This window comes from Pseudomonas sp. NPDC087336 (genome assembly GCF_044744285.1).
Lineage (GTDB): Bacteria > Pseudomonadota > Gammaproteobacteria > Pseudomonadales > Pseudomonadaceae > Aquipseudomonas.
This window is the reverse complement of sequence record NZ_JBIUYA010000039.1, coordinates 1-53388: the sequence shown is the minus strand read 5'-3', so window position 1 is coordinate 53388 and position 53388 is coordinate 1. Positions and strand designations below refer to the sequence as shown.

At 60.8% G+C, this 53388-nt stretch carries 50 protein-coding genes, 5 tRNA genes and 1 pseudogene; 39 read left to right on the top strand and 17 right to left on the bottom strand.

What is annotated here, in order from left to right; translation table 11 throughout:
* Positions 1 to 133: 133 nt before the first annotated feature.
* From ACIO0C_RS27710 to ACIO0C_RS27685, 6 genes are all read right to left on the bottom strand, one after another.
* On the bottom strand, positions 134 to 322 hold the full coding sequence (locus tag ACIO0C_RS27710) for a hypothetical protein (protein WP_272603305.1): 189 nt from the start codon (positions 320 to 322) through the stop codon (positions 134 to 136).
* 379 nt (positions 323 to 701) lie between these two features.
* Positions 702 to 1922: a beta-ketoacyl-ACP synthase I gene (gene fabB, locus ACIO0C_RS27705; RefSeq protein ID WP_007957797.1), complete on the bottom strand. Its 1221-nt coding sequence runs from the start codon at positions 1920 to 1922 to the stop codon at positions 702 to 704.
* 11 nt (positions 1923 to 1933) lie between these two features.
* The gene (gene fabA / locus ACIO0C_RS27700; protein ID WP_401317082.1) at positions 1934 to 2449 is read right to left on the bottom strand and encodes a 3-hydroxyacyl-[acyl-carrier-protein] dehydratase FabA; all 516 of its coding nucleotides are present in this window, start codon (positions 2447 to 2449) and stop codon (positions 1934 to 1936) included.
* Positions 2450 to 2696: 247 nt separating this feature from the next.
* Positions 2697 to 4598, bottom strand: a complete 1902-nt coding sequence (locus ACIO0C_RS27695; RefSeq protein ID WP_401317080.1) for an ATP-binding protein — start codon at positions 4596 to 4598, stop codon at positions 2697 to 2699.
* On the bottom strand, positions 4595 to 5527 hold the full coding sequence (locus ACIO0C_RS27690; protein WP_401317078.1) for an ABC transporter substrate-binding protein: 933 nt from the start codon (positions 5525 to 5527) through the stop codon (positions 4595 to 4597). Before ACIO0C_RS27690 ends, ACIO0C_RS27695 begins: the two co-directional genes overlap by 4 nt.
* Position 5528: 1 nt before the next feature.
* Entirely contained in the window at positions 5529 to 7652 is a 2124-nt protein-coding gene (locus ACIO0C_RS27685) for a TonB-dependent receptor plug domain-containing protein (RefSeq protein ID WP_401317075.1), read from the bottom strand.
* A gap of 195 nt (positions 7653 to 7847) precedes the next feature.
* Here ACIO0C_RS27685 and ACIO0C_RS27680 point away from each other — a divergent pair, with 195 nt between their 5' ends.
* The 9 genes from ACIO0C_RS27680 (at position 7848) to ACIO0C_RS27640 (ending at position 15776) form a co-directional block, all read left to right on the top strand.
* Entirely contained in the window at positions 7848 to 8873 is a 1026-nt protein-coding gene (locus ACIO0C_RS27680) for an NAD(P)H-dependent glycerol-3-phosphate dehydrogenase (RefSeq protein ID WP_401317072.1), read from the top strand.
* 30 nt (positions 8874 to 8903) lie between these two features.
* Positions 8904 to 9251, top strand: a complete 348-nt coding sequence (locus ACIO0C_RS27675) for a DUF4389 domain-containing protein (protein WP_020799699.1) — start codon at positions 8904 to 8906, stop codon at positions 9249 to 9251.
* Complete coding sequence (sixA, locus tag ACIO0C_RS27670) at positions 9248 to 9703, top strand: phosphohistidine phosphatase SixA (protein ID WP_401317070.1); 456 nt, start codon at positions 9248 to 9250, stop codon at positions 9701 to 9703. Before ACIO0C_RS27675 ends, sixA begins: the two co-directional genes overlap by 4 nt.
* A gap of 117 nt (positions 9704 to 9820) precedes the next feature.
* Complete coding sequence (locus ACIO0C_RS27665; RefSeq protein ID WP_401317069.1) at positions 9821 to 11476, top strand: AMP-binding protein; 1656 nt, start codon at positions 9821 to 9823, stop codon at positions 11474 to 11476.
* Between the two features lie 32 nt (positions 11477 to 11508).
* The gene (locus tag ACIO0C_RS27660; RefSeq protein WP_272603298.1) at positions 11509 to 11952 is read left to right on the top strand and encodes a hotdog fold thioesterase; all 444 of its coding nucleotides are present in this window, start codon (positions 11509 to 11511) and stop codon (positions 11950 to 11952) included.
* Between the two features lie 119 nt (positions 11953 to 12071).
* Positions 12072 to 12878 carry an alpha/beta fold hydrolase gene (locus ACIO0C_RS27655; protein ID WP_401317067.1) on the top strand — a complete coding sequence of 269 codons (807 nt, stop codon included), beginning with the start codon at positions 12072 to 12074 and terminating at the stop codon, positions 12876 to 12878.
* Positions 12875 to 13729, top strand: a complete 855-nt coding sequence (locus ACIO0C_RS27650) for an alpha/beta hydrolase (RefSeq protein WP_401317065.1) — start codon at positions 12875 to 12877, stop codon at positions 13727 to 13729. Before ACIO0C_RS27655 ends, ACIO0C_RS27650 begins: the two co-directional genes overlap by 4 nt.
* Positions 13730 to 13847: 118 nt before the next feature.
* On the top strand, positions 13848 to 14654 hold the full coding sequence (locus ACIO0C_RS27645; protein WP_401317063.1) for a DUF4892 domain-containing protein: 807 nt from the start codon (positions 13848 to 13850) through the stop codon (positions 14652 to 14654).
* Between the two features lie 69 nt (positions 14655 to 14723).
* Positions 14724 to 15776: an AI-2E family transporter gene (locus ACIO0C_RS27640; protein ID WP_401317061.1), complete on the top strand. Its 1053-nt coding sequence runs from the start codon at positions 14724 to 14726 to the stop codon at positions 15774 to 15776.
* Between the two features lie 3 nt (positions 15777 to 15779).
* Here the strand turns inward: ACIO0C_RS27640 and ACIO0C_RS27635 are convergent, their stop codons facing one another.
* Positions 15780 to 16841: a sensor histidine kinase gene (locus tag ACIO0C_RS27635; RefSeq protein ID WP_401317058.1), complete on the bottom strand. Its 1062-nt coding sequence runs from the start codon at positions 16839 to 16841 to the stop codon at positions 15780 to 15782.
* Positions 16841 to 17599, bottom strand: coding sequence for a response regulator (locus ACIO0C_RS27630; protein WP_032831861.1), 759 nt, complete (start codon positions 17597 to 17599; stop codon positions 16841 to 16843). Before ACIO0C_RS27630 ends, ACIO0C_RS27635 begins: the two co-directional genes overlap by 1 nt.
* 296 nt (positions 17600 to 17895) lie before the next feature.
* Here ACIO0C_RS27630 and pyrF point away from each other — a divergent pair, with 296 nt between their 5' ends.
* Positions 17896 to 18594, top strand: a complete 699-nt coding sequence (gene pyrF / locus ACIO0C_RS27625) for an orotidine-5'-phosphate decarboxylase (protein WP_007974578.1) — start codon at positions 17896 to 17898, stop codon at positions 18592 to 18594.
* 100 nt (positions 18595 to 18694) lie between these two features.
* On the opposite strand, the gene ACIO0C_RS27620 is transcribed toward pyrF, so the two are convergent.
* Complete coding sequence (locus ACIO0C_RS27620) at positions 18695 to 19699, bottom strand: NADP-dependent oxidoreductase (protein ID WP_401317056.1); 1005 nt, start codon at positions 19697 to 19699, stop codon at positions 18695 to 18697.
* Between the two features lie 235 nt (positions 19700 to 19934).
* Between ACIO0C_RS27620 and ACIO0C_RS27615 the strand changes: the two genes are divergently transcribed.
* The 3 genes and pseudogenes from ACIO0C_RS27615 to ACIO0C_RS27605 all read left to right on the top strand — a co-directional run bounded on the left by ACIO0C_RS27615 (position 19935) and on the right by ACIO0C_RS27605 (position 22794).
* Positions 19935 to 20696: an SDR family oxidoreductase gene (locus ACIO0C_RS27615; RefSeq protein WP_008062892.1), complete on the top strand. Its 762-nt coding sequence runs from the start codon at positions 19935 to 19937 to the stop codon at positions 20694 to 20696.
* A gap of 133 nt (positions 20697 to 20829) precedes the next feature.
* Positions 20830 to 21936, top strand: a pseudogene (locus ACIO0C_RS27610) (HAMP domain-containing protein); the annotation flags it as partial.
* Positions 21913 to 22794: a methyl-accepting chemotaxis protein gene (locus tag ACIO0C_RS27605; RefSeq protein WP_401317087.1), complete on the top strand. Its 882-nt coding sequence runs from the start codon at positions 21913 to 21915 to the stop codon at positions 22792 to 22794. The pseudogene ACIO0C_RS27610 and the gene ACIO0C_RS27605, both read left to right, overlap by 24 nt.
* 92 nt (positions 22795 to 22886) lie before the next feature.
* On the opposite strand, the gene ACIO0C_RS27600 is transcribed toward ACIO0C_RS27605, so the two are convergent.
* The gene (locus ACIO0C_RS27600) at positions 22887 to 23645 is read right to left on the bottom strand and encodes a hypothetical protein (RefSeq protein WP_401317054.1); all 759 of its coding nucleotides are present in this window, start codon (positions 23643 to 23645) and stop codon (positions 22887 to 22889) included.
* A 385-nt stretch (positions 23646 to 24030) separates the two neighbouring features.
* Between ACIO0C_RS27600 and ACIO0C_RS27595 the strand changes: the two genes are divergently transcribed.
* From ACIO0C_RS27595 to ACIO0C_RS27575, 5 genes are all read left to right on the top strand, one after another.
* Positions 24031 to 24106: transfer RNA gene (locus ACIO0C_RS27595), tRNA-Glu, on the top strand.
* Positions 24107 to 24108: 2 nt separating this feature from the next.
* Positions 24109 to 24184 (top strand) — tRNA-Gly (locus ACIO0C_RS27590).
* A gap of 104 nt (positions 24185 to 24288) precedes the next feature.
* Positions 24289 to 24364 (top strand) — tRNA-Glu (locus ACIO0C_RS27585).
* 3 nt (positions 24365 to 24367) lie between these two features.
* Positions 24368 to 24443: transfer RNA gene (locus tag ACIO0C_RS27580), tRNA-Gly, on the top strand.
* 77 nt (positions 24444 to 24520) lie between these two features.
* Positions 24521 to 24596, top strand: a tRNA-Gly gene (locus tag ACIO0C_RS27575).
* A gap of 66 nt (positions 24597 to 24662) precedes the next feature.
* On the opposite strand, the gene ACIO0C_RS27570 is transcribed toward ACIO0C_RS27575, so the two are convergent.
* Complete coding sequence (locus ACIO0C_RS27570; protein ID WP_401317052.1) at positions 24663 to 25301, bottom strand: LysE family translocator; 639 nt, start codon at positions 25299 to 25301, stop codon at positions 24663 to 24665.
* A gap of 24 nt (positions 25302 to 25325) precedes the next feature.
* Positions 25326 to 25952: an alanyl-tRNA editing protein gene (locus ACIO0C_RS27565; protein WP_401317049.1), complete on the bottom strand. Its 627-nt coding sequence runs from the start codon at positions 25950 to 25952 to the stop codon at positions 25326 to 25328.
* A 91-nt stretch (positions 25953 to 26043) separates the two neighbouring features.
* Between ACIO0C_RS27565 and ACIO0C_RS27560 the strand changes: the two genes are divergently transcribed.
* A complete protein-coding gene (locus tag ACIO0C_RS27560) occupies positions 26044 to 27042 on the top strand; it encodes a LysR family transcriptional regulator (protein ID WP_401317046.1) in 999 nt (332 codons plus the stop codon).
* Between the two features lie 51 nt (positions 27043 to 27093).
* Here the strand turns inward: ACIO0C_RS27560 and ACIO0C_RS27555 are convergent, their stop codons facing one another.
* Together ACIO0C_RS27555 and ACIO0C_RS27550 are read right to left on the bottom strand one after the other, a co-directional pair.
* Positions 27094 to 27501: a PA2817 family protein gene (locus tag ACIO0C_RS27555; RefSeq protein ID WP_008062898.1), complete on the bottom strand. Its 408-nt coding sequence runs from the start codon at positions 27499 to 27501 to the stop codon at positions 27094 to 27096.
* A gap of 81 nt (positions 27502 to 27582) precedes the next feature.
* A complete protein-coding gene (locus ACIO0C_RS27550) occupies positions 27583 to 30030 on the bottom strand; it encodes an acyl-CoA dehydrogenase (protein ID WP_401317043.1) in 2448 nt (815 codons plus the stop codon).
* A gap of 247 nt (positions 30031 to 30277) precedes the next feature.
* Here ACIO0C_RS27550 and ACIO0C_RS27545 point away from each other — a divergent pair, with 247 nt between their 5' ends.
* The 4 genes from ACIO0C_RS27545 to ACIO0C_RS27530 all read left to right on the top strand — a co-directional run bounded on the left by ACIO0C_RS27545 (position 30278) and on the right by ACIO0C_RS27530 (position 33445).
* A complete protein-coding gene (locus tag ACIO0C_RS27545) occupies positions 30278 to 30937 on the top strand; it encodes a transglutaminase family protein (RefSeq protein ID WP_401317040.1) in 660 nt (219 codons plus the stop codon).
* 43 nt (positions 30938 to 30980) lie between these two features.
* Positions 30981 to 31604 carry a glutathione S-transferase family protein gene (locus tag ACIO0C_RS27540; RefSeq protein WP_401317037.1) on the top strand — a complete coding sequence of 208 codons (624 nt, stop codon included), beginning with the start codon at positions 30981 to 30983 and terminating at the stop codon, positions 31602 to 31604.
* A 132-nt stretch (positions 31605 to 31736) separates the two neighbouring features.
* A complete protein-coding gene (locus ACIO0C_RS27535) occupies positions 31737 to 32669 on the top strand; it encodes an ABC transporter ATP-binding protein (protein WP_401317035.1) in 933 nt (310 codons plus the stop codon).
* Positions 32666 to 33445 carry an ABC transporter permease gene (locus tag ACIO0C_RS27530; RefSeq protein ID WP_020799677.1) on the top strand — a complete coding sequence of 260 codons (780 nt, stop codon included), beginning with the start codon at positions 32666 to 32668 and terminating at the stop codon, positions 33443 to 33445. The genes ACIO0C_RS27535 and ACIO0C_RS27530 overlap by 4 nt, the downstream gene beginning before the upstream one ends.
* A gap of 75 nt (positions 33446 to 33520) precedes the next feature.
* Here ACIO0C_RS27530 and ACIO0C_RS27525 read toward each other — a convergent pair whose 3' ends face one another.
* Positions 33521 to 34042 (bottom strand): DUF2062 domain-containing protein, encoded by a 522-nt coding sequence (locus tag ACIO0C_RS27525; protein WP_401317031.1) that lies wholly within the window; start codon positions 34040 to 34042, stop codon positions 33521 to 33523.
* 136 nt (positions 34043 to 34178) lie between these two features.
* Between ACIO0C_RS27525 and ACIO0C_RS27520 the strand changes: the two genes are divergently transcribed.
* The 12 genes from ACIO0C_RS27520 to ACIO0C_RS27465 all read left to right on the top strand — a co-directional run bounded on the left by ACIO0C_RS27520 (position 34179) and on the right by ACIO0C_RS27465 (position 45633).
* Positions 34179 to 36413 (top strand): DNA internalization-related competence protein ComEC/Rec2, encoded by a 2235-nt coding sequence (locus ACIO0C_RS27520; protein WP_401317030.1) that lies wholly within the window; start codon positions 34179 to 34181, stop codon positions 36411 to 36413.
* A gap of 98 nt (positions 36414 to 36511) precedes the next feature.
* Complete coding sequence (locus ACIO0C_RS27515) at positions 36512 to 37147, top strand: MotA/TolQ/ExbB proton channel family protein (RefSeq protein ID WP_046817689.1); 636 nt, start codon at positions 36512 to 36514, stop codon at positions 37145 to 37147.
* On the top strand, positions 37144 to 37572 hold the full coding sequence (locus tag ACIO0C_RS27510; RefSeq protein WP_401317027.1) for an ExbD/TolR family protein: 429 nt from the start codon (positions 37144 to 37146) through the stop codon (positions 37570 to 37572). Before ACIO0C_RS27515 ends, ACIO0C_RS27510 begins: the two co-directional genes overlap by 4 nt.
* Positions 37572 to 38582 (top strand): tetraacyldisaccharide 4'-kinase, encoded by a 1011-nt coding sequence (gene lpxK, locus ACIO0C_RS27505; RefSeq protein ID WP_401317085.1) that lies wholly within the window; start codon positions 37572 to 37574, stop codon positions 38580 to 38582. Before ACIO0C_RS27510 ends, lpxK begins: the two co-directional genes overlap by 1 nt.
* Before the next feature lie 25 nt (positions 38583 to 38607).
* Complete coding sequence (locus ACIO0C_RS27500) at positions 38608 to 38793, top strand: Trm112 family protein (RefSeq protein WP_007945752.1); 186 nt, start codon at positions 38608 to 38610, stop codon at positions 38791 to 38793.
* Positions 38790 to 39554 (top strand): 3-deoxy-manno-octulosonate cytidylyltransferase, encoded by a 765-nt coding sequence (gene kdsB, locus ACIO0C_RS27495; protein WP_401317024.1) that lies wholly within the window; start codon positions 38790 to 38792, stop codon positions 39552 to 39554. Before ACIO0C_RS27500 ends, kdsB begins: the two co-directional genes overlap by 4 nt.
* Positions 39554 to 40018: a low molecular weight protein-tyrosine-phosphatase gene (locus tag ACIO0C_RS27490; RefSeq protein ID WP_401317021.1), complete on the top strand. Its 465-nt coding sequence runs from the start codon at positions 39554 to 39556 to the stop codon at positions 40016 to 40018. Before kdsB ends, ACIO0C_RS27490 begins: the two co-directional genes overlap by 1 nt.
* On the top strand, positions 40015 to 41034 hold the full coding sequence (murB, locus tag ACIO0C_RS27485; protein ID WP_401317020.1) for a UDP-N-acetylmuramate dehydrogenase: 1020 nt from the start codon (positions 40015 to 40017) through the stop codon (positions 41032 to 41034). The genes ACIO0C_RS27490 and murB overlap by 4 nt, the downstream gene beginning before the upstream one ends.
* 240 nt (positions 41035 to 41274) lie before the next feature.
* Complete coding sequence (locus ACIO0C_RS27480) at positions 41275 to 41745, top strand: (2Fe-2S)-binding protein (RefSeq protein WP_401317017.1); 471 nt, start codon at positions 41275 to 41277, stop codon at positions 41743 to 41745.
* A complete protein-coding gene (locus ACIO0C_RS27475; RefSeq protein ID WP_401317015.1) occupies positions 41742 to 44063 on the top strand; it encodes a molybdopterin cofactor-binding domain-containing protein in 2322 nt (773 codons plus the stop codon). The genes ACIO0C_RS27480 and ACIO0C_RS27475 overlap by 4 nt, the downstream gene beginning before the upstream one ends.
* Positions 44063 to 45046, top strand: coding sequence for an XdhC family protein (locus ACIO0C_RS27470; RefSeq protein WP_401317012.1), 984 nt, complete (start codon positions 44063 to 44065; stop codon positions 45044 to 45046). Before ACIO0C_RS27475 ends, ACIO0C_RS27470 begins: the two co-directional genes overlap by 1 nt.
* Positions 45043 to 45633 carry an NTP transferase domain-containing protein gene (locus ACIO0C_RS27465; RefSeq protein WP_401317009.1) on the top strand — a complete coding sequence of 197 codons (591 nt, stop codon included), beginning with the start codon at positions 45043 to 45045 and terminating at the stop codon, positions 45631 to 45633. Before ACIO0C_RS27470 ends, ACIO0C_RS27465 begins: the two co-directional genes overlap by 4 nt.
* Positions 45634 to 45726: 93 nt before the next feature.
* Here ACIO0C_RS27465 and rne read toward each other — a convergent pair whose 3' ends face one another.
* Positions 45727 to 48954: a ribonuclease E gene (rne, locus tag ACIO0C_RS27460; RefSeq protein WP_401317006.1), complete on the bottom strand. Its 3228-nt coding sequence runs from the start codon at positions 48952 to 48954 to the stop codon at positions 45727 to 45729.
* Between the two features lie 702 nt (positions 48955 to 49656).
* Between rne and rluC the strand changes: the two genes are divergently transcribed.
* From rluC to ACIO0C_RS27445, 3 genes are read left to right on the top strand one after another with little or no spacing between them, the layout of a single operon-like run.
* Entirely contained in the window at positions 49657 to 50619 is a 963-nt protein-coding gene (gene rluC / locus ACIO0C_RS27455) for a 23S rRNA pseudouridine(955/2504/2580) synthase RluC (protein WP_401317004.1), read from the top strand.
* Positions 50606 to 51268: an HAD-IA family hydrolase gene (locus ACIO0C_RS27450; RefSeq protein WP_401317002.1), complete on the top strand. Its 663-nt coding sequence runs from the start codon at positions 50606 to 50608 to the stop codon at positions 51266 to 51268. Before rluC ends, ACIO0C_RS27450 begins: the two co-directional genes overlap by 14 nt.
* Before the next feature lie 24 nt (positions 51269 to 51292).
* Positions 51293 to 52282, top strand: coding sequence for a S49 family peptidase (locus ACIO0C_RS27445; RefSeq protein ID WP_401317001.1), 990 nt, complete (start codon positions 51293 to 51295; stop codon positions 52280 to 52282).
* 47 nt (positions 52283 to 52329) lie between these two features.
* Here the strand turns inward: ACIO0C_RS27445 and ACIO0C_RS27440 are convergent, their stop codons facing one another.
* A complete protein-coding gene (locus ACIO0C_RS27440) occupies positions 52330 to 52908 on the bottom strand; it encodes a Maf family protein (protein WP_401316998.1) in 579 nt (192 codons plus the stop codon).
* 105 nt (positions 52909 to 53013) lie between these two features.
* Between ACIO0C_RS27440 and ACIO0C_RS27435 the strand changes: the two genes are divergently transcribed.
* The coding region (locus tag ACIO0C_RS27435; RefSeq protein ID WP_401316996.1) for a metal-binding protein at positions 53014 to 53388 on the top strand (375 nt) is incomplete at its 3' end.

The following is a 53388-nucleotide window of genomic DNA, read 5'->3' as shown; positions in this document are numbered from 1 at the left end:
TTGAACAGACATAAAAAATCCGATACCAGAGGTCTGGTATCGGATTTTCTAGGAAGCCCAGCATGAGCTCAAATGCTTAAGTGAACAGCATTACGCTCATGGCGGGGTTTGTCGTTTTCAATGCTGTCGTTACTCAGGCGGAGCGAAGTTCTCTTTGCTGCTCCAGTGTTTCCAGTTCGGCCTTGTAGTTGCGGGCGTCAGTCTCGGAATGGAACATCCCCACCAGCAGGTCCTGTTGGTACACATCCCAGATCCGGATGCCGGCGGCTACGCCTTCATGGGACATATGTGAATCGTCGCGTTCAGTTACTTTGACAGTCATCTGCTAGCTCCAATCTCTGTTATCTGCAGCAAGGCATGTGCAGGACTCTTTTATAGATTTTGTTAGCCTGCTAAGTAAACGCCCGATTTGTGCAATGTATTCTTGCGAAATCTGCAACAGCGCTGGAGCCCGCTGAATCCGCGACATTCAGTCGCAGGGCGGTAAGTTGCATGAAAAACGTTTCATCTTCAGACACCCCAAAGCCCCCTGTGGGAGCTGGCTTGCCAGCGATTGCGGAGTGTCAGCCGGAATGGATGTTTGCAGTGCCGACGTTATCGCTGGCAAGCCAGCTCCCACAGGGATAAGCGCTTTTCTCAGGGCGAAAAAAAACGCCCCGAACCAGTCGGGGCGTTTTCATGTGCAGCTCAGCAGCGGGGAATTACTTGCCTTCCCAGCGCTTCAGTACCAGCGTGGCATTGGTGCCACCGAAACCGAAGCTGTTGCTCATCACGGTGTTGATGGTGGCGTTTTCGCGGGTCTTGGTCAGCACCGGCAGGTCGGCCACTTCCGGGTCCAGCTCGTCGATGTTGGCGGAACCGGCAATGAAGTTGCCTTCCATCATCAGCATGCAGTAGATCGCTTCGTGAACGCCGGCGGCGCCCAGGGAGTGACCCGACAAGCTCTTGGTGGAGCTGATGGCCGGAGCCTTGTCGCCGAACACTTCACGCACGCCTTTCATTTCCGCGACGTCGCCGACCGGAGTCGAAGTGCCGTGGGTGTTCAGGTAGTCGATCGGGGTGTCGACGGTGGAAAGTGCCTGCTGCATGCAGCGGATCGCGCCTTCGCCACTTGGGGCGACCATGTCGTAGCCGTCGGAGGTCGCGCCGTAGCCAACGATTTCCGCGTAGATCTTCGCGCCGCGGGCCAGAGCGTGTTCCAGCTCTTCAACCACGACCATGCCGCCACCGCCGGCGATGACGAAACCGTCACGGTCGGCATCGTAGGCACGGGAAGCTTGTTCCGGGGTGTCGTTGCGCTTGCTGGACAGTGCGCCCATGGCGTCGAACAGGAACGACTGGCTCCAGTGCTCTTCTTCACCGCCGCCGGCGAACACGATGTCCTGCTTGCCCATCTGGATCTGTTCCATGGCGGTACCGATGCAGTGAGCACTGGTGGCGCAGGCAGAAGCGATGGAGTAGTTCAGGCCCTTGATCTTGAACGGGGTGGCCAGGCAGGCGGAAACGGTGCTGCTCATGGTCCGCGTCACGCGGTATGGGCCAACGCGCTTGACGCCTTTCTCGCGCAGGATGTCCAGTGCTTCCATCTGGTTCAGCGTGGAGGCGCCACCGGAACCGGCGATCAGGCCAGTACGCGGGTTGGACACTTGCTCTTCGGTCAGGCCGGAGTCAGCGATGGCGTCTTTCATGGCCAGGTAGGCGTATGCCGCCGCGTGGCCGACGAAGCGATAGATCTTGCGATCGATCAGTTCTTCAAGGTTGAGGTCAATGGAGCCGGAAACCTGGCTACGCAGACCCATTTCGGCATATTCCGGGTTGAACCGGATGCCAGGGCGGCTTGCACGCAGGTTAGCGGAGACGGTCTCTTTGTCATTGCCCAGGCACGAAACAATGCCCAGACCAGTGATAACGACGCGGCGCATGCGGATAACCCTTAGAAGTTGTCAGTGGAGGTGAACACGCCGACCCGGAGGCCTTCGGCGGTGTAGATTTCGCGACCGTCGACAGTCACCGAACCGTCGGCGATGGCCAGGTTCAGCTTGCCCTTGAGGACGCGCTTGATATGAATGTTATAGGTGACTTTCTTGGCGGTTGGCAGGACCTGGCCGAAGAATTTCACTTCGCCCGAACCCAGCGCACGGCCACGGCCCGGCAGACCTTGCCAGCCCAGGAAGAAGCCGACCAGTTGCCACATGGCATCGAGGCCCAGGCAGCCCGGCATCACCGGATCGCCTTCGAAGTGGCAGGCGAAGAACCACAGGTCCGGAGTGATATCCAGCTCGGCGACCAATTCACCTTTGCCGTACTTGCCACCCTCTTCGCTGATCAGGGTGATGCGATCGACCATCAGCATGTTCGGGGCGGGCAGTTGCGCGTTACCTGGGCCGAACAGCACACAGCGACTGCAGCGCAGCAGGTCTTCCCGGGTAAAGGCGTTTTGTTTGGTCATGCGAGCTCCTCAATAGTCCCATGCGGCAGGTGGGGCAAATCTTCCCGGCCGATCGAAGCGTTCATGCCTCGAACCGGCAGCCTACTCATAGACTATTGCGTTGTAGTGAAAGTCACAGCACCAAGGACATGAATGTACACTTGTGCACTGAAATTTTTAATCAAGTCCCTTTTCGGGCTTGTACGGGTGCCTAAGACTGCCGCACTTTCGCCTTTCACGCCAGTCGCAGATGCTCGAAAGGCCTGTACTACTGCACCCATCGCTGCAGAATTTGCTGAAGATCAGTGCGTTTGAAGGGCTTGGCCAGGTAATCGTTCATTCCCGCCGACAAGCAGGCTTCACGATCCCCCTGCAAGGCGTTGGCGGTCAGGGCAATGATTGGCAAGTCGGTGCAGCCGGGCAGTTCACGGATCTGCCGGGTGGCCTCATAACCGTCGATGACCGGCAATCGGCAGTCCATCAGGATCGCTTCGAAAATCAGGCTCTCGGCACTGCGCACCGCCTGCGCGCCATCGGCGGCGACGCTGACGGTAAAGCCCAGGCTGCGCAGCATGGCTTCGATCACGGTCTGGTTGACCGGGTTGTCCTCGACCAGCAGCACATTGCGCCCTTCGCCGTCACCCTTGTGGGTCGATACGCGCGGTATCCGCGCCGGCAAGGCCTGTTGATACAACGCCAGCGGAATTTCCAGGGTGAACACCGAGCCACGACCTTCCTCGCTCTGAGCGCGCAAGGTGCCACCCATGCGTTCTGCGAGCGTGCGGGCAATCGGCAGGCCCAGGCCGGTGCCGCCGTAGCGTCTGGAAATGGAACTGTCGGCCTGCTGAAACGCGTCGAACATCAATTCCAGGCTTTCGGGCGCAATGCCAATCCCGCTGTCGCGTACCGTGCAGGTGAACCACAGCAGTTCGTGATCCAGGGACTGCCATTGCGATTCGATGCGCACGCGACCCTGTTCGGTAAACTTCAGGGCATTGCCGACCAGATTGACCAGTATTTGCCGGATGCGCGTCGGATCGCCCTGAACCTGCAGCGCGCGCATGTCCCCCGGAATCTGCAACTGCAGATCGAGCCCGCGTTGTATGGCGCTGTGCTGGAACGACTGGGCGCAACTGCCGATCAGCTCCGCGAGGTTGAACGGAATATGCTCCAGCTCCAGTTCTGAGCGTTCGATACGCGAAAAATCCAGAATGTCATTGATGACTTTGAGCAGGTGCTCGGTGGATTCGGAGGCCAGCGCGGCGTATTCGAGCTGTTCTTCGGTCATCTGGGTGGTTTCCAGCAACTGCAGCATGCCCAGCACGCCATTCATCGGCGTGCGCAGTTCGTGGCTCATCATGGCGAGGAAATCGGACTTGGCGTTGTTGGCTTTTTCTGCTTCCTCGCGGGTCTGGATCAACTGCGCCATGGCTTGGTGCTGTTCGTGGCTGGCCTGGTCGAGCCCCTTGGCGAGGTTATTGATGTGTTGCGACAGGGCGCCCAGTTCGGTGTCGTCAACGATGGGCAGGGGCGTTTTGTAGTCGCCGGCCTGGATCGCCTTGACCGCATTGCCGATATCGCGGATCGGTTGCGACAGGCTCGCGGCCAGGCGCCGGGCGACCATGAAGGTAAACAGCAGGGCGAACAGCGCCAGAATGCCGGCCTTGAGCAGGATCTCCTGCTGGCGCTGGCTGAACGCATCATTGGACAGGCCAACGATCACCCGGCCCAGGTAATCCTCGGCGGGAGCCTTGGGGGCCACGGTGCCGGCCTGGAAAAAATCATTGTGCAGCGCGATCCGTTGCAGGCGCACGGGGGCCTGGAAGACTTCGATCTGGTGCGGCTTCTGATAATTTGCCGACGGTTGCTCGACGTACACCAGAATCCGGTTGGCGCTGTCCTGTACTTCCAGAAACCGCACGTTGGGCGTGGCCAGCGTGGCCTTGAGCAGGCTTTCGAGCACCTCGTTATTACCCGAGATCACCCCGTATTCGGTGGCCGGCGCCAGTTGGTTGGCAATCAACTGACCGGTGTGGTTGAGCTCTTGGCGCAGGTCCTGGATCCGCACGAAGGTGAAGAAGCTGATCAATAGCAACGTCAGCAGCAGGGCAGGGCCGAGGCTGATGATCTGGGTGCGGGTACTGATGTCCCAGCGGCGACGGAAGGTCATGGGTGGCGTTCTCCTTCTGCCAACAGCGTTGCGACAGCCGCTTCGTTTATCTGTTCAAGACCAAGGGATCGAGACACCTGTGCATTGCTCGAGACTTTGAAACGGTGTGGGTACTGCGTGCGTGGCCACGTGGCGGGCGGCAGGTCGAGCAGTTCATCGAGCACCGCCAGCCAGTCGCTCTGATCGCTGTAGGTACTGGCCAGGCTCCCGGCCCTGACGAATCCTGCATTGGGGCCGATCAAGGCCAGCTGTCGCGCATAGCTGCTGAGCAACAGGTTTTTTGCGGTTTTCGGGTTGTACAGGTCGGGGTCGTCAAGGCCCAGCAGTACATCGCTGTTGTCCAGCAATGCCTGCAAGGGACGGCTGTCCTGGGTGTTTTCCCAGCGCTCGGTGACCACCTCAAGGCCCAGGGGATGGGCGGCCTGGCGCAGTTCCCGTAACAGAAACTCGCTATGGCTGTCGTACAGGACGCCCACCCGTTTGACCTCGGGCAGCAGGACGCGGGTGAGGCGTAATTGCCGGTCCAGTGGCGGATCGCTCCAGAGCAGGCTGAGGTGCGCTGGCAGGGCGTGCCCCAGATGTTGTCGCGCCTGCAAGCGGCTGATGCGCAGCACCAGCGTCGCCGGGCCGCGGGGGTCCTGCAGGCGCCAGTCGAGACTGGGCAGGTCGAGCAGGATCAAGCGAGTGTCCACCGCCAGCTTGTCCGGTGACGGCAGGCTGGCCAGCGGCTGGAAGCTCACGGTGTCTGCCGGTCGCAACTGCCCCAGGGCCTGGGCAAAGGATTGCACGCCGGGACTATCGTCGACACCGGTGAGGAGAATGTCCGCGGCGCTGGCCGACAGGCTGCTTATCCAGCCACCGAATATCAGGCAGGCCGTGGCCATTAGATGGCCAAGGGCTCGCGTCTTCGGTGGCGGACGATGCGGCATCTTAAAATGCCAACTGCGCGCTGAAATACATCAAGCGACGCTCGTCATAATTATTGTCGACAAAGGTGGTGGGCTGGTTGTCGAGGCGCTGCTGCAGCACGCCGGCCAGCTCCAGATGCGTCTTGCCCAGGCGGATGCGCCGGGCGATACGCGTGTCGACGCGTTCGAAGCGGTAGCCGTTGAGCGCGTCGTCAGCATAATAGAAGAGCGCGCTGCTCCAGCCATGGCCCCAGTCGCGCAACCAGGCGGCAGAGCCACTGTTGCGTGCAGTCTGTTGCGCATCCTGCAGGTTGCTCGCGTCGGCATCGACGTAGGCATAGGTCAGGCGCAACCGGTCGGCGCTGCCGATTTTCCAGTCGAGTTGGGTTTCCGCTCCGCTGTAGCGCGCGGTGTTGGCATTGCTGGCGATGTACTGATTGTTGCGCAGCGGCTCACTGATCATTCCGGTGATCTCGTCGTAGAACAGCTTTACATCGACGGCCAGCCCCGACTCGGCAAAGTAACCGTTATAGCCCAGTTCCCGGGAACGCATGTGTTCCTGGTCGAGGTCGCCGGGGCCGCGGGTCTTGACGAAATAGCGGGCACTGGACTGGCCAAAGGCGCCGGGTTGCAGGTGGGTGACCTGGTAGCTCCAGTTGACGTTGTTCTCGAACATGTCCGGGGAGCGGATCGCTTCCGAGTACACCGCACGCAAGCCATGGCGCGGATTGATCAGGTAGTTGACCGCCATCCGTGGAGTCAGTGAGCTGCCGATCAACTGCGTGTCCTCGAACATTGCACCGCCCTGCAATAGCCAGTGTTCGCTGGCGCGCCATTCGAGCTGGCCGAAGGCTCGCCAGGTGGTGTCGTCGAGGGTGCCATTGAAGTAGGTCTCGGAGTCTGCCCGGTCGTAACGATAGTTCAAGCCACTGACCAGCCGCAGGTTATCGGACAGGCTCAGGGTGTCCTGCACTTCAAGGTCGTAGCGCGTCTCCCGGGTGCTTTGGTCGATATCGCCGCAGACCGTTTGCCGGGCACCATTGCGCCATTGGTCGAGGATTTGATTGGCCAGTGCGCGTTTAGCCGGATCGCCCTCGGGTGCTCCTGAGCCCAGATAGCTCTCGATGTTGCGTGCCAGGCGTTCAGTGTAGTTCGGGTCGAGTTGCCAGAGCTCGGTGAGTTCGGGGCTGAACGATACTTCGGCATCACAGGCGCGCCAGGTTTGCTGACGGTCCCAATGCTGGGCCGAACCCTGGATATAAAGACTGTGCTCGATATTGAAGTCGAAGTTCCAGCGCAGCGAGCCGGCGTAATCCTTGGCGTTGACGTCGGAATTGTCTCCGGCGCGGGTAATCCCCGAAAACACCGGGCGGTAGGTATAGGGTCGCTGATTGGTGCCGTCCTTGGCGTTCACTTGCCAATCAACGCTTTGCCGTTCGTCGAGCGTCTGACTGACGGCGAGGTTGAAACGCTTCAGGCGTCGACTGTCATGGTAGTCACCGCCGTTGCGGTCGACGTCAAAGCCATCGTCTTGCTGGCCGGACAGGGACAGACGTAAATCGCCGTCGTCCCAACCCACGCCCTGGCTGGCATAAAAGTCGTCGATGCCACCCTGGCCGCGTGTGACTTTCAGGCGCGTACCATGGCTGTCGGACGGCTTGCGCGTGATGATGTTGACCACCGCCATCAGCGCATTGGCGCCGTAGCTGACGGTGTTCGGGCCGCGGAAAACCTCGATTCGCTCGATGTCCTCCATGGCCACCGGAATGTCGCTCCAGTCCACCGTGGCCAGCCCCGCGCGGTACACCGAGCGGCCGTCGATCAATACCTGCATGCGCCGCGCCTCGCCGGCGCTGGTGCCGTGATAATTCACCGTGGCCTGGTTGCCGCTGATATTGCCGACCATCATGCCCGGCACCAGGCGCAGCACCTCGCTGATATCCCGGGCGCCACTGGCATTGATCAGTGCGCTGTCGAGCACCGTTATGCTTCCCGGCACGGCAGCCGGCGACTGTTTCAGGCGCGTGGCCGTCAGTACTTGCGGCAATGGTTCGCTGTCGAGAAACAAGTCGTCGGCCAGCACCGGCGAGCTGAACACCAGCGCCAGGACCAGCGGCGAACGGGGGGAAGGCGAACCCAGGGACACAACACATCCTTGTTAACGATCGATGGCGCGCATGTTAACCGAGCCCGTTGACTTTTCCAGTCACGATGTAAGCATTTTCCTAGGTATTACCGGACTTCTTCCTACGCATGCCGGTAATTGACGCGGGGACTGGCCGACACCGGGGCGCTCCGTATAATGCCGGCATCGCCACTGGTATGGATTAACGGATTAGATATGACTGAACAGCGCCCGATCGCGGTCTTGGGAGGCGGAAGTTTTGGTACCGCCGTGGCTAATCTGCTGGCCGAAAATGGCCATCAAGTCCTGCAATGGATGCGTGACCCCGAACAGGCCGAGGCCATCCGGGTCAATCGCGAGAACCCGCGTTACCTCAAAGGCATCAAGATTCTGCCCGGTGTGACACCGGTCACTGATCTGTTGGCCACCCTGGAGGCCTGCGACCTGAGTTTTGTCGCGCTGCCCTCCAGCGCGTTGCGCTCGGTGCTGGCCCCGCATACCGATCGGCTAAGCGGCAAAATGCTGGTGAGCCTGACCAAGGGCATTGAAGCCCACACGTTCAAGCTGATGAGCCAGATTCTCGAAGAGATTGCGCCACTTGCACGCATCGGTGTGTTGTCCGGGCCGAACCTGGCCCGTGAAATCGCTGAACACGCGTTGACGGCCACGGTGGTCGCCAGCGAAGACGAAGCGCTCTGCCAGCATGTCCAGGAGGTGCTGCACGGCCGCACCTTTCGCGTGTATGCCAGCGCCGACCGGTTTGGCGTCGAACTGGGTGGGGCATTGAAAAACGTCTACGCGATCATCGCCGGCATGGCGGTGGCGATGGGCATGGGCGAAAACACCAAGAGCATGCTGATTACCCGGGCACTGGCGGAAATGACCCGCTTCGCGGTGAATCAGGGGGCCAACCCGATGACATTCCTGGGCCTGGCGGGCGTGGGCGATCTGATCGTGACCTGCTCGTCGCCAAAAAGCCGTAACTACCAGGTTGGCTTTGCCCTCGGCCAGGGCTTGAGTCTCGATGAGGCGGTCAGTCGATTGGGCGAAGTCGCTGAAGGCGTGAATACCCTCAAGGTGCTCAAGGCCAAGTCCCAGGAAGTTGGCGTGTACATGCCGTTGGTCGCCGGGTTGCACGCGATCCTGTTCGAAGGGCGCACGCTTGAGCAGGTGATCGAACTGTTGATGCGGGGCGAGCCGAAGACTGATGTCGACTTTATTTCCACCAGCGGCTTCAACTGAACCCCCCACTTCACAGGAACGGAGCGAGAAATGAGTGATCCAAAAGTAGAAGCCAAATACGAGTCCATCCTGCTTCGAGTGCTGTGGATGGTGGTGTTCCTGCTGGTCTGGCAGGTGGCGCAGTTCATGCTTGGCGCCGTGGTGCTGGTGCAATTGATCTATCGTTTGATCTATGGCGCCCCGAGCGCCAGCCTGATGAACTTCGGCGACAGTCTGAGCCAGTTCCTGGCCCAGATCGGTCGTTTCGGCAGCTTCCACAGCGACCAGAAACCTTGGCCGTTCGCCGATTGGCCGACGCCGCGTACGCCGGAAGGTGAAGCGCCGCACGTCGTGGCGCCCGCACCGCATCCGGCCCGAGATGAGGAACCCAAGCTATGAAACTCTGGGTATTGCGTCATGGTGAAGCCGAGCCACACGGTTCCAAGCCCCACGATTCGGAGCGTGAGCTGACCGAAAATGGTCGTAAGGAAGTGCTGCGTGCCGCTGCCAACCTGATTGGCCAGCCGCTAACAGCGATTTATGCCAGCCCCTACATGCGAGCGCAGCAAACCGCACACCTGGTGAAAGATACATTGGGTTTCGAACCGGAAATCCGCACTGTTGATTGGCTGACCCCGGATTTCGATCCCGATCGAGTGACCGATCAACTGAAATCGGTGACCAACGTGCTGTTGGTTTCCCATAATCCACTGGTGGGAAACCTGCTCAGCTACCTGCAGCATGGTGCTGGACATCCGCCCGAAAAAGTCAGCACCGCCGGCCTGGCGGAGCTTGAAAGCAATGAACTGCTGATCGGCGCGATGAAGCTCAACAGCATCAAGCACCCTTAAAGGCAAAAGATCGTCCGAAGGCTGCGATCTTTTGATCTTGATGTCCAAAAATTTATAACCAAGCATTTGCTTGGTTGGCTACGCTTGCTCCAGACCCGGAAAAAAGGAGCGAGTCGCATGCCTGCTGCTTTTCGTTTGCCCCTGGACATTTTCTACGAACGCGAGGCCCGTCATCCCCGCCAGCGCTTTCTTGTCCAGCCTGTGGGCGGTGGTCATGTCGAGACCTTGACCTGGGAGGACGTCGGTCACCAGGCGCGTTGCGCGGCCCATTGGCTGCGCTCGCAGGAACTGCCCCAAGGCAGCCACATCGCCCTGATCTCGAAAAATTGCGCGCACTGGATCATTGCCGACCTGGCGATCTGGATGGCCGGGCATGTCTCGGTGCCGTTGTACCCCAACCTCACCGCCGAATCGGTGGCCCAGGTGCTCGAACACTCCGAAGCGGCGCTGGTATTCATTGGTAAACTCGATGACTGGCCTGGCATGTCCCGGGGGGTGAATCCTGACCTGCCGACCATCAGCCTGCCGCTGCATCCGCACGGCACCTTCGATTTCAGCTGGGACGACCTGCAGCGCAGCTCGCCGATCCAGGACGATCCCAAGCCCGCCGCCGATCAACTGGCGACCATCATCTATACGTCCGGCACCACCGGCATGCCCAAGGGCGTGATGCACAGCTTCGGCAATCTGGGGTTCGCTACCGCGCGCGGCACGCAGTTGTTCGGCCTGAATGACTCGGATCGCCTTTTGTCATATTTGCCGTTATGCCATGTTGCGGAACGGATGTTCGTCGAATTGGCATCGATTTATACTGGACAAACCGTATTTTTTGCCGAAAGTCTCGACACCTTCCTGACGGATCTGCGCCGTGCCCGGCCAACGGCGCTGTTTGGCGTGCCGCGCATCTGGACCAAGTTCCAGATGGGGGTGTACAGCAAGATTCCGGAAAAACGCCTGGATTTCCTCCTCGGATTGCCGATTATCGGTAAGCGGGTCGGACATAAAGTCCTCGCCGGGTTGGGGCTCGATGCCTTGCGCGTTGCCTTGTCCGGTGCCGCGCCGTTGCCCCTGAGTCTGCTGCTGTGGTATCGCAAGCTCGGACTGGACGTGCTGGAGGTCTATGGCATGACGGAAAGTTGCGGTTACTCGCACATTGGCCTGCCGGGGCAGAACAAACCCGGCTGGATTGGCATGCCTTGCCCGGAGGTCCAGGTGCGCATCGACGAATCGGGCGAAGTCATGGTGCGCAGCGGTGCAACCATGCTCGGGTATTTCAAGGATCCGCAGAAAACCGCCGACACCCTCACCGAGGACGGCTTCCTGCGCACCGGTGACAAGGGCGAGGAAGATGCCGAAGGCAACCTGCGCCTGACCGGGCGCCTGAAGGAGATCTTCAAGACCAGCAAAGGCAAGTACGTAGCGCCGGCACCGATCGAAAATCGCCTGGCGGTGCATTCGCGTATCGAGCAGGTGTGTGTGGTTGGTGATGGCTTGAGTGCGCCATTGGGTCTTTGCGTGCTTTCGGCCGTCGGGCAGCAGGAGGCGCGGGCCGGTTTGCATTCAAGCCTGGAAAAACTGCTGGAAGAGGTCAACAACGCCCTCGACAAGCATGAACGCTTGCGGCGACTGGTGGTGGTCAAGGACAGTTGGGCGGTGGAAAACGGCTTTCTCACGCCGACCCTGAAGATCAAGCGCAACGTCATCGAAGCCACATACGGCGCTCGTTTCGAAGAATGGAGCGAGCGCAGCGAAGCGGTGCTGTGGCAGGATTGAGCCACGAATAAAATCAACGAGGAAAACCTGCTATGAGTCTGTGGCGTACCCTTCCCAACATCGAACAGCTGAATGCAATTCAGAAAAACACCATCGGCGAACTGCTGGACATCCGTTTCGAAGCTTTCGATGAAGAGTCCCTGACCGCGAGCATGGTCATAGACCATCGCACTCACCAGCCTTATGGCTTGTTGCATGGCGGCGCTTCGGTGGTGCTGGCTGAATCCGTCGGTTCCATGGCCAGCTACCTGTGCATCGATGCCAGCAAATTTTACTGCGTGGGGCTGGAAATCAACGCCAACCACCTGCGCGGCTTGCGCAGCGGGCGGGTGACGGCGGTGGCAAAGCCGATTCACATCGGGCGTACCACCCATGTCTGGGATATCCGTTTGACCAGTGACGAAGGCAAGGCCAGTTGTGTGTCGCGGTTGACCATGGCCGTGGTGCCGCTGGGTGAGAATCCGCCGGCTCGTTGAAGCCTGCGTTCCTTTATTTGCATGGCCGGACTGTCATCATTCCTGTCAGTTACGGTCATTGCTGCAGGGCGCGGTCTTGCGGACAATCAACGCTTGGTCTCGCTCATGGATTTGCAGGTATGTCGCAACAGATATTTTTCGCCCACGCCAATGGTTTTCCTTCAGGAACCTATGGCAAGTTGTTTGCGGCGCTGGCACCCGAATTTCAGGTGACGCATCTGGAGCAACACGCCCACGACCCGCGTTTCCCGGTCGACGACAACTGGTACAACCTGGTGGATGAACTGATCCATCACCTGCAGCAACAGCCGCAGCCGGTGTGGGGCGTGGGTCATTCCTTCGGTGGCGTACTGCATCTGCACGCGGCGTTGCGTTGCCCCGAGTTGTATCGCGGTGTGGTGATGCTCGATTCGCCGGTGCTGACGCGCACCGATCAATGGGTCATCCGCGCGGCCAAGCGCCTGGGCTTCATCGACCGCCTGACCCCGGCCGGTCGAACCCTGGGGCGTCGTGAAGAATTTGCCGATCTCGAGAGTGCCCGCCGTTATTTCGCCGGCAAGAGTCTGTTTCGCGGCTTCGATCCGGAGTGTTTCGATGCCTACCTGCACTATGGATTGCAGCCGGTCGGCGACAGGTTGCGCCTGCGTTTCGACCCTGCCACGGAAATCAGCATCTACCGGGGCGTACCGCACACCAGCCCCGCCCGCACCCGACAGTTGAAAGTGCCGCTGGCGGTCGTGCGCGGGCACAAGAGCCGGGTAGTGATGCGCCATCACACCCGTTCGGTCGGGCGCATGCCAAATGGGGAGGCCCTGAGCATGCCTGGTGGGCATATGTTTCCTCTGGAGAGTCCGCAGGAGACAGCAGCACTGCTGAAAAACCTGTTCGACCGCTGGGAAAGTCGCCAGCAACAGGATTGCGCATGAGCCAGGTCGTCGAAGAAGTCCGCCTGAGCCTGCCGCACATCGAGTTGGCGGCGCACTTGTTCGGTCCCGAAGACGGTTTACCGGTGATCGCCCTGCATGGCTGGCTGGACAACGCCAACAGCTTCGCCCGCCTGGCACCCAAGCTCAAGGGCCTGCGCGTGATCGCCCTGGACATGGCCGGCCACGGGCATTCGGGGCACCGTCCGCCGGGTGCCAGTTACGCCATGTGGGACTACGCCCACGATGTGCTGCAAGTGGCAGAGCAGCTTGGCCTGAAGCGGTTTGCGTTGCTGGGGCATTCGATGGGCGCCATCGCATCGCTGATCATTGCTGGCTCGCTACCGGAGCGTGTCACTCACCTGGCATTGATTGATGGTGTCATTCCGCCCACGGACAAAGGTGAGCACGCTGCCGAGCGCATGGGCATGGCCCTGCAGGCGCAACTGGACCTGCGGGAAAAGCGCAAACCGGTCTACAGCACTCAAGACCGCGCCATCGAAGCGCGCATGAAAGGCCTGGTGGCGGTCAGTCGCGAAGCCGCTGAACTACTGGCCCAGCGTGGCTTGATGCCGGTGCCGGGCGGCTACACCTGGCGCACCGACAATCGCCTCACGCTGCCATCGCCGCTGCGCCTGACCACCGAACAGGCAATGGCCTTCGTCCAGCGGGTCGCTTGCCCGGCGAAACTGGTGGTCGCCGCCGACGGCATGCTCGCCAAGCATCCAGAGTTGTTGGAGCGTCTACCCTTTAGCCTTGAACAGCTGCCAGGCGGCCATCATTTGCACCTGAATGACGAACCCGGCGCCGACCTTGTCGCAGACTGTTTCAATCGGTTCTTCGCCATTCCTTGACTTGCGCCGGGCAACTGTCGAGGCTGGCTGGGTTGAAAAGGGAGACAACCATGACAGACCTCTACACCGCTGCGACCCCGAATGGCCACAAGGTCATGCCAATCTGATGAGTCCATCCATGCGCTCACTCAGTTTGCTGATGCTCTGTTGTTTCAGTCCTCTATCGTTAGCCGCCGATTTGCCCGGCAGTCAGGACTTGCCGATGGTGCCGCGCATGACCGATGCGCAGATCGTCGACTATCGCCCCTCGGCAGAGCTCGAACGAATCTATCCGCTCGGTTCGATCCGCAAGATCAGCGGCCAGCTACGCTTTGACGGACAGGTCAGTGCCCGTGGGCATGTCACCTCAGTGACCTATGAATTGCCGGCGGAACATTCCGCAACCCAGGCCTTCACCGCCGCGCGCGAAGCGCTGCAGCAGCAGGACGCCCAGTTGCTGTTCTGGTGCCAGGCTCGAGATTGCGGCGAAAGCAGCCTGTGGGCCAACGAAGTGTTCGGTAACGCCAAGCTCTATGGCGCCGATAATGAGCAGGCGTACCTGCTGTTACGCCTGGCCGCACCTCAGGACAATACGCTGGTGGCGCTCTACAGCATCACCCGTGGCAATCGCAAAGCCTATCTGCATGTCGAACAATTCGACGCCGTCGCCCCACTGGGGGAATTGCTGCCGACGTCCGCGACCTTGCTGCGCGAGCTAAAGAGTACCGGAGAACTCGACTTCCCCAAGCTGACGCAAGCACCCGATGACACCTGGCTGCGCCTGATCTCCCGGGGCTTGAACCTGGACACGACCTTGCGGGTCAGTGTATCGGGACCCAACGCCGAAGCCTGGCGCCAGTCGCTGATTGAACAGGGCGTACGCGGGGCACGGATGGAAACCGGTGGTGTCGAAGGCTCTGGCCTGCATATCAAACTGCTGCGATAAACACTATCCGGCGAACACGCGCGGCGTGTTCGCCTACTCTTTTTGCTGAATGATTTTTTCGAGACTGTGATGATCAATAACGATCGGCTGTTGGTGCAGATCCTGCTGCTGGTGCTGTTTGGCGCGAGCTTCTGGGTGATGGCGCCGTTCTGGTCGGCCCTGTTCTGGGGCGCGGTACTGGCTTTCGCCAGTTGGCCACTGATGCGCCTGCTGACCCGCTGGCTCAATGGCCGCGAGTCCCTGGCGGCGGCCCTGCTGACCGTGGGCTGGATGGTGCTGGTGGCGGCGCCTTTGGTGTGGCTGGGGTTCAACCTGGCGGACCACGTGCGTGACGCCACGGCGTTCATCAAGGATGTGCAGGTCGACGGCCTGCCTGAAGCGCCGACCTGGCTGGGTGGCATTCCCCTGGTGGGCGAGAGGCTGTTGGTCATCTGGAACAGTGTCGATCAGCAGGGCGCGGCGATGATGGTGTCGCTCAAGCCTTATCTGGGGCAGGTCGGCAACTGGTTGCTGGCGCGTAGCGCGCAGATTGGCGGCGGCATCCTCGAGCTGACCCTGAGCATTGTCTTCGTGTTCTTTTTCTATCGCGACGGCCCACGGTTGGCGGCCTTTGTTCATGGTTTGCTGGAGCGGCTGATCGGCCACCGTGCCGGGTACTACATCGAACTGGTGGCGGGCACGGTGCAACGGGTGGTGAACGGCGTGATCGGCACTGCCGCGGCCCAGGCGGTCCTGGCGCTGATTGGATTCCTGATTGCTGGCGTCCCCGGGGCGCTGGTTCTCGGTATCGTGACCTTCCTGCTCAGCCTGATTCCCATGGGGCCACCGCTGGTATGGATCCCCGCCACTGCCTGGCTGGTCTGGAAGGGTGATTACGGCATGGCGGTGTTCCTCGGCATCTGGGGCATGTTCATCATCAGTGGCGTGGACAACGTGCTCAAACCCTACCTGATCAGCCGGGGCGGGAATTTGCCGCTGGTGATTGTGTTGCTTGGGGTGTTTGGCGGGTTGATCGCGTTCGGATTCATTGGCCTGTTTATCGGGCCGACGTTGCTGGCCGTGGCTTACAGCCTGTTGACCGACTGGAGCAAGAGCCAGTCTCGGGTTGATGACCGTCGCTGAATGTCAGGTCCTGGGCAGGCGAATGACCGCCGTCAGCCCGCCACCGGGCGTCTCTTCCAGGCTTAGCTGCCCGCCCAGCCGTTGCGCCGCTTCGCGAGCAATGGTCATGCCCAGCCCGACGCCGCCGGAGTTGCGATTGCGTGAGCCCTCCAATCGAAAGAACGGTTCGAACACCGCTTCGCGTTTATCCGCCGCGATCCCCGGGCCGTGGTCGATGACCCGGATCACCAGCTGTTCGCGATTGTCTTCGAGCGTGATCAGCGCATTCCCGGCATAACGCAGGGCATTGTCCAGCAGGTTGTTGATACAGGAGCGCAACGCCATCGGCTGGACTTGCAGCGGCGCGCAATGACCGCGGGCCTGGACGTCGGCACCCTGGTCCTGGGCGTTTTCGCTCAGGGACTCGACCAGCGCCTGCACATCCATCCACTGTGATGCCTCGCTGGCGCGCTGTTCGTGCAGGTAGCCGAGGGTCGCATCGAGCATGCTGATCATGTCGTCCAGATCCTGGCGCATCTGCCCTTGCAGCTTGTCGTTGTCGATCTGTTCCAGGCGCAGTTTGAGCCGCGACAGGGGCGTGCGCAGGTCGTGGGACACGGCACCGAGCATGCGCGAGCGCTGCTTGACTTGCTCGATGATGCGTTGCTGCATTTTGTTGAACGTATGCGCCGCTTGCCGCGCCTCCCGTGGGCCGGACTCTTCCAGTGGCACACTGTCGAGGTTTTCACTCAGGCGCTCGGCTGCATCGCTCAGGCGCTGAATCGGCCGGCTGAGCAATTTGGCACCGTACCAGGCGGCAATGATCAGCGAGATCAGTTGAAACGTCAGCGGCACCAGCGGTCCGCCGAACCATGGCCGGGGAGGGCGATTGGCCAGGCGCGGGTCGATTGGTGGGCGTTGACCCTCCAGCTCTTCGGAAAATGCCGCTGGCGCAGGGGGGGGGAGTGGGGGAGGTGGCGGGCCGTAAGAGTGAAACCAGGCAAATGCCAGCAGGTGCGCCAGGATAATCGCGATCAGCAGGACACCAAACAGGCGACCGAACAGCGTATCGAAGCGCGCCCGCATCAGCCGATATCCCGGGCGTCGAACAGATAACCCTCACCCCGGACGGTTTTGATCAGTTGTGGCGCCTTGGGGTCGTCACCGAGCTTCTGCCGCAGGCGCGACACCAGCAGGTCAATGCTGCGATCGAAGGCTTCGATCGAACGGCCACGAGCGGCATCCAGCAGTTGCTCGCGGCTCAGGACCCGACGCGGACGTTCAATGAACACCCACAGCAGGCGAAATTCGGCATTGGACAGGGGCACTACCAGGCCATCGGCTGCAATCAACTGGCGCAGCACGCTGTTCAGGCGCCAATTGTCGAAGCGGATGTTCGCCCGTTGTTCGCTGCGGTCGTCCCGCACCCGGCGCAGAATCGTCTGGATGCGCGCGACCAGCTCGCGGGGTTCGAAAGGCTTGGCCATGTAGTCGTCGGCGCCGAGCTCAAGGCCGATGATCCGGTCGGTGGGTTCGCAGCGGGCCGTGAGCATCAGGATCGGAATATCCGATTCGCCGCGCAACCAGCGGCACAGCGACAGGCCGTCTTCGCCAGGCAGCATCAGGTCGAGCACCACCACGTCGAAATGCTCCGCCTGCATCGCCAGGCGCATGGCGGCGCCGTCGGTGACCCCGCTGGCATGGATGTTGAACCGGGCAAGGTAGTCGATCATCAGCTCGCGGATCGGCACGTCATCGTCGACGATCAGTGCGCGAATGCTCCAGCGTTTTTCATCGCCGGGCGCTTTTTGATCGTCGTTCACGGGGGCTGGAGTGTTGTACATGCGTGCGTTCATCTGCCAGGTAGGCTGCCAACCACAAAGATAGGCCGCGAGGTTGTGGTTCCAGCATAGGCGTCCTGCCCGGAGGCGGGAAGTGCTGAGGTAAGGACGTATTGCGGCTGCCGAGGGTAGCGGGCAAGGATGTTGAGGGCGTGTCGTGACTGTACCGAACTCGACACAATTGCCGCAAAGGCTAGTCTTGCCTGAGCGTTCTCGACGATTTACCGATCATCGGGTCCCGCAGGGCCATTGGTTCCGCTACAATGCGCGCCGATTTCGACTTGCCTGAGAGCCCACTCATGTCCGCCTGCCAGACTCCTATCATCGTCGCCCTGGATTTCCCTACCCGTGACGCCGCACTGAAGCTGGCCGACCAGTTGGACCCGAAACTGTGCCGGGTCAAAGTCGGTAAAGAACTCTTCACCAGCTGCGCTTCGGAAATCGTCGGCACCCTGCGTGACAAGGGCTTCGAAGTGTTCCTGGACCTCAAGTTCCACGACATCCCCAACACCACGGCCATGGCGGTCAAGGCCGCGGCGGAAATGGGCGTGTGGATGGTCAACGTCCACTGCTCCGGTGGCCTGCGCATGATGGCTGCCTGCCGCGAAGTGCTGGACCAGCGCAGCGGGCCAAAACCGCTGCTGATCGGTGTGACGGTGTTGACTAGCATGGAGCGTGAGGACCTGGCCGGAATCGGTCTGGACATCGAGCCGCAGGAGCAGGTCCTGCGTCTGGCGGCACTGGCGGAAAAAGCCGGGATGGATGGCCTGGTGTGCTCGGCCCTGGAAGCCCAGGCGCTGAAATCGGCGCACCCGTCGCTGCAACTGGTGACCCCGGGAATTCGTCCTGCGGGCAGCGCCCAGGACGACCAGCGCCGCATCCTGACTCCGCGCCAGGCGCTGGATGCCGGTTCCGATTACCTGGTGATCGGCCGTCCGATCAGCCAGGCGGCGGATCCGGCCAAGGCACTGGCTTCGGTGGTCGCCGAACTTGCCTGAATACCTGTAGGAGCCGGCTTGCCGGCGATTGAATCACCGCGGTTCACCTGAATCACCGCGGTGCCTGCATCGCTGGCAAGCCAGCTCCTACAGAACAACGTCAGACTTTCAGGACCAACTTGCCAAAATTCTCCCCGCTGAACAATTTCATCAACGTTTCCGGGAACGTCTCCAGTCCCTCCACGATGTCTTCCTTGCTCTTGAGTTGCCCCTTGGCCATCCAGCCGGCCATTTCCTGTCCGGCGGCGGCGAACTGCGCGGCGTAGTCCATCACCACAAAACCTTCCATGCGTGCGCGGTTGACCAGCAGTGACAGGTAGTTGGCCGGGCCCTTGACCGCTTCCTTGTTGTTGTACTGGCTGATGGCGCCACAGATCACCACCCGGGCTTTCAGGTTCAAACGGCTCAATACCGCGTCGAGGATGTCGCCGCCCACGTTGTCGAAATACACGTCGACGCCTTTGGGGCATTCGCGCTTGAGGCCTGCAACGACATCCTCATTCTTGTAGTCGATGACGCCGTCAAAACCCAGTTCGTCGATGAGGAACCTGCATTTGTCCGCGCCCCCGGCGATGCCGACTACCCGACAACCCTTTATCTTGGCAATCTGCCCGGCAATGCTGCCCACCGCACCGGCAGCGCCCGACAACACCACGGTATCGCCGGCCTTGGGCGCACCCACGTCGAGCAACGCGAAGTAAGCGGTCATGCCGGTCATGCCCAGCGCGGACAAATAGCGCGGCAGCGGCGCCAGTTTCGGATCGACCTTATAGAACCCGCGCGGCTCACCCAGGAAATAATCCTGCACGCCAAGGGCGCCGTTGACGTAATCGCCGACCGCGAACCCCGGGTTGTTCGAAGCCAAGACCTTGCCTACGCCCAACGCGCGCATCACTTCGCCAAGACCGACCGGCGGGATGTAGGACTTGCCTTCGTTCATCCAGCCGCGCATGGCCGGGTCCAGGGACAGGTATTCGTTCTTGACCAGGATCTGGCCTGCAGCCGGTTCGCCGACCGGTACTTCCTGATAGGTGAAGGTTTCCCGGGTCGCGGCACCCACTGGGCGTTTGGCGAGCAGAAATTGGCGATTGGTCTGGGACGTCATGGTAGGCACTCAGGATGAATGAAACCTTGTTGATAGACCCTCAAAGTCGATGTCGCAAGTTCGGCTGATGCGGCGAATACGGACTGATCCAGTGCAGTGATAGTTGGTACGGTAGTTCCATCACTGCCGCTCATGGGGGCTCAACCGGCCTTTTGATAGTGCTGCCGGGCCAGGGAGGCTGTGGCTATGCTGGGGAACACGCGAAACCCGCAAACTTATCTTCGAGGACAGAACAATGAGCATGACGTTTTCCGGCCAGGTGGCAGTGGTGACAGGCGCGGCAGCCGGCATTGGCCGGGCCACTGCCCAGGCGTTTGCCGCCGAAGGCTTGAAGGTGGTGGTAGCCGACATGGACACCGCGGGCGGCGAGGGCACGGTCGCGCTGATCCGTACGGCAGGTGGCGAAGCGACCTTCGTGCGTTGCAACGTTACGCTGGAAAGCGATGTAAAGAATCTGATGGATGAAGTGGTCAATACCTACGGCCGTCTCGACTATGCCTTCAACAATGCCGGTATCGAGATCGAGAAAGGCAAGCTGGCCGAAGGTACGGTCGACGAGTTTGACGCGATCATGGGCGTCAACGTCAAGGGGGTCTGGCTGTGCATGAAGTACCAGCTGCCTTTGCTGCTGGCCCAGGGCGGCGGTGCAATCGTCAACACCGCGTCAGTGGCCGGTCTCGGGGCTGCGCCCAAGATGAGCATCTACGCGGCTTCCAAGCATGCTGTCATCGGCCTGACCAAGTCGGCCGCGATTGAATACGCCAAGAAAAAAATCCGCGTCAATGCCGTTTGCCCGGCGGTGATCGACACCGACATGTTCCGCCGTGCTTATGAAGCAGACCCGAAGAAGGGCGAGTTCGCCAATGCGATGCACCCGGTTGGCCGCATCGGCAAGGTCGAGGAAATCGCCAGCGCGGTGTTGTACCTGTGCAGCGATGGCGCGGCGTTCACCACGGGGCATTCATTGGCCGTGGATGGCGGGGTTACGGCGTTTTGATAGCGGATCGACCTCCAGCGTTCTGAAAACGACGCGGACGTAGCTTTTTGCCATTATTCAGGCGCCAGAGTCTTGTGTTGATACAGGGCCGTTGCGACTCTGACGCAACGATAATGGCGGGGGACTGAGTGCAATGATTTCAGCCGTGCAAGGACGTTTTGCCAACCTCGGTATGGCAAAAAAACTGGGTGTCGGGTTTGCGCTGGTGCTGTTGCTGACGGCCCTGGTTGCGGCCATCGGTGTATGGTCGCTGCAAACCATCAGCCAGCGCTTCGACGGGCTCAAGCAGATGTCTTCGCTCAACAGTGGTTTGCTCAAGGTGCGACTGCTGGAGCAGGAATATGCCCTGCACGGTAGCCCGAAAACCGTCGATGCCCTGCACGCAGGCGTTGATGGCCTGATCGACCTGGCAAACCAGCTCAAGTCGGCGTCGGCGGCCAACGTACCGGTCATGAATGACGTCGAGCAGTCCCTGGGAGCTTACCGCAAGGCGTTTGACGAGTTTGTCTCGCTCAGCCAGGCCAAGGACCTGGCGCTGGAAATGGCCAGTTGGTCGGTGTCCAGCGTGGCCAATAACCTCGACATCCTGCAAGCCGGGCTCGCCGATGATGGCGCTTATACCTTGAAGGAATCCGAAGGCAAGGACGGAGCGGCATTCATCGAGCAAGCCAGTCAGGTCAGCCAGGTTTCGCGGTTGATGCTGCAAGCCATGAACGAAGCACGCGTTCGTCTGGACCAGAGCCGCAAGGGCGACGATGGCGCCGGGCAGGGCAAGATCGAGCAGGCCAGCCAGGCGCTGACCCAGGCCGAGCAACTCAAGACCTTGGTCAAGGATGAGGGCTACCAGACGGTCCTCAATGAAGTCACCGGCCATATCGCCAGTTTCAGCGACAAGCTTGCCGAGTACACCGGCCTGCTCGAGCAGGAAAAAATCGTCTACCAGCAATTGCATCAACGCGCTGCCCAGGTGGTGGAACGGGTGGACCAGGCCTATGTCGCCGAAGACCAGTCGATGCAGTCGCAACTGAAAAACAACTCGCTGCTGATACTCGGCTCTTCCGTACTGGCCTTGCTGGTCGGCTTGATTGCGGCGTGGGTGATTACCCGCTTGATCGTGGCGCCGTTGCGCACTGTGATTCGTGTGGCGCAGCAGATCGCTGCCGGGGACCTGAGTGCGAAGGTCGAAGTGACCCGCCGCGACGAGATCGGTCAATTGATGCAGGCCATGCAACAGATGGGCGCAGGGCTGAGCCAGATCGTCAGCGGTTTGCAGGCGGGCATCGAGCAGTTGGCCACTTCAGCGCAATCCTTGTCTGCCGTGACCGAACAGACCAACCTCGAAGTCAGCAGCCAGAAGGAAGAAACCGAACAGGTGGCGACGGCCATGAATCAGATGACCGCCACCGTGCACGACGTCGCGCGCAATGCGGAGGAGGCCGCCCTGGCGGCGCAAACGGCCGATGGCAAGGTTGAAAGCGGGCAACAGGTGGTGCGCCAGAGCATGGTGCGGATCGAGCAACTGGCGGATTCCGCTACGTCGGCCAGTTCAAGCATCGAAAGCCTGAGCGCGGAAATCCAGAACATCGGCACGGTGCTCGGCGTTATCAAGAGCGTGGCGGAGCAGACCAACCTGCTGGCCCTGAACGCGGCCATCGAAGCAGCCCGGGCCGGCGAGCAGGGCAGGGGCTTTGCGGTGGTGGCTGATGAAGTGCGGGCCCTGGCCAAGCGCACCCAGCAATCGACCGAAGAGATCGAGCGACTGGTCAGCGCCTTGCGCGCGGCGGCGCAGGCGTCGGTGCAGCAGATACAAGGCAGTGGCGAGTTGGTGAAACTGGCGGTCAGTGATGCACTGCAGACTGAGAGTGCGTTGGGGAGTATTGCTGCGGCCGTGTCCTTGATTCAGCAGATGAACCAGCAGATCGCCGCTGCTGCCGAGGAGCAGAGCTCGGTGGCCGAGGAAATCAATCGCAGCGTCACGAGTATTCGTGCGAGTGCGGACCAGTCTTCGCTGGCGATGCAGGGCAATGCGGCGTCGAGTATCGAGCTGGCGCAGTTGGGGGTTGAGTTGAAGGGGATGGTGGGGCATTTCAGGCTTTAATACCTACCCCAGGCCCCTGCAGGAGCAAGCTTTGCTCCTGCAGGCAAAAAAAAGCCACCTGACCCGGTGGCTTTTCTACGTTGTTCGAATGATCAGTCGTAGATCACTTTCTTCTTCCAGTCCGCATCTGCCTCGACCTCCTTGAGGCCCTCGGTCAGTTGGTTGACGTCGCCTTCCACCGGCGCGATACGGTCCATGACCTGGTCGTTGGCCCGGGCCAGGAGTTTTTCCAGGTATTCCAGTTGTTCGGCGTAGACCTGGGGTTCCTGCTGTTTGCGCAGGTACTGCACGCCGCGTTCGAACGCCAGTCGCGCCTGGCCGGGCTGGTTCTGCTGCAGGGAATGCTGGCCGAGGTTGTTGAAGAACTCGATGTGCAGCAGCACGAGGATATGGCGCACTTCACGGATCCAGCCCTTGGCTTCGCTGGGTGGCAGGAAACCATCCTGGGCAGCGCGGGTGATCTGGCCGTGCAAGGCTTCGAGCAGGAAGCGCACGTCCTTGGCCTTGGCTTCCGTCTGGATCGGTGCTGGCGGGTTGTTGACCGGAATCGATTCGCCCTGGGCAACCAGAGCCTCCAGTTCGCTAATCCGTGCCTTGAGGTTGGCGCTGGTCTTTTCCAGGTTCAGCAGGCGTTGGCAGACATTCAGTTCCAGGCGGGTCAACAACAGTTTGAGCGCAGGCTTCATCAACTGGCCGGGAAACGTCTCGGTGATTTCGCCACAGCGACGCAGGCGGTCATTGAGTTCAACCTTGGTACGGGCCCTTTCCAGTTTATTGTTTTCCACCACATGGTTGATGTAGCCAATGGCGATCAAGAGTGCAATCCCGGCTACGACGAGCAGGGTGATCATGAGTGGTGTCACCGGTAAAACCTCTTTTTAGGGTTTGCATGCGAGTGAAGTGGCCTGGCTTACAAGAGCGGTGGAGCCGCTCGGCTGCCTGGCTCGGCGTGGCTGAAGCTGTATCGGCCACGGCCCGCTTATATGAATGCTGGCACTCTGAAGCATATTGCCATCACTCATGGCGTCGACTATAACGCCTTGGCGAGTGTCAGAATATAGGCGCCAGACCCCAGGCGACGGAAAAGCCGGGAGGGGCCGCAAAGCAGCGCGAAGTCATTGATTTAAATAAATTTATAACAGGGGGTTGACGACCTCTCAATCCATCCATAGAATGCGCGCCACTTGCAGCGTAAAGCGAACAGCGAAACGAAGCAGGGAGTGAATGTTGTAGTGTGTCCCCTTCGTCTAGTGGCCTAGGACACCGCCCTTTCACGGCGGTAACAGGGGTTCGAGTCCCCTAGGGGACGCCAATGCGGGAATAGCTCAGTTGGTAGAGCACGACCTTGCCAAGGTCGGGGTCGCGAGTTCGAGTCTCGTTTCCCGCTCCATTTTTAAACAGTATTGCTTTCGGGCGGTACTGAGTGAAACCAGAACCAAGTCTTCGGATGCGGATCTGGGCACCGAAACACACACCATGTGTTCCGGGCAGCGTGTCCCCTTCGTCTAGTGGCCTAGGACACCGCCCTTTCACGGCGGTAACAGGGGTTCGAGTCCCCTAGGGGACGCCATTTGCGGGAATAGCTCAGTTGGTAGAGCACGACCTTGCCAAGGTCGGGGTCGCGAGTTCGAGTCTCGTTTCCCGCTCCATATTTAACGAGAATGCCGCTCATCGAGCGGCGTTTTTGTTTGCAACAAGTGTTTGAGTCCCCCAGGGGATGCCATTTGCGGGAATAGCTCAGTTGGTAGAGCACGACCTTGCCAAGGTCGGGGTCGCGAGTTCGAGTCTCGTTTCCCGCTCCATATTTAACAAAAACGCCGCTCATTGAGCGGCGTTTTTGTGTGTGCGTGATTTATGTGCGCGGCGTATTACATCGACAGGATCAACCGCCCGGCAAACAGGATCAGGATCACCCCCATGCTGCGTTCGAACCAGTGCCCCAAGCGCATGAACAGCAACCTCACCCGGCTGCTTGAAAAGAACAAGGCAACGATCACGAACCACAGGGCATTCACAAGGCACATCCAGGCACCGTATAGCGCCTGAATCTCCAGCGGTGTCGTGGCGCTGATGATCGTGGTGAAGATCGCCAGGAAGAACAAGGTGGCCTTGGGATTGGTGGCGTTGGTCAGAAAACCCGTCTTAAACGCCTTCAGCAGCGTTTGCTCGACCACTGGTTGCTCAGTCGGTTGATCGCCTTCCAATACGGGTTTCGGCCGACTGCGCACCAGGCTCACACCCAGATAAAGAATGTAGGTCCCCCCGACGACCTTGGCCACCGTCAACAGCCAGGGAATGCTATGCATAAGCGCGCCGACACCGAGCAGGGTGTACAGCACGTGCACGGAAATCCCCGCGCCGATCCCCAGTGCCGTGCAGATGCCAACCACGCGACCGAAACGCACACTCTGGCGAATCGTCACGGCGAAATCCGGTCCGGGAGCGACCACGGCCAGAAAGTGAATCGTCGCCAGCGCCAGGAACTCGCCCAGGTAATTGGAAAGCATCTCAACTCCAGAAGGTTGCAGGGCTCAGTCCACGTGGTAGTGGACGGACAACGTGCCTTTCTTTTGCGAAAGGGCTGTGATCGTGACCGCGCCCAAATCCTTCAGGCTACGTACATGGGTGCCGCCACAGCCGTAGGCGGGCAGTTCACCGAAACTGATTTCCCGGGCGCCTTCGCGCAGCGATGTCAGGCGCGGCAGATCATGGGCGATCCACTGTTCGAGGCCGTTTTGAACGGTCTGCGCCTCAACGTCCTGCGCCGACTCTGCCGGCTTGAATTGCACTCGTCCTTCACCGGGCCAGTGATGCGCCTTGATCGGCATCCAGCCCATGGCCTGGACGAAGTGGCCAATCAGGTGGCCGGCCGAATGCATGCGCGTATTGAACTGGCGACGTTGTTCGTCGACCCGGATCTGGGTCATGCCAAGGTTGACCGGTTGATCGACGAAATGGACGATCCGTTCCGGGTCCTGCACTACGCGCAGTACCCGGCTGTCACCAATCCAGCCCGTGTCACAAGGTTGCCCGCCACCCTGGGGGTGAAACAGGGTGGCGCGCAGCACCACGGCGAATTCGCTCTCGTGAGGTGCGCAGTCCAGGACTTCCACGTTGCCCTTGAGCTCATCACTATGGAAAAAGAGGCGAAGCGTCATATTCCATGCTCGTATTCAAATTTCTATTTTTTATTATATGAAGCGTGGTTTAGCGTGATAATCCGTTCAAACATCAAAGGACTGTTGCGTTGTGAGCATAAATCTTCCACTGCCGTTACTGGGTGAAATGGCGATTTTCGTCAAGGTCGTCGAAACCGGCAGCTTCTCCGAAGCTGCTCGCCAGTTGGGTTCTTCGCCCTCGGCTGTCAGCCGCAGCATCTCGCGTCTGGAAAAGGCCCTGGCCACTCGCCTGCTGCAACGAACCACGCGCAAGTTACGTTTGAGCGACGGTGGCGAGGAGGTCTTCAAGCGCTGCCAGGAGATGGTCAACGCTGCCCGGTCAGTGATGGAAATCAGTGGTCAGTTCACTGATGAGCCCGAGGGGGTAGTGCGCCTCAGCGTCCCGAAAGCGGTAGGCCGAATCGTGATTCACCCGCATATGCCGGAGTTTTTGCGCCGTTATCCCAAGGTGGATGTGGAGTTGTTGCTTGAGGATCGCCAGGTGGATTTGATCGACGATCACGTCGACCTGGCGATTCGTATCACCGACCGGCCGCCCGCGGGATTGGTGGGGCGACAGTTGCTGAGCATCGACCATCTGCTCTGCGCCACACCCCAATACCTGGCTGAGCACGGTACGCCGACTCATCCACATGACTTGCTCAACCACAGTTGCATCTATTTGGGCGAAACTCCGAGCGATGCGCGCTGGAAGTTCAAGAAAGGCAGCAAATCCGTAACCGTCGGGGTGCGCGGGCGATATGCCGCCAATCACACAGGTATACGTTTTGGCGCGGTGTTGCAGCACATCGGCATCGGCAGCCTGCCGTATTTCACCGCGCGCCGTGCCCTGGAGAAGGGATTGATGGTGCAAGTGCTGCCGGACTGGACGTTTCTGGCGTCCTACCACGGAGGCGCGTGGCTGCTGTACTCGCCCACTCGATACCTGCCTCCAAAGCTACGGGTGTTGATCGATTACCTGGTGGAGTGCCTGGAGAAAGAGCCAACGTTGGGCAAACCAGGCAAGTCGAGCCCAATGAGTACGGCTGTATCGGAATATGAGTTGCCCGAGAGCGAGGGCTTGTTCTGAATCAACAGTAAAAAAAAAGGCCCGCATGTTCAACCATGCGGGCCTTTTGCATCAGTGCTTGCTGTCCTGGTTCGACAAGGACAGCAGCTGTTTTTCCTGATTCCAGTCGAAAGGTTCGTCATTCTGTTCGGCTTCGAAACGACGCTCTTCCAGTGCCTGGTACAGGTCGATTTCATCATCGGGCATGTAGTGCAGGCAGTCACCGGCGAAGTACCACAGCAGGTCGCGTGGCACCAGGTGGGCGATTTGCGGGTAACGGGTGATGACCTGGCACAGGATGTCCTGGCCCAGGTATTGGCTTTCGATCGGGTCGACCGGCAGCAGTGCAAGCAGTTCGTCGAAGCGCTCCAGGAACAAGGCATGGCTTTCGTCGGGAACCTGTTCGGCCTCACCTACGGCGACCAGGATGCTGCGCAAATGGTCGAGCAAAACGAGATGATCGGCAACGATGTTGGACACGAGATAAGTCCTCAAGAGCAAAACGGGCGCGGGAGTATAAAGCTCCCGCGCGCATTTTCCCATGATGGAGCGCTGGATGGATCAGCGCACCTTGCCATCGGTCAGTGCTATTTCCTCTTTATCGAAAGCATCGACATCGATCACTTTGCGTCGCGCCACTTCGGCCTCGCGTAGCGTGTGGGCTTCCATCGGTTGCAACACGCCGGCTTCCAGTGCCGTATCGATGACATTTTCCCCGGCAACCGGTTTGAGCTGACCGCTCTTGAGCGCCACATGCAGTTTCTTGCGCAGGGGTTGTGCAGCGCCCAACAGACTGCAGGTGTGCTGCAGGACGCCAACCGGGTCTTCGGCCGATTGCGGGCGGTAGCAACCCAGCAGCACTTCCTCCAGGGCTGGATCACCCTTGGCGCGGCCAATCACTGCCGCGACTTCGGCGCCGAGTTTGTCCGACGGCCCTTTGTGGCGGCGCCCGAACGGGAACACGATCACCCGCAACAGGCAGGCCAGCGCCTTGTTCGGAAAGTTGTTCAGCAGTTCATCCATGGCCCGCTCAGCGTGACCGAGGCTTTCCTCCATGGCCCAGGTAAACAGCGGTTTCATGTATTGCGGCGAGTCGAGGTCGTTGTAGCGCTTGAGCGCGGCGCTGGCCAGATACAGGTTGCTCAGCACATCACCCAGGCGTGCCGACAGGCGTTCGCGTCGTTTCAGTTCGCCGCCGAGCAGCATCATGCTGAGGTCGGCGAGCAGGGCGAATGCGGCCGCCTGACGGTTCAACGCGCGGAAATAACCCTGGCTGAGCTTGTCGCCCGGCACGTGCTCCAGGTGCCCGAAACCCAGGTTCAGCACCAGCGTGCTGGCGGCGTTGCCCACGGCAAACCCAATGTGCTTGAGCAGCAGGCCATCGAACTCGGTGAGTGCCTGGTCCTTGTCCTCCCGAGTGGCCAGGGCCATTTCCTTGAGCACGAAAGGGTGGCATCGAATCGCGCCCTGGCCGAAGATCATCAGGTTACGCGAAAGAATGTTCGCGCCTTCCACGGTAATGAAGATCGGAGCGCCGTTCCATTTGCGTCCCAGGTAGTTGTTCGGCCCCATGATGATCGCCTTGCCGCCGTGCACATCCATCGCCTGGCTGATGCACTCGCGGCCACGCTCGGTGAGGTGGTACTTGAGAATCGCCGACAGCACCGACGGTTTTTCGCCGAGGTCCACCGCGTTGGCGGTCAGCATCCGCGCGGCGTCCATCATCCAGGCGTTGCCGCCGATGCGCGCCATGGCTTCCTGAATGCCTTCGAAAGCGGCAATCGGCACGTTGAACTGCTCGCGAATCTGCGCGTACTGGCCGGTCACCAGGCTGGTGAACTTGGCCATGCCGGTGCCCACCGCCGGCAGGGAAATCGACCGTCCGACGGACAGGCAATTCATCAGCATCATCCAGCCCTTGCCGAGCATGTCCTGGCCACCGATCAGGAACTCCAGCGGCACGAACACGTCCTTGCCGGAGTTCGGCCCGTTCATGAACGCCGCGCCCAGGGGCAGGTGGCGACGGCCGATTTCCACACCGGGGAGATCGGTTGGAATCAGCGCCAGGCTGATACCCAGGTCTTCCTCTTCTCCCAGCAGGTGGTCCGGGTCATAGGCCTTGAAGGCCAGGCCGAGCAGGGTGGCCACCGGGCCCAGAGTGATGTAGCGCTTTTCCCAGTTCAGGCGCAGGCCGAGGGTTTCCTTGCCTTCCCATTCGCCTTTGCAGATCACCCCGGTGTCGGGCATGCCGCCCGCGTCCGAGCCGGCCAGGGGACCTGTCAGTGCAAAGCAGGGGATTTCGTCGCCGCGCGCCAGGCGCGGCAGGTAGTGGTTGCGTTGTTCGTCAGTGCCGTAGTGCAGCAACAGCTCGGCCGGGCCAAGGGAATTGGGGACCATCACGGTGGAGGCGAGATCGCCGCTGTGGCTGGCCAGTTTCATCGCTACTTGCGAGTGGGCGTAGGCCGAGAAACCCTTGCCGCCAAACTCCTTGGGAATGATCAGGGCAAAGAAGCCGTTGTCCTTGATGTACGTCCAGGCCTCGGCCGGCAAGTCCATGGTTTGACCCAGCTGCCAGTCGCTGACCATGGCGCAGAGTTCTTCGGTCGGGCCGTCGATGAAGGCCTGTTCTTCTTCGCTCAGTTGCGCTTTGGGGTAGGACAGCAGTTTGTTCCAGTCCGGGCGACCGCTGAACAGCTCGCCGTCCCACCACACGGTGCCGGCTTCGATGGCGTCACGTTCGGTTTCCGACATCGGCGGCAGGGTTTTCTGGAACCAGTTGAACATCGGTGCGCTGAAGAATTTGCGGCGCAGATCAGGCAACAGCAGGGGGGCCGCCACGGCGGCGGTCAGTACCCAGAAAATCAACAGCAGCCAGCCCGGTGCGCGGCTGAACGCGCCCATTGCCAACAGATAGACAGCCACGATGCCCAGGGCAGGCAGCGGCGCGATACGACGGTGGGCTAAATAAGCTATCCCGACAACCAGAACCAGTATCCACAACAGCAGCATATTTAATCCTCCGTGAACCCAGGGCGAACCAACCCACAGAGCTTAGACGGCATCCGCGAAACGGGGTGGTCAGAGCGAGGTGACTGAAATCGTGGGAAACCCTGGATGATTGTGTAGGCCCTAGGTACGACAGACCGTGAAAAACGTTCATTGAGCGGGCGGCAAAGCGCCCATGTTTGGCCGAAACGTCGTTATCTCTGTGCTGAACCTCTCGCTAGACTCGGGACTTGCCCTGGAGATTGCCCGCATGCACGAGTACCTGAGCCCCGGCCGCTTCATCGATAGTGACCACCCCTCAGTGGTGGAGTTCGCCGAAAAACATCGCGGTACCAGTCGCGACCCGCTCGAGCAGGCGATCCATCTCTATTACGCCGTGCGCGAGGCGGTGCGCTACAACCCGTATACCTTCAGCCGCGATCCACAGACTTTGCGTGGCAGTTATGCGCTGGCGACCGGGGAAAGTTATTGCGTGCCCAAGGCCACCTTGCTGGCAGGGGCAGCAAGGCATTGCGCGATTGCTGCACGCATCGGCCTGGCGGACGTTCGCAATCATCTGTCGACCCCGCGCTTGCTCAAGTTGCTCAAGAGCGACGTGTTCGCGATGCACGGCTACACCGAGCTTTATCTGAAGGGGCGTTGGGTCAAGGCCACCCCTGCGTTCAACCAGGGCTTGTGCGACCTGTTCAATGTGGCGCCGCTGGAATTCGACGGGATCAACGACAGTGTTTTTCATCCCTTCAATCGTGACGGCGAGAAACTGATGGAGTACCTGATCGACCACGGCCAGTTCACCGACGTGCCGGAAAAGTTCTTCTTCGAACACCTTGAAAAGTGTTATCCACACCTGTTCGGCGAGCATCTTGCGCCGCTGCTGGGAGACATGCAGAGCGATTTGAGTCGCGCCTGATCCGGCGTATGCTGCCTGCGCATTCATCAATCGAGAGGCGGACATGCTGAAGATCTGGGGTCGGAAAAATTCATCGAATGTCAGAAAACCATTGTGGGCCGCCGAGGAACTGGGCCTGGCCTATGAGGCCATCGATGCGGGCGGTGCCTTTGGTGTCGTCGATACGCCCGAGTACCGCGCCATGAACCCCAATGGCCGCGTGCCAGTGATTGAAGAGGATGGATTCGTGTTGTGGGAGTCCAACGCCATCGTCCGTTATCTGATGGCCAGGCATGCGCCGAATACCCCATGGTATCCGGCAGACCTGCAAGCGCGGGCCAGCGCCGAGAAGTGGATGGACTGGACCACGTCGAGTTTTGCAGGACCGTTCCGCACGGTGTTCTGGGGCGTGTTGCGCACCCCGGCCGATCAACAGGACTGGCCCGCGATCAAGGCGGCGATCAAGGAATGCGAAGCGCTGCTGGCGATGGCTGACCAGGCGTTGGCGACCAGGCCATACCTGTCCGGTGACGAGATCGGCATGGGCGACATTCCCTTGGGCAGTTTCATTTATGCCTGGTTCGAGATGCCGATCGAGCGTTCGTCGCTGCCCCGCCTGGAGGCCTGGTACGCACGGTTGAAACAGCGTCCGGCGTATCGCAAGGCGGTCATGACCGCGTTGACTTAATACTCACTATCGACACACTTGACTGTACTTGTGGGGCGGCGACAAGCACCATTGCACTGATGCGCCGCGGTTGCATTGCTCGCCGCCCGCCCATATCTGTCCCTTTCTTCCCTTCTTGGTGCGTAATCCGATATGAGTTCCGCTCTGTCCATACGGCAGCTAACCAAAACCTACGGCAACGGTTTCCAGGCCTTGAGTGGTATCGATCTGGATGTCGCCGAAGGTGACTTCTTCGCCTTGCTCGGCCCCAACGGCGCCGGCAAGTCCACGACCATCGGCATTCTCTCGACCCTGGTGAACAAGACCAGCGGCACGGTGAATATCTTCGGTCATGACCTGGACAAGAACCCGGCGGCGCTCAAGCGCTCCATCGGCGTGGTACCCCAGGAGTTCAACTTCAACCAGTTCGAAAAGACCTTCGACATCGTCGTGACCCAGGCCGGTTACTACGGCATCCCGTCGAAAGTCGCCAAGGAACGCGCCGAGCAGTACCTGACCCAGCTCGGCCTGTGGGACAAGCGCGATGTGCCGTCGCGTTCGCTGTCCGGTGGCATGAAGCGTCGCCTGATGATCGCCCGGGCGCTGGTTCACGAACCGCGCCTGTTGATCCTCGACGAACCGACTGCCGGGGTGGACATCGAGCTGCGTCGTTCGATGTGGACCTTCCTCACCGAGCTGAACAAGAAAGGCATCACCATCATCCTCACCACGCACTATCTGGAAGAGGCTGAGCAGTTGTGCCGCAACATCGGCATCATCGACCACGGCACCATCGTCGAGAACACCAGCATGAAGCAGTTGCTCGGCCAGCTGCACGTCGAGACTTTCCTGCTGGATCTGAAGAGCAGTGTGAGCGCGCCACCACAGTTGATCGGCTATCCGTCACGCTTGCTCGATGGTCACACCCTGGAAGTCCAGGTGGACAAAAGCATGGGCATCACTGCGCTGTTCACTCAGTTGGCGCAGCAGAACATCGAAGTGCTGAGCCTGCGTAACAAAACCAATCGCCTCGAGGAGTTGTTCGTGTCCCTGGTGGAGAAAAATCTGTCGAAGGTGGCGGTATGAGTTCCGAGCTGCAGCCCAACCTCGTAGCCCTCAACACCATCGTTTACCGTGAGGTCCGGCGCTTTACCCGGATCTGGCCACAGACCCTGCTGCCGCCAGCGATCACCATGGTTCTGTACTTCGTGATTTTCGGCAATCTGATCGGCCGGCAAATCGGCGACATGGGTGGCTTCACCTATATGGAGTACATCGTGCCGGGGCTGATCATGATGTCGGTGATCACCAACTCCTACGGCAACGTGGTGTCGAGTTTCTTCGGCAGCAAATTCCAGCGCTCCATCGAAGAACTGATGGTGTCGCCGGTGTCGCCGCACACCATTCTGATCGGCTACACCCTCGGTGGTGTGCTGCGCGGTTTGATGGTCGGGATCATCGTGACGCTGTTGTCGCTGTTCTTTACCGATTTGCAGGTGCATCACCTGGGTGTGACCATTCTGGTGGTGGTGCTGACGGCGACCATTTTCTCGTTGCTGGGCTTCATCAACGCCGTGTTTGCGCGCAACTTCGATGACATCTCGATCATCCCGACATTTGTGCTGACGCCCTTGACCTACCTGGGCGGGGTGTTCTACTCGATCTCGTTGCTGCCGCCGTTCTGGCAGACCGTGTCCCTGGCCAACCCGGTGCTGCACATGGTCAATGCCTTCCGTTACGGCATTCTCGGTGTTTCGGATATCCGGATCAGCATTGCGATTACGTTCATGGTGGTGGCGACGATCGTGCTGTACATCGGTTGTGCGCGGTTACTGGTGAGTGGGCGCGGGATGCGTACCTGATTTCCAGGTGAACGCGTTCCTCTGTAGGAGCCGCATTCCAAATCAAAACGGCGCCAATGGCGCCGTTTTGCATTCTCACATCCGCCGCCGCCGCTGCTTGCGCCGTCGCCACTGCCGCGCAACCCACCAACGCCAGTACAGCATCACCAGGCAATAAGCCAACGCCCCAAGCACCAGGCCCACCACCACCGACCCCAGCAAAAACGGCTGCCACAAGGTCGAGAGCTGAGCGCTGATCCATTCCCAGGTCAACTCATCGGGCAGATGGCGAGCAGGAACATCCATCAGCCAGGCGCCGGTCTGATAGGTGCAGAAGAACACGGCCGGCATGGTGATCGGGTTGGTCAGCCAGACCAGGCTGACCGCAATCGGCATGTTGCCGCGCACGATGATCGCGAGAACCGCGGCGACCAGCATCTGCAACGGAATCGGCAGGAATGCCGCGAACAGGCCTACTGCCATGCCCCGGGCGACGGAATGGCGATTGAGGTGCCACAGGTTCGGGTCATGCAGCAGGGTGCCGAGAAAGCGTAAGGACTTGTGTTCCCTGATGCTGGTCGGGTCTGGCATGTAGCGTTTGAATAAGCGCCGGGGCATAAGGCTTCTCGGTCGATCAAGGCGGCAAGTATGTCTGGATTCTATGAGGCGCCCATTCAGACTTTGTGACAATTGTTAACGACGGACGTGCGCCAGGCCGGCTATGCCTAGGGACGGGACTCTCAAGGACGGGCTTATGCGCACAGGGATGATGGCGCTGGCGTTGGGCCTGCTGGCCTTGCGTTTTTTACCGGTCTTACCGCCGGTCTGGTTGTGGTTGTTGATGCCGATCATGGGTTTGATGTTGCTGCCGTTCCGGACGTATCCAGCGGCGTTTTTCCTGTTCGGCTTGAGTTGGGCGTGCCTTCATGCCCAGTGGGCCCTGGATGATCGGCTGTCGCCGGCCCTCGACGGGGAAACGCGTTGGGTCGAAGGGCGGGTCAGCGGGTTGCCACAGAATGGCGAGGGTGTGGTGCGTTTCGAACTGACCGACAGTCAGTCGCGACGCACTGTCCTGCCGCGACACTTGCGGCTGGCCTGGTACGACGGCCCGCCGGTCAACAGCGGCGAACGCTGGCGGCTGGCGGTCAAGCTGAAGCGACCCATGGGGTTGCTCAATCCGCATGCCTTCGACTATGAGGCCTGGCTGTTGGCGCAACGCATCGGTGCGACCGGGACCGTCAAGGCCGGGGAGCGACTTGCACCCGCCCGGTGGGCCTGGCGCGACGGTATCCGCCAGAGGCTGCAGGCCGTGGACGCCCAAGACCGGACTGGCGTGCTGGTGGCGTTGATACTGGGAGACGGCGCGGGACTCAGTCGCGAAGACTGGCAGGTGTTGCAAGACACCGGCACCGTGCACCTGCTGGTGATTTCCGGGCAACACGTCGGCTTGTTGGCGGGGCTGGTTTATCTGGTGATCGCCGGGCTTGCCCGTTACGGCTTGTGGCCAGGTCGTCTGCCGTGGTTGCCTTGGGCCTGCGGCCTGGCTTTCGTGGCCGCCCTTGGCTATGGGCTGCTGGCAGGCTTCGAAGTGCCGGTTCGCCGAGCCTGCCTGATGATCGGATTGGTGCTGCTATGGCGCCTGCGTTTTCGCCACCTGGGTGCCTGGTGGCCGTTGTTGCTGGCGCTCAATGGCGTCTTGCTGATGGACCCGTTGGCGAGTCTGCAACCGGGTTTCTGGCTGTCCTTCGCGGCGGTGGCGGTGTTGATCTTCACGTTCGGTGGGCGCTTGGGGCCTTGGCCATGGTGGCAAACCTGGACCCGTGCCCAATGGTTGATCGCTATCGGACTTGGCCCATTCTTGCTGGTCCTGGGGTTGCCGATCAGCCTCAGCGGGCCACTGGTCAATCTGCTGGCGGTGCCCTGGATCAGCCTGGTGGTGCTACCCCCTGCATTGCTCGGGACACTATTGCTTCCGGTGCCCTACATTGGTGAGTGGCTGCTGTGGCTGGCGGGCGGCTTGATCGATTGGCTGTTCACCGGGCTGGCATTGGTCGCCGGCAAGGTTCCTGCGTGGTTGCCCGCGGCCATCCCGCTATGGGGCTGGGGCATCGGCACACTGGGCGCCTTTTTGTTGCTGCTGCCGCGCGGCGTGCCGATAAGACCGTTAGGCTGGCCTTTACTGCTGTTACTGGTTTTTCCTCCGCGGCCGATGCTGCCCGAAGGCATTGCCGAGGTCTGGCAACTGGATGTGGGGCAAGGGCTGGCGATCATGGTGCGCACTCGCCATCACACTCTGCTGTATGACGCCGGTCCGCGTTTGCGGGGTCTTGACCAGGGTGAGCGGGTGGTACTGCCGGCATTACGGAAACTGGGTGTGAAGGCGGTCGACCTGATGTTGATCAGCCATGCCCATGCCGATCACGCCGGTGGTGCCCGGGCAGTGGCCAACGGCTTGCCGGTCAAACGGGTGCTCAGTGGCGAACCTGCCGACCTGCCTGGCGAGTTGCAGGCCGAGGGCTGTGAGAGTGGCCGGCAATGGACCTGGGATGGGGTGAACTTTCAACTGTGGCACTGGCCCCAGGCCAGGGACAGCAACCAGAACTCCTGCGTGTTGCAGATCGAAGCCAATGGCGAGCGATTGTTGCTCAGCGGTGACATCGACACCCACGCCGAGCGTGCGTTGCTCGACAGCGCATTGGCCGTGCCTACCGATTGGTTGCAGTCGCCACACCACGGTAGTCGCAGTTCGTCTTCGAGGGCGCTGCTCAACGTCTTGCAGCCCAAGGCGGCACTGATCTCCCGTGGCCAGGGCAACTCGTTCGGCCATCCTCATGCGGTAGTGATCGAACGCTATCGCAATCGTGCGATGGTGATCTACGACAGTGCCGAGCAAGGCGCCGTTCATCTGCAACTGGGGCGTTTCGAAGCACCGCGCTCGATGCGTCAAGAACGGCGCTTCTGGCGCGATCCGCCACCCTCGGGCAAATAACCCGGGGTTATCAATGGCCGACCGGATGCGACATCACAGTCTTCGGTGCGCCCACCCCCTATGTTAGAGTGGCGCACTTTTTCGAGGGGACTGTCACTGTGTGGGAATTGGTCAAATCCGGCGGCTGGATGATGCTGCCGATCATCCTGAGTTCCATCGCGGCAATGGCAATCGTTGCCGAACGCCTGTGGACCCTGCGGGCCAGTCGCGTGACCCCGGAGCACTTGCTCGGGCAGGTCTGGGTCTGGATCAAGGACAAGCAACTCAACAAGGAAAAGCTCAAGGAGCTGCGCGCCAACTCGCCCTTGGGTGAGATCCTGGCCGCTGGCCTGGCGAACTCCCGGCATGGTCGCGAGATCATGAAGGAGTGTATCGAAGAGGCCGCCGCGCGGGTCATCCACGAGCTGGAACGCTACATCAATGCCCTCGGCACCATCGCCGCCATGGCTCCGTTGCTCGGGCTGCTGGGGACGGTGCTGGGCATGATCGACATTTTCAGTGCGTTCATGGGCACGGGCATGGCCACCAACGCCGCGGTGCTGGCCGGGGGTATCTCCAAGGCGCTGATCACCACGGCCGCCGGGTTGATGGTCGGTATCCCGTCGGTATTCTTCCACCGCTTCCTGCAACGCCGGATCGATGAACTGGTAGTCGGCATGGAGCAGGAGGCGATCAAGCTGGTCGAAGTCGTACAGGGTGATCGTGACGTGGACCTGGCGGGGGGCAAAGCGTGAAATTCCGCCGCAAGCAACGGGAGAATGTAGACATCAACCTCGCGTCGCTGATCGACGTGGTGTTTATCCTGCTGCTGTTTTTCGTCGTGACCACCACGTTCACCCGTGAAACCCAGTTGCGCGTCGATCTACCCGAAGCGGTCAGCGGTGCGCCTTCCGATGACCAGACCCGGCAACTGGATATCGCGATCAGTGCCGATGGCTTGTTTTCGGTGAACAACCAGGTATTGCCCAAAAGCGACCTGGCGACGCTGATGGATGCCCTGCAGAAACAATCCAACGGCGACACCAGTCGGCCGCTGTCCATCAGCGCCGACGCAAAGTCCCAGCATCAGTCGGTCATCACCGCCATGGACGCTGCCGGCAAGCTCGGCTTCAGCCATTTGCGCATGACCACAGTCGAGGCGGCGCCGCCCGCGCCCTGATAGCCATGTCCGATCGCTTGCTCGCTGCGTGGTACCGGGGTCATCCGGCCCTGAAACTGTTACAGCCGCTGGAGTGGTTGTACCGCTGCGTGGTCAACAACAAGCGCAAGCGCTTTCTGGCCGGCGAGGGTGATATCTATCAGCCACCGGTTCCGCTGATCGTGGTGGGCAACATCACCGTCGGTGGCACCGGCAAGACACCGCTGATCCTGTGGATGATCCAGCACTGTCAACGTAGTGGTTTGCGGGTCGGCGTGGTCAGCCGGGGTTACGGTGCAAAGCCTGCGCAATTGCCGTGGCGGGTCGAGGCGCAGCAAAGCGCCGACATTGCCGGCGATGAGCCGCTGTTGATCGTGCAGCGTACCGGCGTGCCCTTGATGATCGATCCGGATCGCAGTCGCGCGGTCAAAGCCCTGCTGGCCAGTGAGCCGCTGGACCTGATCCTGTCCGATGATGGCATGCAGCATTACCGCCTGGCCCGGGACCTGGAGCTGGTCCTGATCGACGCTGCCCGCGGATTGGGCAACCGCCGCTGCTTGCCGGCCGGGCCTCTGCGTGAACCGGTCGAGCGTCTGCAAAGTGTCGACGCGGTCCTCTACAACGGCGCCACGGCGGACAGCGGCGACGGCTTTGCTTTCCAGTTGCAACCGACGGCACTGGTCAACCTGCAAAGCGGCGAACGACGCCCGCTCGATCACTTTCCCGCGGGCCAGGCGCTGCATGCGGTGGCCGGGATCGGTAACCCGCAACGTTTCTTCAAGACCCTCGAAACGCTACACTGGCAGCCAGTCCCGCATGCGTTCGCCGACCACGCCGAATACAGTGTGCAGGCCTTGAATTTCAACCCGTCATTGCCATTGGTGATGACCGAAAAGGATGCGGTGAAGTGCCGTGCCTTCGCCGCCGCCGACTGGTGGTACCTGGCGGTCGACGCTGTGCCGTCGCCAGCCTTCACGGCCTGGTTCGATACCCAGTTGATGCGCCTGTTGCCGGCGCGTCTTTTGCCTTAACTCCGTTTCTATCCAGGGAATGATCATGGACACCAAATTGCTCGATATCCTCGCTTGCCCGGTCTGCAAAGGTCCGCTCAAGCTCAGCGCCGACAAGACCGAGCTGATCAGCAAGGGCGCTGGCCTTGCGTACCCGATTCGCGACGGCATCCCGGTGATGCTCGAAACCGAAGCCCGTACCTTGACCACCGACGAGCGCCTGGATAAATGACTACAGCCTTTACCGTTGTTATTCCTGCGCGCTACGCCTCCACCCGCCTGCCGGGCAAGCCGCTGCTGTCTATCGCTGGCAAACCGATGATCCAGCACGTTTGGGAACAGGCGTGCAAAAGTAGCGCAGAGCGCGTGGTGGTTGCCACGGACGATGCGCGCATCGCCCAGGCCTGTGAAGGTTTTGGTGCCGAAGTGGTGATGACTCGCGAAGACCACAACTCCGGAACCGATCGCCTGGCTGAAGTCGCGGCGAAGCTGGGCCTGGCAACAGACGCGATCGTGGTCAACGTCCAGGGTGACGAGCCGTTGATACCACCGAGTGTCATTGACCAGGTGGCCGTCAACCTGGCTGCCCACACCGAAGCGCGCATGGCCACGCTGGCCGAGCCGATCGAAGACCTGGAGAGCCTGTTCAACACCAACGTGGTCAAGGTCGTCAGCGATCTCAATGGCCTGGCACTGACCTTCAGTCGCGCCACGTTGCCATGGGCGCGGGACACGTTCGCCAAGAGCCTGGAGCAAATGCCCGAAGGTGTGCCGTATCGCCGCCATATCGGCATCTATGCCTACCGCGCCGGTTTCCTGCATGACTTCGTCAGCTGGGGCCCGTGCTGGCTGGAGAACACCGAGTGCCTGGAGCAGCTGCGCGCCTTGTGGCACGGGGTACGGATCCACGTCGCCGATGCACTGATCGCGCCGCCTGCCGGCGTCGATACCGTTGAAGACCTTGAGCGCGTTCGTCGCCTGCTGGAGGCCTGATGCGGGTTTTGTTTGTCTGCCTGGGCAATATCTGCCGTTCACCCACGGCCGAAGGCGTTCTGCGGCATAAGTTGCGCGAAGCGGGGCTGGCCGATCAAGTCGAAGTAGCCTCCGCCGGTACTGGCGACTGGCACGTGGGCAGTGCACCGGACAAGCGCAGCCAGGCGGCGGCCCAGCGGCGTGGTTATGATTTGTCCGCCCAGCGCGCCCAGCAGGTCACCCGCGCCGATTTCGCTACGTACGACCTGATCCTGGCGATGGACAACAGCAACCTGCGCAACCTCATGAATTTGCAACCAGCCAAGAGCAAGGCGGAGCTGGACCTGTTCCTGCGTCGCTACTCCTCGGAGATCGATGAAGTCCCGGACCCGTACAACGACAGTGAACATGGCTTTGAACATGTGCTGGACTTGATCGAACGCGCCAGTGACCTGTTGGTGATCGAACTGAAGGAACGGTTATGAGTTTGCAACTGCGATCACGGGTTTCGCTCAAGCCGTTCAACAGCTTTGGCGTGGATGTCCAGGCCCGCCTGTTTGCCGAGGCCCACAACGACGCCGATGTGCGTGAGGCCCTGGACTATGCGCGGGAACACCAGGTGCCCTTGCTGGTGATCGGCGGTGGTAGCAACTTGCTTCTGACGGCCGATATCGAATCACTGGTGCTGCGCATGGCCACCCGTGGAATACGCGTGATCAGCGACGATGGCAGCAAAGTCGTGATCGAGGCCGAGGCGGGCGAACCCTGGCACCCGTTCGTGCAGCACACCCTTTTGCAGGGCTTGTCGGGACTGGAAAACCTCAGCCTGATTCCCGGCACCGTTGGCGCGGCACCCATGCAGAACATCGGCGCGTATGGCGTGGAGATCAAGGATGTGTTCGCCGGTCTGACCGCCCTGGATCGCCAGAGTGGTGAACTGCGCGACTTCAGCCTGCAAGAATGCAACTTCGCTTACCGCGACAGCGTGTTCAAGCAGGCGCCTGGTCGCTGGTTGATCCTGCGCGTGCGTTTCATCCTCGATCGCACCGCGCACCTGCATCTGGAGTACGGTCCTGTGCGTCAGCGCCTGACCGAGCAGGGCATCGATCATCCCACGGCCACGGACGTCAGCCAGGCCATTTGCAGCATTCGCAACGAGAAACTTCCGGATCCGGCGGTGCTCGGCAATGCTGGCAGCTTTTTCAAGAACCCTCTGGTGCCCGCGGCGCTGGTCGCACAGATCAAGGGTCAATACCCGGACCTGGTGGCCTACGCACAACCCGACGGGCAGATGAAGCTGGCTGCTGGTTGGTTGATCGAGCGGGCAGGGTGGAAAGGCTTTCGCGATGCCGATGCAGGCGTGCACAAAATGCAGGCACTGGTGCTGGTCAATTACGGCAATGCGACAGGGTTGCAACTGCTGGACCTGGCACAGCGCATCCAGAAAGACATTTCAGAGCGTTTCCATGTCGACCTGGAAATGGAGCCCAATCGGTATTGAGCTAAGCTTTCATGACGGATTGCCAAAGCCCTGCATAACTCAAGTTGTGCAGGGCTTTTTTGTTAATGCAGGCTTAATCCGGTCTGCTGACGATGCAAGCATTTGCTCCACCAAAGGCCCGGTGCAGACGTGTCCGTTCGCACAAAAGAGCCCATTAGCCTGAGCCGATCTGCGTGACCCACCAAAGATCCAACGGCAGATTGCTCGACCCCATAACTCAAGCACTATGCGGGCGTGCCCATGATTACCCTGAAACTCAACGGTCAAGACCATCCACTCGATGTCACCGAGGATATGCCCTTGCTCTGGGCGATTCGCGACGTGGCCGGTTACAACGGCACCAAGTTTGGCTGTGGCATGGGCCTTTGCGGCGCCTGCACGATTCATATCGAAGGTGCACCGGTGCGCAGTTGCATCACGCCGATTGGCTCGGTCGTCGGCCAGAACGTCACCACCATCGACAACCTGCACGCCGACCCGGTTGGCAAAGTCGTGCAGCAGGCCTGGCTCGATACGGCCGTGGCCCAATGCGGTTACTGCCAGGGTGGGCAGATCATGTCTGCCACGGCGCTGCTCAAGACCAATCCCGACCCCAGCGACGAGCAGATCGAAGAGGCGATGGTCGGCAACATCTGCCGTTGCGGCACCTATAACCGCATCAAGAGCGCCATCCGCCAGGCATCCACTCACCTGAAGGAGGCCAAGGCATGAGCCGGTCAGCGAATGATTTCGCCCTGAGCAACCTCAGTCGGCGGGGCTTCCTCAAGGGCGTGGGGGCCGCCAGTGCGCTGGTGGTCGCCGCGAGTTGGGGCTGGCAAGACGCGCTTGCCGAAGAGGCACAGAAAAAGTTCGGTGCCGACGGCATGCCCAATGGCTGGATCGACGATCCCAAGGTTTATGTGAGCATTGCCACTGATGGCTCGGTGACGGTGGTCTGTAACCGTTCCGAAATGGGCCAAGGCGTACGGACCAGCCTGGCCATGGTGGTGGCCGACGAGCTGGAAGCCGATTGGGCGCGGGTCAAGGTGCAACAGGCGCCGGGCGATGAAGTACGGTTCGGCAACCAGGATACCGACGGTTCGCGCAGCATGCGGCACTGGTACGAGCCGATGCGCCGCTGTGGCGCCGCCGCCCGGACCATGCTGGAACAGGCCGCCGCCGACCAATGGAAAGTGCCGGTCGGCGAATGTCGTGCGCAGTTGCATAAAGTCATCCATAAGCCTTCCGGTCGCGAACTGGAGTATGGCGCCCTGGCCGCTGCTGCCAGCGCCCTGGCGGTGCCTGCCCGGGACAGCCTGCGACTCAAGCAGCCCTCGGAGTTTCGCTACATCGGCAAGGAAGGCACCCGGGCCATCGATGGCGACGACATCGTCAACGGTCGCGCGGTGTACGGCGCAGACGTGCATTTCGATGGCATGCTGTACGCCACCATTGCCCGGCCCGCGGTGTACGGCGGCAAGGTCAAGAGCTTCGATGGCAGCGCGGCGATGAAAGTGCCGGGGGTGGTCAAGGTCATCCAGATCGAAAGCCGTCCCTTGCCCTCTGAATTCCAACCCCTGGGTGGCATCGCGGTAGTGGCCAACAACACCTGGGCGGCGATCAAGGGGCGCGAGGCCTTGAAAATCGAATGGGACGACGGCCCCAACGCCAGCTACGACTCGATCGCCTACCGCAAGGAGCTGGAGGCCGCCTCGCTCAAGCCCGGCAAAGTGGTACGCAATACCGGCAACATCGACGACGCCCTGGCCAATGCCGTGAACACCCTGGAAGCCTCCTACTATTTGCCGCACCTGTCACAATCGCCAATGGAGCCGATGGTCGCCATCGCTCGCTACAAGGACGGTGTGTGCCAGGCCTGGGGGCCAAGCCAGGCGCCGCAGGTCACCCGCGAGCGCATCGGCGAACGCCTGGGCGTGCCATTCGATAAAGTCACCTTCAACGTGACGTTGCTGGGAGGAGGCTTCGGGCGCAAGTCCAAACCCGACTTCATCATCGAAGCGGCCATCCTGGCCAAGGAGTTCCCCGGCAAGGCGGTGCGGGTGCAATGGACCCGTGAAGACGATATTCACTGTTCCTATTTTCACACCGTGTCGGCCGAATACCTCAAGGCCAGCCTGAACAAGGACGGCTTGCCCTCCGGCTGGCTGCACCGCACGGTGGCGCCGAGCATCACCGCGTTGTTCGCGCCTGGCATGAACCACGAGGCTGCCTTCGAGCTGGGCATGGGCTTCACCAACATGGCCTACGCGATTCCCAACATTCGCCTGGAAAACCCCGAGGCCACCGTCCACACGCGGGTTGGCTGGTACCGCTCGGTATCGAACATCCCCCACGGTTTTGCGATCCAGAGCTTCATCGATGAACTGGCGCACAAGGCCGGGGAGGACCCGCTCAAGTACCAGGTCAGATTGCTCGGCCCGGACCGTCAGATCGATCCGCGCACCTTGAGTGAAGAATGGAACTACGGTGAATCGCCCGAGCGTTATCCGATCGACACCGCTCGCCTGCGTACGGTACTGGAAACCGCCGCCAAGGCTGCCGGTTGGGGGCGCGAGTTGCCCAAGGGCCGAGGCCTGGGCCTAGCGGTGCACTACAGCTTCGTGACCTACGTGGCGGCGGTGATCGAAGTCGAAGTCAAGGACGATGGCACCTTGATCGTGCACAAAGCCGACATCGCCGTGGATTGCGGGCCGCAGATCAACCCCGAGCGGATTCGCGCGCAGTTCGAGGGCGCCTGCGTCATGGGCCTGGGCAACGCGGTGTTGGGCGAAATCAGCTTCAAGGATGGCAAGGTCCAGCAGGACAACTTCCACATGTACGAAGTGGCGCGCATGTCCCTGGCGCCCAAGGAAGTGGTGGTGCACCTGGTCACGCCGCCGGGCAACGTACCGTTGGGCGGTGTGGGCGAGCCGGGTGTGCCGCCGATTGCGCCGGCGCTGTGCAACGCGATCTTCGCCGCCACCGGCAAGCGTATCCGCAGCCTGCCGATCCGTTATCAATTGCAGGGTTGGCAGAAGGTCGAGGCGTGATGGACAGTGCCGATCTGAATGTCCTGCGCAGCGTGCTGGAATGGCGCCGCGCAGGCCAGCGGGTGATGTTGTACAGCGTCGTGCAGACTTGGGGCACCGCGCCCCGGGCGCCTGGCGCCATGCTGGCGTTGCGCGGGGACGGCGTGGTGATTGGCTCGGTGTCCGGCGGCTGTGTCGAGGACGATCTGATTGCCCGCTTGCATGACGGTCGCATTGCGGCCGACGGGCCGCCGGTGCAACTGATCACCTACGGCGTGACTCGTGAGGAGGCCGCCCGCTTCGGTTTACCCTGCGGCGGCACCTTGCGTTTGACCGAGGAGCGCGTTGGCGACCCAGGGTGGGTTGCCGAGTTGCTGGCGCGTTGCGAAGCCCATGAAATCGTCGCGCGTTCGCTGGATATCGCCACCGGTGTTGTCATTTTGCAGCCCGCCGCCAAGACCGATGTGCTGGCTTTCGATGGCCAGGTCCTGCGGGCCATTTATGGTCCGCGTTGGCGCTTGTTGTTGATCGGCGCCGGGCAGTTGTCCCGGTATGTCGCAGAGATGGCGCGTCTGCTGGATTTCGAAGTACTGATATGCGATCCGCGCAGCGAGTTCGTCTACGGCTGGGAGGAGCAGCACGGCCGATTCGTCTCGGGCATGCCCGATGAGGCGGTGGTGAACATCCAGACTGACGAGCGCACGGCCATCGTGGCGCTGACTCACGACCCCCGCCTGGATGACATGGCCCTGCTGACAGCGCTCGACTCCCGGGCTTTTTATGTCGGCGCACTCGGTTCGCGGGTCAACAGCCAAAAGCGCCGGGACAATCTGGCCCAGCTCGGCCTGTCGCAACAGGCCATCGAACGGCTGCACGGCCCGGTCGGCTTGCACATAGGCAGCCATAGCCCGGCGGAAATCGCCTTGTCGCTGATGGCCGAAATCGTCGCAATCAAGAACGGCGTCGAGCTCAAGCAGAAGAAACCCCTGCGGGAGGGTGTATGAGTGAGTCCATCGGGGTGATCGTGCTGGCGGCGGGGCAGGGCAGTCGGTTTCGACAGGTCGCGGGCGAGGACAAGGACAAGCTGCTGGCTGATTGCATGGGGCGTGATGGCGCGGTTCGATCCGTCATCGAACACGTCCTGGTGAATCTGCCTTCCACGTTGGATAAGCGCTTTTTGGTGACCACGGCCGATCGACCGCAAGTGAGTCGCATGGCCAAGGCCTATGGCTGCGAGGTTGTCCCGATCGAATCGACCGGGATGGGCGACAGCATTGCGGCCGGGGTGGCGGCGTGCGCGCAACTTGATGGTTGGCTGATGCTGCTGGGGGACATGCCGTTCATCCTGCCGTCGAGCATTGAACAGGTTGTGGCTCAGATGGCCGATGACAGCATCAGCGTGCCGGTACAGGAGGGTGAGTATGGGCATCCGGTGGGCTTTGGACGCCGTTTTGGTCCGGGGTTGATGGTGTTATCAGGCGATCGCGGCGCCAAGGCGTTGTTTGCCCAGGGGCGGGTGGTTGAAGTGAGGGTGGATGATCCGGGTGTGTTGTGGGATGTGGATGTGCCTGAAAAGCTGAACTTCAAATAATCGCTCCTACAGGGGGAGGGGCGGTGTGATTGTTTCGGACATAAAAAAGCCCCGCCCGGGATCACCGGGCGGGGCTTTTCATAGCCTGGGGAATCAGACGAGAGGTTTAGGCTCGTGCTCTTTTTCCTGGGCTTTCTCGTGTTGCTCAACCGCTTCCTGAACGGAACGAGGTGCTTCGGCAATCACCGACTCAGCCGGCTCGGCAGCGACTTCATCAGCCGGTGCTGGCTCGGCAGCAACCACTGCTTCAGCCTGAGCAGCAGCGGCCGCCAGTTCGGCTTCCTTCTGCAGACGCTCTTCTTCACGCTTGCGGCGACGCACTTCACGTGGGTCGTTCGGTGCGCGGCCGCTTGGCGTCAGGGCGCTGACAGGCGCGGCTTCAACAACCGGAGCAGGCGCTTGAGCAGCCACCGGAGCTTCAACCACCGGAGCAGGCACTTCGGCAACCACCGGCGCTTCAACCACTGGAGCAGGCTCGGCAGCGGCAACCACTGGCTCGGAAACCACTTCGGCTTCAGCGACCGGCGCTGGAGCAGGGGTTTCGGCTACGGCTGGCTCGGCAACCCAGTTGAACGCCGTTTGCTCTTCGCGAACTTCACGAACAGTTTCAGTCACGGTTTCGGAAACGGTTTCGCTAACCGGTTCTGCAACTACGGCTGGCTCAGCGGCAGCTTCAAACACTGGCTGTACTTCTGGCGCTGCTGCCACTTCGATTTCCGGCGAAGCGGTGGCTTCGACCGGAGTCGTCGCTTCCACGACTGGCGCTTCGACCGGAGCCGTTTCCAGGGTAGCGGCAGTGGCGCGTTCGGCTTGCTCGTTGGCCTGTGCTTCGGCCGGAGCGCTGATCACGCTGCTGGCAACGGCTGCGGTAACAGCCAGGCCGGCGGCCAGGTCAGCAGTGCTTGGCGTTTCATTGCTATCGCCGGCTTCGGACTCATCCGAACCTTCGATCACGTTGCCGTTGGCATCACGCTGACGCTCGCGACGGTTGCTGCGACGACGCTGGCCACGGGAGCGGCGGCGTGGACGATCGCCTTCGGCGCCTTCCTGACCCTCTTCCGGCAGTTGCTCTTCGTTGCTGGTCAGCTCTTCTTCGGCCACAGCAGCCGCTTGTTCGGCACGTGGTTGACGTTCTTCACGCGGTGGGCGTGGAGTGCGTTCTTCGCGTGGCGGGCGGGCCGGGCGTTCTTCAGTGGTAGCGGCGGCGACGGCAGCAGCGGCAGGAGCGACGGCGTCCAGCGGCTCACGCAGTTCACGCACACGCTCTTCACGCTCGCCACGTGGCTTGCGATCTTCGCGCGGAGCGCGCGGTGCGCGTTCTTCACGAGGGGCGCGTGGTGCGCGTTCTTCGCGAGCTACGGCTGGAGTTTCTTCGCGGGCTTCGCGCGGCTCGCGTACTTCGCGTGGCTGGCGCTCTTCGCGCGGTTCGCGTGGGGCGCGTTCCTCACGGGGGGCGCGCTCTTCACGAGGTTTGCGCTCTTCATCGCGGCGACCGGTACGGGTGCGGCTCTGCTGGCGACCGTTGCGACGTTCTTCGTTGCTACGGGCTGGACGCTCGGGGGCAGCCGGTTTCTCAACCACGGCCGGAGCGACTGGCTCTTCCTTGGTGGCGAACAGGCTGACCAGCGACTTCACCAGGCCTTTGAACAGGCTTGGCTCTGGAGCGGCTACAGGTGCGGCAACCGGAGCGGCGACGACTTCGGTCGGAACCGGAGCGTTGGCGCGGGCGGGAGCCGTCTTGACCGCGGCTTCCTGGCGAACCAGGGTGCGGGTCGCGGCGGCTGGCTGTACTTCTTCGACTTCGGCAGCGGCAGCAGCAATTTCGTAGCTGGACTGGTTGATCGCCGCTTCCGGGCTGTCATCACGCAGGCGCTGCACTTCGAAGTGCGGCGTTTCGAGGTGATCGTTCGGCAGGATGACGATGCGAGCACGGGTGCGCAGTTCGATCTTGGTGATCGAGTTACGTTTTTCGTTGAGCAGGAACGCGGCCACCGGGATCGGCACTTGTGCACGAACTTCGGCGGTACGGTCTTTCAGGGCTTCTTCTTCGATCAGGCGCAGGATCGCCAGGGACAGCGATTCAACGTCACGGATGATGCCGGTGCCGTTGCAACGCGGGCAAACGATGCCGCTGCTTTCGCCCAGGGATGGACGCAGGCGCTGACGGGACATTTCCAGCAGGCCGAAGCGCGAGATGCGACCGACTTGCACGCGAGCGCGGTCGGCTTCCAGGCATTCGCGGACTTTTTCTTCCACGGCGCGCTGGTTCTTGGCAGGGGTCATGTCGATGAATACGATGACGATCAGTACGCAGATGTCGCGCAGGCGCAACTGACGGGCGATTTCTTCGGCGGCTTCAAGGTTGGTCTGCAGCGCGGTTTCTTCGATGTCGCTGCCTTTGGTGGCGCGCGCCGAGTTGATGTCGATGGACACCAGGGCTTCGGTCGGATCGATCACGATGGAGCCGCCGGAAGGCAGTTCGACGACGCGCTGGAAAGCGGTTTCGATCTGGCTTTCGATCTGGAAGCGGTTGAACAGCGGCACGCTGTCTTCGTACAGCTTGATCTTGCTGGCGTACTGCGGCATCACCTGGCGGATGAAGGTCAGGGCTTCGTCCTGGGCTTCAACGCTGTCGATCAGCACTTCGCCGATGTCCTGGCGCAGGTAATCGCGGATCGCGCGGATGATCACGTTGCTTTCCTGGTAGATCAGGAAAGGCGCGGAACGGTCCAGCGAGGCTTCTTTGATGGCGGTCCACAGTTGCAGCAGGTAGTCGAGGTCCCACTGCATTTCTTCGCTGCTGCGGCCCAGGCCGGCAGTGCGCACGATCAGGCCCATGTCGGCTGGTGCGACCAGACCGTTCAGCGCTTCACGCAGTTCGTTGCGCTCTTCACCTTCGATGCGACGGGAAATACCGCCGGCACGCGGGTTGTTCGGCATCAGGACCAGGTAACGACCGGCCAGGCTGATGAAGGTGGTCAGGGCCGCGCCCTTGTTGCCACGCTCTTCTTTTTCGACCTGGACGATGACTTCCTGGCCTTCGCTCAGGACGTCCTTGATGTTGACGCGGCCTTCAGGAGTTTTCTTGAAGTATTCGCGGGAAATTTCTTTGAGGGGCAGGAAGCCGTGGCGCTCAGAGCCGAAATCGACAAAGGCAGCCTCCAGGCTTGGTTCGATGCGAGTGATCCGGCCTTTATAGATGTTGGCCTTCTTCTGCTCGCGTGCACCGGATTCGATGTCCAGGTCGTAGAGGCGCTGGCCATCTACCAGTGCAACACGCAACTCTTCGGGTTGAGTTGCGTTAATCAGCATTCTTTTCATGTAGTACCGTCGGTTTCCGGGCTGCCGGAAACGGCGTTCGGCACACACGACTTCTCATGGTCGGTGTCAGGTGCGTCGGGAGTGGTTGGCCATTCCCGTGTCCAGCGATGTCCGGCCAATGTGGGCCTTTGTCGCGACGTACGCGTCCTGCTTGCTGTGGCTACTTAAGCACTCAGTCAGGAGGAGGAATCAACCGGCGGCTGTGGACGAGATGAAGCGTCTTGATAAAGCCTATTGCTACACAGGCCAGCGGTTGTGCATCTCCACCCTACACGTATCCCTGATAATTCGGGTGCTGCCGCGCGCAGAATCCGCAGCGGGTTGGCATTTACCGTGAGCTCCGAAAGGGGAGGTCACGCATCATGGCTAATTTAGGCGTTGTTTCCGAAGCCTTTCGCTCGGGGTCATCCGCAGCTGACTGCACTTTGTGAACTGGCCATGAATATTGGCTCGAAAAGCGAGTGGAAACTCTGCTTTGCGGTTTGATTCAGGCCTCATGTCACCTGCGCTTGTTACAGTTGCAAACTCCACCGTTACGTAGCGAAAGCCCCGTAGGACGGCCTCGCGTCCTGGTGAATTGCGTTGGTCAGGGCCGGTTTTTGACCGTTGGTCCGCTGGCCAGGCCGCTTTTGGCGGCGTTCGCGACTATAGCAGCAATGATTAAGTGCTTCAATTCCATAAAAAATTGTTATCATCCGCGCCATGACGACGACTACCCCCCCGACTCCAGGCGTACAACTGCTTGAGGTCTCGCCGGAATATGCCGGCCAACGTATTGATAACTTCCTTCTCGCTCGGCTCAAAGGCGTGCCCAAGACCTTGATTTACCGCATTTTGCGCAAAGGCGAAGTGCGAGTGAACAAGGGTCGGATCAAGCCCGAATACAAGCTGCAGGCGGGCGATATCGTGCGCGTGCCGCCGGTTCGCGTGCCTGAGCGCGACGAGCCGGTACCGCTGGCCCAGGGGCTCTTGCAGCGCCTGGAAGCCTCGATTGTCTTCGAAGACAAGGCCCTGATCGTGATCAACAAGCCCGCCGGCATTGCGGTGCATGGTGGTAGCGGCCTGACTTTCGGGGTGATCGAAGCCTTTCGTCAGTTGCGCCCCGATTGCAAGGAGCTTGAACTGGTTCACCGTCTCGACCGTGATACCTCCGGCCTGTTGATGATCGCCAAGAAGCGCAGCATGTTGCGCCACTTGCACACCGCATTGCGCGGTGATGGCGTCGACAAGCGCTACATGGCGCTGGTGCGCGGTAACTGGGCGAGCTCGATCAAGCAGGTCCGCGCGCCGCTGGGCAAGAGCAACCTGCGCTCCGGCGAGCGCATGGTCGAGGTCGATGAGGAGGAGGGCAAGGAGTCGGTGACCGTGTTCAAGGTCCTGCGCCGCTTCGGCGACTTTGCCACCCTGATCGAAGCCAAGCCGATTACCGGCCGGACTCACCAGATCCGTGTGCATACCTTGCACGCCGGGCATTGCATCGCTGGTGACAGCAAGTATGGCGAGGAAGGGTTCAGCAAGGAAATTCGCGATCTGGGCGGCAAGCGCCTGTTCCTGCATGCCTACATGCTGACGGTGCCGTTACCCGATGGTGGCGAACTGAAATTGCAGGCGCCTGTCGACGAAATGTGGGCTAAAACCGTGGAGCGCCTGAGTGCACCCATCTGATTACAAGCTGCTGATCTTCGATTGGGATGGCACGTTGGCCGATTCCATTGGTCGGATTGTCGAGGCGATGCACGTGGCATCGCAGCGGTCCGGGTTTGAGCGGTGCGATGACTTTGCCGTCAAGGGCATCATCGGCCTGGGACTGCCGGAGGCGATTCGTACCCTGTATCCCGAAATCGGCGATGCCGAGCTGATTGCCTTTCGTCAGCACTACGCTGACCACTACATCGCTTCGGAAGCGCAGCCTTCGCCCTTGTTCGAGGGTGTGGTCGAGTCGCTCGAGGCGTTTCGTGCCGAGGGTTATCATCTGGCCGTGGCCACGGGCAAGGCCCGTCGCGGGTTGGACCGGGTGCTGAAGTCTCACGGGTGGGAAGATTACTTCGATATCACTCGTGCCGCCGATGAGACGGCCAGCAAGCCCCATCCGTTGATGCTTGAGCAGATACTTGCCCATTGTGATGTCCCTGCGAGTCAGGCCCTGATGGTGGGCGACTCGTCGTTCGATTTGCAGATGGCACGCAATGCCGGCATGGATTCGGTGGCGGTCAGCTACGGTGCGCAATCGATCGAAGCGCTGAAGCTGTTCGAGCCACGACTGGCCATCGATCGTTTTTCACAATTGCATGCCTGGCTGAGTCAGCGGGCCTAATACGTTATTGCTGGGGTAGATGGCATGGCCGACGAATGGAAAGCGCCCGCCAAGGCGAGCGCAGAGAGCGGTGACGAAAAAAGCTGGAAGCTGCTGGAAAAGACCCTGCTGGCCGGTGTGCAGGAGCAGCGTCGCTCCCGGCGCTGGGGGATTTTCTTCAAGTTGCTGACCTTCGTGTACCTGTTTGTCGCGTTGGCGCTGTTCACGCCACTGATGGACATGGAGAAGGTCGCTACCCGCAGTGGCAACTACACCGCGCTGATCGACATCACCGGCATGATCGCCGACAAGGAGCCGGCCAGTGCCGACAACATCGTCGGTAGCCTGCGAGCCGCCTTCGAAGACGAAAAGGTCAAGGGCGTCATCCTGCGCATTAACAGCCCGGGCGGCAGTCCGGTGCAGTCAGGGTATGTCTATGACGAGATCCGTCGTCTGCGTGGCCTGCACCCGGACACCAAGCTCTACGCGGTGATTTCCGATCTGGGCGCTTCCGGGGCGTATTACATTGCCAGTGCGGCGGACCAGATCTATGCCGACAAGGCGAGCCTGGTGGGCTCCATCGGGGTGACGGCGGCCGGGTACGGGTTTGTCGGTACCATGGAGAAGCTGGGTGTGGAGCGTCGCACCTATACCTCGGGCGAGCACAAATCCTTCCTCGATCCGTTCCAGCCGCAGAAGCCTGAAGAAACGGCGTTCTGGCAGGGCGTGCTCGATACCACGCACAAACAGTTCATTAACAGCGTCAAGCAGGGCCGTGGCGATCGCCTGAAGGACAAGGAGCATCCGGAACTGTTCTCCGGGCTGGTCTGGTCCGGCGAGCAGGCGTTGCCGCTAGGTTTGGTCGATGGCCTGGGTAACGCCAGTTATGTTGCGCGGGATGTGATCGGCGAAAAAGAGCTGGTGGATTTCACTGTTCAGGAATCGCCGTTCGATCGCTTCTCGAAAAAGCTTGGCGCCAGCGTGGCTGAGCATCTGGCGATGTGGATGGGATTTAACGGTCCGTCGCTGCGCTGACTTTTACTAGGCGCAAAAAAAAACCGGCTGCGGCCGGTTTTTTCACGTCAGGGGATTTGCACGCCTTCGGCCAGCAACATATCCACCAGCCGAATCAGCGGCAGACCGACAAGGCTGGTGGCATCAGGACCCTCGGTGCTCTGGAACAGGCTCACCCCCAATCCCTCGGCCTTGAAGCTGCCAGCGCAGTCGAAGGGTTGTTCGGCGCGTAGATAGCGCTCAATGCGTTCGCTGTCGAGGGTGCGCATGTGCACCGTGAAAGGTACGCAGTCGACCTGGCAGTGGCCGGTCTGGCTGTTCAGCAGGGCCAGTCCGGTCAGGAACGTCACGCTGGCGCCGCTTGCGGCCAGCAGTTGTTCGCGGGCTTTTTCGAACGTGTGGGGTTTGCCGATAATCCGCTCGCCAAGCACCGCGACCTGGTCGGAGCCGATAATCAGATGAGCGGTATGGCTGGTGGCCAGTGCGCGCGCTTTCTCTTCGGCGAGGCGTTTGACCAGCTCGATGGCGGATTCACCAGGGCGATGGCTTTCGTCGATGTCCGGCGAACTGCAGCTGAATGGCAACTGCAGGCGGGCCAGCAAATCTCGGCGATAAACGGAGCTTGAAGCGAGTAATAAAGGCAGCATGCGCAACTCCAAATGGCAGGCGCGAATTCTAGCGGGGCTTCCAAGTGACGGACAGGGCTGAATTTCCTTTGACATGGGCGGGTGCATCCCTATAATGCTGCGCCTATGTTGAATGACCCGATTCCACCTCACGTTGACCCGCGCAAATTGGCTGATCGTGGCACCACCCTCCAGGGTGAAATGCTGCTGGCCGATTTGGAGAGACTCTGCGACCCGCTTTCCGACAATGTCGGTACGGTGCAGGCTAAATTCGTTTTTGAACGAGATGAACGTAAATCTGTGGTCATTCACAGCTTTATCGACACTGAAGTCAAAATGGTTTGCCAGCGTTGTCTTGAGCTGGTCACCCTGCCGATCCATAGCGAATGCAGTTACGCTGTGGTGAAGGAGGGTGCGAATACCCAGTCGTTGCCGAAAGGTTATGACGTGCTGGAACTGGGCGAAGTTCCTTTGGATCTGCAGTCTCTGATCGAGGAGGTG

Coding starts and splice junctions, on each gene's coding strand:
- ACIO0C_RS27645 (WP_401317063.1), top strand. CDS start 13,848: ATGCGCTCACTCAGTTTGCTGATGCTCTGTTGTTTCAGTCCTCTATCG.
- rluC (WP_401317004.1), top strand. CDS start 49,657: ATGACGACGACTACCCCCCCGACTCCAGGCGTACAACTGCTTGAGGTC.
- ACIO0C_RS27660 (WP_272603298.1), top strand. CDS start 11,509: ATGAGTCTGTGGCGTACCCTTCCCAACATCGAACAGCTGAATGCAATT.
- murB (WP_401317020.1), top strand. CDS start 40,015: ATGAGTTTGCAACTGCGATCACGGGTTTCGCTCAAGCCGTTCAACAGC.
- kdsB (WP_401317024.1), top strand. CDS start 38,790: ATGACTACAGCCTTTACCGTTGTTATTCCTGCGCGCTACGCCTCCACC.
- fabB (WP_007957797.1), bottom strand. CDS start 1,922: ATGCGCCGCGTCGTTATCACTGGTCTGGGCATTGTTTCGTGCCTGGGC.
- ACIO0C_RS27675 (WP_020799699.1), top strand. CDS start 8,904: ATGAGTGATCCAAAAGTAGAAGCCAAATACGAGTCCATCCTGCTTCGA.
- sixA (WP_401317070.1), top strand. CDS start 9,248: ATGAAACTCTGGGTATTGCGTCATGGTGAAGCCGAGCCACACGGTTCC.
- ACIO0C_RS27550 (WP_401317043.1), bottom strand. CDS start 30,030: ATGCTGCTGTTGTGGATACTGGTTCTGGTTGTCGGGATAGCTTATTTA.
- ACIO0C_RS27565 (WP_401317049.1), bottom strand. CDS start 25,952: ATGACGCTTCGCCTCTTTTTCCATAGTGATGAGCTCAAGGGCAACGTG.
- ACIO0C_RS27680 (WP_401317072.1), top strand. CDS start 7,848: ATGACTGAACAGCGCCCGATCGCGGTCTTGGGAGGCGGAAGTTTTGGT.
- ACIO0C_RS27635 (WP_401317058.1), bottom strand. CDS start 16,841: ATGCGGGCGCGCTTCGATACGCTGTTCGGTCGCCTGTTTGGTGTCCTG.
- ACIO0C_RS27535 (WP_401317035.1), top strand. CDS start 31,737: ATGAGTTCCGCTCTGTCCATACGGCAGCTAACCAAAACCTACGGCAAC.
- ACIO0C_RS27530 (WP_020799677.1), top strand. CDS start 32,666: ATGAGTTCCGAGCTGCAGCCCAACCTCGTAGCCCTCAACACCATCGTT.
- ACIO0C_RS27640 (WP_401317061.1), top strand. CDS start 14,724: ATGATCAATAACGATCGGCTGTTGGTGCAGATCCTGCTGCTGGTGCTG.
- ACIO0C_RS27600 (WP_401317054.1), bottom strand. CDS start 23,645: ATGATCACCCTGCTCGTCGTAGCCGGGATTGCACTCTTGATCGCCATT.
- ACIO0C_RS27695 (WP_401317080.1), bottom strand. CDS start 4,598: ATGACCTTCCGTCGCCGCTGGGACATCAGTACCCGCACCCAGATCATC.
- ACIO0C_RS27615 (WP_008062892.1), top strand. CDS start 19,935: ATGAGCATGACGTTTTCCGGCCAGGTGGCAGTGGTGACAGGCGCGGCA.
- ACIO0C_RS27465 (WP_401317009.1), top strand. CDS start 45,043: ATGAGTGAGTCCATCGGGGTGATCGTGCTGGCGGCGGGGCAGGGCAGT.
- ACIO0C_RS27630 (WP_032831861.1), bottom strand. CDS start 17,599: ATGTACAACACTCCAGCCCCCGTGAACGACGATCAAAAAGCGCCCGGC.
- ACIO0C_RS27525 (WP_401317031.1), bottom strand. CDS start 34,042: ATGCCCCGGCGCTTATTCAAACGCTACATGCCAGACCCGACCAGCATC.
- ACIO0C_RS27490 (WP_401317021.1), top strand. CDS start 39,554: ATGCGGGTTTTGTTTGTCTGCCTGGGCAATATCTGCCGTTCACCCACG.
- ACIO0C_RS27540 (WP_401317037.1), top strand. CDS start 30,981: ATGCTGAAGATCTGGGGTCGGAAAAATTCATCGAATGTCAGAAAACCA.
- ACIO0C_RS27690 (WP_401317078.1), bottom strand. CDS start 5,527: ATGCCGCATCGTCCGCCACCGAAGACGCGAGCCCTTGGCCATCTAATG.
- ACIO0C_RS27650 (WP_401317065.1), top strand. CDS start 12,875: ATGAGCCAGGTCGTCGAAGAAGTCCGCCTGAGCCTGCCGCACATCGAG.
- ACIO0C_RS27605 (WP_401317087.1), top strand. CDS start 21,913: ATGCAGGCCATGCAACAGATGGGCGCAGGGCTGAGCCAGATCGTCAGC.
- ACIO0C_RS27445 (WP_401317001.1), top strand. CDS start 51,293: ATGGCCGACGAATGGAAAGCGCCCGCCAAGGCGAGCGCAGAGAGCGGT.
- ACIO0C_RS27470 (WP_401317012.1), top strand. CDS start 44,063: ATGGACAGTGCCGATCTGAATGTCCTGCGCAGCGTGCTGGAATGGCGC.
- ACIO0C_RS27570 (WP_401317052.1), bottom strand. CDS start 25,301: ATGCTTTCCAATTACCTGGGCGAGTTCCTGGCGCTGGCGACGATTCAC.
- ACIO0C_RS27480 (WP_401317017.1), top strand. CDS start 41,275: ATGATTACCCTGAAACTCAACGGTCAAGACCATCCACTCGATGTCACC.
- ACIO0C_RS27710 (WP_272603305.1), bottom strand. CDS start 322: ATGACTGTCAAAGTAACTGAACGCGACGATTCACATATGTCCCATGAA.
- ACIO0C_RS27440 (WP_401316998.1), bottom strand. CDS start 52,908: ATGCTGCCTTTATTACTCGCTTCAAGCTCCGTTTATCGCCGAGATTTG.
- ACIO0C_RS27665 (WP_401317069.1), top strand. CDS start 9,821: ATGCCTGCTGCTTTTCGTTTGCCCCTGGACATTTTCTACGAACGCGAG.
- ACIO0C_RS27655 (WP_401317067.1), top strand. CDS start 12,072: ATGTCGCAACAGATATTTTTCGCCCACGCCAATGGTTTTCCTTCAGGA.
- ACIO0C_RS27475 (WP_401317015.1), top strand. CDS start 41,742: ATGAGCCGGTCAGCGAATGATTTCGCCCTGAGCAACCTCAGTCGGCGG.
- fabA (WP_401317082.1), bottom strand. CDS start 2,449: ATGACCAAACAAAACGCCTTTACCCGGGAAGACCTGCTGCGCTGCAGT.
- ACIO0C_RS27545 (WP_401317040.1), top strand. CDS start 30,278: ATGCACGAGTACCTGAGCCCCGGCCGCTTCATCGATAGTGACCACCCC.
- ACIO0C_RS27620 (WP_401317056.1), bottom strand. CDS start 19,699: ATGACGTCCCAGACCAATCGCCAATTTCTGCTCGCCAAACGCCCAGTG.
- rne (WP_401317006.1), bottom strand. CDS start 48,954: ATGAAAAGAATGCTGATTAACGCAACTCAACCCGAAGAGTTGCGTGTT.
- ACIO0C_RS27500 (WP_007945752.1), top strand. CDS start 38,608: ATGGACACCAAATTGCTCGATATCCTCGCTTGCCCGGTCTGCAAAGGT.
- pyrF (WP_007974578.1), top strand. CDS start 17,896: ATGTCCGCCTGCCAGACTCCTATCATCGTCGCCCTGGATTTCCCTACC.
- ACIO0C_RS27520 (WP_401317030.1), top strand. CDS start 34,179: ATGCGCACAGGGATGATGGCGCTGGCGTTGGGCCTGCTGGCCTTGCGT.